Origin of the sequence: Streptomyces cahuitamycinicus, from assembly GCF_002891435.1 — a bacterium.
GTDB lineage: Bacteria > Actinomycetota > Actinomycetes > Streptomycetales > Streptomycetaceae > Streptomyces > Streptomyces cahuitamycinicus.
Window position 1 is genome coordinate 1 of sequence record NZ_POUC01000003.1, and the last position, 57,671, is coordinate 57,671.

At 68.4% G+C, this 57,671-nt stretch carries 43 protein-coding genes and 10 pseudogenes (1 of these 53 running past the window's edge); 23 read left to right on the forward strand and 30 right to left on the reverse strand.

What is annotated here, in order from left to right:
- Positions 1-316: pseudogene (locus tag C1J00_RS00730) on the forward strand (SPFH domain-containing protein); the annotation flags it as partial.
- A gap of 87 nt (positions 317-403) precedes the next feature.
- On the opposite strand, the pseudogene C1J00_RS00735 reads toward C1J00_RS00730, so the two are convergent.
- Together C1J00_RS00735 and C1J00_RS44945 are read right to left on the reverse strand one after the other, a co-directional pair.
- Positions 404-886: pseudogene (locus C1J00_RS00735) on the reverse strand (PucR family transcriptional regulator); the annotation flags it as partial.
- Positions 778-999, reverse strand: a pseudogene (locus tag C1J00_RS44945) (flotillin family protein); the annotation flags it as partial. The pseudogenes C1J00_RS00735 and C1J00_RS44945, both read right to left, overlap by 109 nt.
- Positions 1,000-1,356: 357 nt before the next feature.
- Here C1J00_RS44945 and C1J00_RS00740 point away from each other — a divergent pair.
- Positions 1,357-3,309, forward strand: a complete 1,953-nt coding sequence (locus C1J00_RS00740; protein WP_439333368.1) for an NAD-binding protein — start codon at positions 1,357-1,359, stop codon at positions 3,307-3,309.
- A gap of 327 nt (positions 3,310-3,636) precedes the next feature.
- On the opposite strand, the gene nhaA is transcribed toward C1J00_RS00740, so the two are convergent.
- From nhaA to C1J00_RS00765, 5 genes are all read right to left on the reverse strand, one after another.
- A complete protein-coding gene (gene nhaA, locus C1J00_RS00745) occupies positions 3,637-4,956 on the reverse strand; it encodes a Na+/H+ antiporter NhaA (RefSeq protein WP_102907087.1) in 1,320 nt (439 codons plus the stop codon).
- A gap of 302 nt (positions 4,957-5,258) precedes the next feature.
- A complete protein-coding gene (locus C1J00_RS47800; RefSeq protein WP_107501862.1) occupies positions 5,259-5,381 on the reverse strand; it encodes a universal stress protein in 123 nt (40 codons plus the stop codon).
- A gap of 345 nt (positions 5,382-5,726) precedes the next feature.
- Positions 5,727-6,797 carry a TerC family protein gene (locus C1J00_RS00755; protein WP_102907089.1) on the reverse strand — a complete coding sequence of 357 codons (1,071 nt, stop codon included), beginning with the start codon at positions 6,795-6,797 and terminating at the stop codon, positions 5,727-5,729.
- 168 nt (positions 6,798-6,965) lie between these two features.
- The gene (locus C1J00_RS00760; protein WP_102907090.1) at positions 6,966-8,807 is read right to left on the reverse strand and encodes a glycoside hydrolase family 15 protein; all 1,842 of its coding nucleotides are present in this window, start codon (positions 8,805-8,807) and stop codon (positions 6,966-6,968) included.
- Positions 8,808-8,839: 32 nt separating this feature from the next.
- Positions 8,840-10,027: a PucR family transcriptional regulator gene (locus tag C1J00_RS00765; RefSeq protein ID WP_500691466.1), complete on the reverse strand. Its 1,188-nt coding sequence runs from the start codon at positions 10,025-10,027 to the stop codon at positions 8,840-8,842.
- Between the two features lie 198 nt (positions 10,028-10,225).
- Between C1J00_RS00765 and C1J00_RS46225 the strand changes: the two genes are divergently transcribed.
- The 3 genes and pseudogenes from C1J00_RS46225 to C1J00_RS48525 all read left to right on the forward strand — a co-directional run.
- Positions 10,226-11,053, forward strand: coding sequence for an SPFH domain-containing protein (locus C1J00_RS46225; protein WP_102907092.1), 828 nt, complete (start codon positions 10,226-10,228; stop codon positions 11,051-11,053).
- A 153-nt stretch (positions 11,054-11,206) separates the two neighbouring features.
- Positions 11,207-12,337 (forward strand): site-2 protease family protein, encoded by a 1,131-nt coding sequence (locus C1J00_RS00775; RefSeq protein WP_102907093.1) that lies wholly within the window; start codon positions 11,207-11,209, stop codon positions 12,335-12,337.
- Positions 12,338-12,364: 27 nt separating this feature from the next.
- Positions 12,365-12,478 (forward strand): annotated as a pseudogene (locus C1J00_RS48525) (Rv1733c family protein); the annotation flags it as partial.
- Positions 12,479-12,867: 389 nt separating this feature from the next.
- On the opposite strand, the pseudogene C1J00_RS00780 reads toward C1J00_RS48525, so the two are convergent.
- Positions 12,868-13,329, reverse strand: a pseudogene (locus C1J00_RS00780) (MBL fold metallo-hydrolase); the annotation flags it as partial.
- Between the two features lie 228 nt (positions 13,330-13,557).
- Between C1J00_RS00780 and C1J00_RS00785 the strand changes: the two are divergent.
- Positions 13,558-14,124 (forward strand): hypothetical protein, encoded by a 567-nt coding sequence (locus C1J00_RS00785; RefSeq protein WP_342751635.1) that lies wholly within the window; start codon positions 13,558-13,560, stop codon positions 14,122-14,124.
- 389 nt (positions 14,125-14,513) lie between these two features.
- Positions 14,514-15,689 (forward strand): substrate-binding domain-containing protein, encoded by a 1,176-nt coding sequence (locus C1J00_RS00795; RefSeq protein WP_102907095.1) that lies wholly within the window; start codon positions 14,514-14,516, stop codon positions 15,687-15,689.
- A gap of 38 nt (positions 15,690-15,727) precedes the next feature.
- Here C1J00_RS00795 and C1J00_RS00800 read toward each other — a convergent pair whose 3' ends face one another.
- From C1J00_RS00800 to C1J00_RS00810, 3 genes are all read right to left on the reverse strand, one after another.
- On the reverse strand, positions 15,728-17,116 hold the full coding sequence (locus C1J00_RS00800; protein ID WP_102907126.1) for a BNR repeat-containing protein: 1,389 nt from the start codon (positions 17,114-17,116) through the stop codon (positions 15,728-15,730).
- Between the two features lie 17 nt (positions 17,117-17,133).
- Positions 17,134-18,609: a glycoside hydrolase gene (locus tag C1J00_RS00805; RefSeq protein WP_102907096.1), complete on the reverse strand. Its 1,476-nt coding sequence runs from the start codon at positions 18,607-18,609 to the stop codon at positions 17,134-17,136.
- 116 nt (positions 18,610-18,725) lie between these two features.
- On the reverse strand, positions 18,726-19,313 hold the full coding sequence (locus C1J00_RS00810) for a TetR/AcrR family transcriptional regulator (RefSeq protein WP_095755887.1): 588 nt from the start codon (positions 19,311-19,313) through the stop codon (positions 18,726-18,728).
- 112 nt (positions 19,314-19,425) lie between these two features.
- Between C1J00_RS00810 and C1J00_RS00815 the strand changes: the two genes are divergently transcribed.
- From C1J00_RS00815 to C1J00_RS00865, 11 genes and pseudogenes are all read left to right on the forward strand, one after another.
- Positions 19,426-20,604, forward strand: a complete 1,179-nt coding sequence (locus C1J00_RS00815; RefSeq protein WP_107501863.1) for a TolB-like translocation protein — start codon at positions 19,426-19,428, stop codon at positions 20,602-20,604.
- 491 nt (positions 20,605-21,095) lie between these two features.
- Positions 21,096-22,490 (forward strand): right-handed parallel beta-helix repeat-containing protein, encoded by a 1,395-nt coding sequence (locus C1J00_RS00820; protein WP_245936128.1) that lies wholly within the window; start codon positions 21,096-21,098, stop codon positions 22,488-22,490.
- Positions 22,477-24,711: a family 43 glycosylhydrolase gene (locus C1J00_RS47805; RefSeq protein ID WP_342751636.1), complete on the forward strand. Its 2,235-nt coding sequence runs from the start codon at positions 22,477-22,479 to the stop codon at positions 24,709-24,711. Before C1J00_RS00820 ends, C1J00_RS47805 begins: the two co-directional genes overlap by 14 nt.
- A gap of 95 nt (positions 24,712-24,806) precedes the next feature.
- Positions 24,807-26,726: a glycosyl hydrolase 53 family protein gene (locus C1J00_RS00830; protein WP_102907099.1), complete on the forward strand. Its 1,920-nt coding sequence runs from the start codon at positions 24,807-24,809 to the stop codon at positions 26,724-26,726.
- A gap of 33 nt (positions 26,727-26,759) precedes the next feature.
- Positions 26,760-28,079, forward strand: a complete 1,320-nt coding sequence (locus tag C1J00_RS00835; protein ID WP_102907100.1) for an RICIN domain-containing protein — start codon at positions 26,760-26,762, stop codon at positions 28,077-28,079.
- A gap of 62 nt (positions 28,080-28,141) precedes the next feature.
- Positions 28,142-29,626, forward strand: coding sequence for a GDSL-type esterase/lipase family protein (locus C1J00_RS45820; protein ID WP_245936129.1), 1,485 nt, complete (start codon positions 28,142-28,144; stop codon positions 29,624-29,626).
- Between the two features lie 149 nt (positions 29,627-29,775).
- A pseudogene (locus tag C1J00_RS00845) lies at positions 29,776-31,128 on the forward strand (RICIN domain-containing protein); the annotation flags it as partial.
- Positions 31,129-31,239: 111 nt separating this feature from the next.
- Positions 31,240-32,727, forward strand: coding sequence for a family 43 glycosylhydrolase (locus tag C1J00_RS00850; protein ID WP_102907102.1), 1,488 nt, complete (start codon positions 31,240-31,242; stop codon positions 32,725-32,727).
- Between the two features lie 28 nt (positions 32,728-32,755).
- Complete coding sequence (locus C1J00_RS00855) at positions 32,756-34,186, forward strand: family 43 glycosylhydrolase (RefSeq protein WP_102907103.1); 1,431 nt, start codon at positions 32,756-32,758, stop codon at positions 34,184-34,186.
- 5 nt (positions 34,187-34,191) lie between these two features.
- Complete coding sequence (locus C1J00_RS00860) at positions 34,192-34,698, forward strand: carbohydrate-binding protein (protein ID WP_102907104.1); 507 nt, start codon at positions 34,192-34,194, stop codon at positions 34,696-34,698.
- A gap of 192 nt (positions 34,699-34,890) precedes the next feature.
- Positions 34,891-35,394 carry an NUDIX hydrolase gene (locus C1J00_RS00865; protein ID WP_439333369.1) on the forward strand — a complete coding sequence of 168 codons (504 nt, stop codon included), beginning with the start codon at positions 34,891-34,893 and terminating at the stop codon, positions 35,392-35,394.
- A gap of 798 nt (positions 35,395-36,192) precedes the next feature.
- Here C1J00_RS00865 and C1J00_RS00870 read toward each other — a convergent pair.
- The 3 genes from C1J00_RS00870 to C1J00_RS44955 form a co-directional block, all read right to left on the reverse strand.
- Positions 36,193-36,510, reverse strand: a complete 318-nt coding sequence (locus tag C1J00_RS00870) for a PhzF family phenazine biosynthesis protein (RefSeq protein WP_245936130.1) — start codon at positions 36,508-36,510, stop codon at positions 36,193-36,195.
- 142 nt (positions 36,511-36,652) lie between these two features.
- Positions 36,653-36,964, reverse strand: a complete 312-nt coding sequence (locus C1J00_RS00875; RefSeq protein WP_102907106.1) for an EthD family reductase — start codon at positions 36,962-36,964, stop codon at positions 36,653-36,655.
- 78 nt (positions 36,965-37,042) lie between these two features.
- A complete protein-coding gene (locus C1J00_RS44955) occupies positions 37,043-37,189 on the reverse strand; it encodes a hypothetical protein (protein WP_180989345.1) in 147 nt (48 codons plus the stop codon).
- A 206-nt stretch (positions 37,190-37,395) separates the two neighbouring features.
- On the opposite strand from C1J00_RS44955, the gene C1J00_RS00880 reads away from it, so the two are divergent.
- Positions 37,396-38,298 carry a LysR family transcriptional regulator gene (locus C1J00_RS00880; protein WP_102907107.1) on the forward strand — a complete coding sequence of 301 codons (903 nt, stop codon included), beginning with the start codon at positions 37,396-37,398 and terminating at the stop codon, positions 38,296-38,298.
- Between the two features lie 11 nt (positions 38,299-38,309).
- Here C1J00_RS00880 and C1J00_RS45825 read toward each other — a convergent pair whose 3' ends face one another.
- The 3 genes from C1J00_RS45825 to C1J00_RS00890 are packed head-to-tail and all read right to left on the reverse strand — an operon-like array spanning position 38,310 to position 39,919.
- Entirely contained in the window at positions 38,310-38,567 is a 258-nt protein-coding gene (locus C1J00_RS45825) for a hypothetical protein (protein ID WP_219728299.1), read from the reverse strand.
- Positions 38,568-38,610: 43 nt separating this feature from the next.
- Positions 38,611-38,958 (reverse strand): MerR family transcriptional regulator, encoded by a 348-nt coding sequence (locus C1J00_RS00885; protein WP_102907108.1) that lies wholly within the window; start codon positions 38,956-38,958, stop codon positions 38,611-38,613.
- 22 nt (positions 38,959-38,980) lie between these two features.
- On the reverse strand, positions 38,981-39,919 hold the full coding sequence (locus C1J00_RS00890) for an aldo/keto reductase (protein WP_102907109.1): 939 nt from the start codon (positions 39,917-39,919) through the stop codon (positions 38,981-38,983).
- A 351-nt stretch (positions 39,920-40,270) separates the two neighbouring features.
- Between C1J00_RS00890 and C1J00_RS00895 the strand changes: the two are divergent.
- From C1J00_RS00895 to C1J00_RS00905, 3 genes and pseudogenes are all read left to right on the forward strand, one after another.
- Positions 40,271-41,212: pseudogene (locus C1J00_RS00895) on the forward strand (glycoside hydrolase family 62 protein); the annotation flags it as partial.
- 7 nt (positions 41,213-41,219) lie between these two features.
- Positions 41,220-43,016 (forward strand): glycoside hydrolase family 30 beta sandwich domain-containing protein, encoded by a 1,797-nt coding sequence (locus tag C1J00_RS46245; RefSeq protein ID WP_219728300.1) that lies wholly within the window; start codon positions 41,220-41,222, stop codon positions 43,014-43,016.
- A gap of 41 nt (positions 43,017-43,057) precedes the next feature.
- Positions 43,058-44,461, forward strand: a complete 1,404-nt coding sequence (locus C1J00_RS00905) for a family 43 glycosylhydrolase (protein WP_102907111.1) — start codon at positions 43,058-43,060, stop codon at positions 44,459-44,461.
- 38 nt (positions 44,462-44,499) lie between these two features.
- Here C1J00_RS00905 and C1J00_RS48145 read toward each other — a convergent pair.
- From C1J00_RS48145 to C1J00_RS00945, 10 genes and pseudogenes are all read right to left on the reverse strand, one after another.
- Positions 44,500-44,616 (reverse strand): annotated as a pseudogene (locus C1J00_RS48145) (IS630 family transposase); the annotation flags it as partial.
- A 29-nt stretch (positions 44,617-44,645) separates the two neighbouring features.
- Entirely contained in the window at positions 44,646-45,545 is a 900-nt protein-coding gene (locus tag C1J00_RS00910; protein ID WP_102907112.1) for a carbohydrate ABC transporter permease, read from the reverse strand.
- Positions 45,542-46,486, reverse strand: a complete 945-nt coding sequence (locus C1J00_RS00915) for a carbohydrate ABC transporter permease (protein WP_102907129.1) — start codon at positions 46,484-46,486, stop codon at positions 45,542-45,544. The genes C1J00_RS00910 and C1J00_RS00915 overlap by 4 nt, the downstream gene beginning before the upstream one ends.
- Before the next feature lie 8 nt (positions 46,487-46,494).
- The gene (locus C1J00_RS00920; RefSeq protein WP_102907113.1) at positions 46,495-47,913 is read right to left on the reverse strand and encodes an ABC transporter substrate-binding protein; all 1,419 of its coding nucleotides are present in this window, start codon (positions 47,911-47,913) and stop codon (positions 46,495-46,497) included.
- Positions 47,914-48,255: 342 nt separating this feature from the next.
- The gene (locus C1J00_RS00930; protein WP_245936131.1) at positions 48,256-50,820 is read right to left on the reverse strand and encodes a beta-galactosidase; all 2,565 of its coding nucleotides are present in this window, start codon (positions 50,818-50,820) and stop codon (positions 48,256-48,258) included.
- Between the two features lie 2 nt (positions 50,821-50,822).
- Entirely contained in the window at positions 50,823-51,569 is a 747-nt protein-coding gene (locus tag C1J00_RS00935) for a dienelactone hydrolase family protein (protein ID WP_102907115.1), read from the reverse strand.
- 151 nt (positions 51,570-51,720) lie between these two features.
- Positions 51,721-52,213: pseudogene (locus C1J00_RS46255) on the reverse strand (exo-rhamnogalacturonan lyase family protein).
- 94 nt (positions 52,214-52,307) lie between these two features.
- Positions 52,308-52,400 (reverse strand): annotated as a pseudogene (locus tag C1J00_RS47565) (hypothetical protein); the annotation flags it as partial.
- Positions 52,400-53,317 (reverse strand): exo-rhamnogalacturonan lyase family protein, encoded by a 918-nt coding sequence (locus tag C1J00_RS46260; RefSeq protein WP_245936132.1) that lies wholly within the window; start codon positions 53,315-53,317, stop codon positions 52,400-52,402. The gene C1J00_RS46260 and the pseudogene C1J00_RS47565, both read right to left, overlap by 1 nt.
- Positions 53,314-53,964, reverse strand: a complete 651-nt coding sequence (locus C1J00_RS00945; protein WP_245936133.1) for a rhamnogalacturonan endolyase family protein — start codon at positions 53,962-53,964, stop codon at positions 53,314-53,316. The genes C1J00_RS46260 and C1J00_RS00945 overlap by 4 nt, the downstream gene beginning before the upstream one ends.
- A gap of 317 nt (positions 53,965-54,281) precedes the next feature.
- On the opposite strand from C1J00_RS00945, the gene C1J00_RS00950 reads away from it, so the two are divergent.
- Complete coding sequence (locus C1J00_RS00950) at positions 54,282-55,310, forward strand: LacI family DNA-binding transcriptional regulator (RefSeq protein WP_342751638.1); 1,029 nt, start codon at positions 54,282-54,284, stop codon at positions 55,308-55,310.
- A 131-nt stretch (positions 55,311-55,441) separates the two neighbouring features.
- Here the strand turns inward: C1J00_RS00950 and C1J00_RS47810 are convergent, their stop codons facing one another.
- From C1J00_RS47810 to C1J00_RS00970, 3 genes are all read right to left on the reverse strand, one after another.
- Entirely contained in the window at positions 55,442-55,894 is a 453-nt protein-coding gene (locus C1J00_RS47810; protein WP_102907117.1) for a hypothetical protein, read from the reverse strand.
- An 896-nt stretch (positions 55,895-56,790) separates the two neighbouring features.
- Positions 56,791-57,453, reverse strand: a complete 663-nt coding sequence (locus C1J00_RS00965; protein WP_102907118.1) for a class I SAM-dependent methyltransferase — start codon at positions 57,451-57,453, stop codon at positions 56,791-56,793.
- Between the two features lie 52 nt (positions 57,454-57,505).
- Positions 57,506-57,671 carry the 3' portion of a YnfA family protein gene (locus tag C1J00_RS00970; RefSeq protein ID WP_102907119.1) on the reverse strand. Its footprint extends 170 nt past the window's final position, so the window shows 166 of its 336 coding nt (coding positions 171-336); the start codon falls outside the window, past its right edge; the stop codon is at positions 57,506-57,508.

A 57,671-nucleotide genomic window follows, 5' to 3' on the forward strand; every position in this document is an offset into this window, starting at 1 on the left:
CAACACGTTCTGGGTGATCCCGGGGGAGCTGACCGAGGCGGTCCGGACCGTCACCCGGGCGTTCGGCGACGAGTCGACGGCAGGCCCTCACCACCCCGCGCAACCCGAGGGAACAGCCACCGCCGACCCTGGCGATACGTCGTACGAAAGCCGGGTTCCAGAGCTCGATGCAGGCTCGGCGGTTTCGCTTGACGCCGCGGCGGCCGCCGACGAGGCCGGGAAGCAGGCCGCCGCAGCGGTGAGCGACGCCAAGGCGGAGGCTGAGGCCGCCATGTCGCCCCAGGTGCCGCGCCGGGTGCAAAAGTCCGGCGACTGAGCTCGCCCTCGGGCTGCCGCCTGGACCGCCGAGACAAATCGTTCGTATAGCTCATCAACACTCGCTCGGGGGTCAGACGTCGTCCGGTCAGCCGAGAAGCCGGGCGCCGATGACGGCGGTCTGCAGGGTATAGCGGTGGACGGGGTCGGCGGGGTTGGTCCCGGTGAGCGTGTGGATGCGTTCGAGGCGGTACGTCAGGGCCCGCACGCTCAGACGAAGCCGCCGTGCCGCCTCGGCCGCCACGCAGCCCGCCTCGAAGTACGCGGTGAGGGTGTCGATGTGAGGCTTGGCACCACCGCGTGCCTGCTGGAGCGGGCCCAGAGCGCTGTGGACGAGGTCGGCCATGGCCTGCCGGTCGCGGGTGAGGACGGGGTAGACGAGCAGGTCGGCGGCGCGCAGAACAGGGTCCTCCAGATCCAGGCGGTCGGCCAGGTCGAGGGCGTTGAGGGCTTCCTCGTAGGAGCCTCGGCCTCCTGCTCGGCCGCGTAGCGCTGGGCGTCGGCCGGCTTGCGGACCTGGGTGTCGAGCTGACGGTCGGTCAGCGCGGCCTGCCGCTCGGCGACCTTCTCCTGCTGGATGAGGATCTCCTGCTGGCGGGCCGCCTCGGCGAGCGGACCGGCTGCGGCCGCGCGGGCCGCGGCCTCGTCGGTCTCGGCCTTGATCTCGGCCTGCTTGAGGCGAAACCAGGCCATCCGCAGACACCGCCTCTCCTTGCCCTGCCACCGTCGGTAGCTGCATCGTCACATGCTGACCTCTCGAAACGGATTGCCTGTTTCCGGCAATGTTTACGCGCCCTTTAGTGCCGAGCTCTCTACGGCCGGCCGACTGGCGGCCAGGGCCCCCGAATCCTCTGTGACAGTGTGTCAGGAGCAGGTACGCTTCCCCGCGGCGTGCCGGGAAGTCTGGTCGGTGATCTTGCGGACGAAGGCGGAAGTTTCGCCGATCGGGGGGCCGGACGTGGTGGTCAGCGTGCACTTCGCGGTGGTAGGTGTCCACGTGCCCCCGCTCCTCCTCCGACTGACACGGGAGTGCGGTACGGCATGATCCGGTTTCCACAGCCCGCACGGGGCGCGCCGCGTCCGGGACACATGATCGTGTGCGGTGACGACGCGCTCGCCGAGCGGCTGGCGGAGGAGCTCGCCACGATGTACCGGGAGCGAGTCACTCTCGTCGTACCGCCGCCGCCGCGTACCGGCGTCACTGCCGGAAGAGCGCTCGCCACGACTCTGCTCGGCCGGGTACAGGCCGCCATGAACCGTGCCGAGCCCTCGGTCGGATCCGGCCCCACCGCCCCACCACGGATCGTTGAGGCCGCCGAGCTCGACGCGGCCACCCTGGCCGCGGCGGGCGTCAGTGAGGCGGCGGCCGTGGCGCTCGTGCATGACGACGACGAGACCAACATCCGCGCCGCGCTGGCCGCACGTCGCCTCAATCCCCGTCTGCGGCTGGTCATCCGGCTCTACAACCGCAAGCTCGGACAGCACCTGGAGGAACTCCTCGACCAGGCCGCGGCCCTCGCTGTGCCCGGGCTCGACCCGGAGGCACTGGACACCTCCACCACCGTTGTGTCGGACGCGGACACGGCGGCGCCCGCGCTCGCCGCTACTGCCGTCGCTGGCACCAGCAAGGTCGTTCAGGCCGACGGACTGCTGCTGCGTGCTGTGGAACGCACGCCGCCTGACCACGGTCGGGCGGCCGGCCCCGGCCTGTGCACCCTCGCCCTGCTCTCGTCGACCACGAACGACCCCGCCGGGTCAGAGGGCTCGGACGCCAGCGGCCGCGAAGCACCCGTCTTGCTCCCCGATGACGACACCGTCGCCGAAGCCACCGGACATGGCACGGTGGTCCTCGAAGCAGTCAGCCACACCGCGTCCGGATCCGCACGGCGATGGCTGATGAAGCGCGGACTGCCGCTGGGTTCCCTCTTCTCACGCCGGCTGCGCTGGTCCCTGGCCGGTCTGGCGGCCTGCGTCCTGGGGGTGGCCGTCGCGTCCTGGCTCACCACCGGTGACCATCCGTTGCATGCCGCCTACCTCACCCTGCTCGACCTCTTCGCGATCGGTGACCCGGCGATCGGCGAACCCACGGCGCGGCAGGTTCTTCAGCTCCTCGCCGGTCTGGCCGGCCTGCTGCTCCTGCCCGTGCTGCTCGCGGCCGTCCTGGAGGCGCTCGGCGCCTTTCGCACCGCTTCCTCGCTCCGTCGCCCACCCCGCGGCCTGTCCGGCCATGTCGTCCTGCTCGGCCTCGGCAAGGTGGGCACCCGGGTGCTGGCCCGGTTGCGGGAACTCGACATTCCAGTGGTGTGCGTCGAAGAGGACCCCGAAGCACGCGGCATCCCACTCGCCCGCCGCCTGCGCGTTCCCACCGTCATCGGCGACGTCGCCCAGGAAGGCGTGCTGGAGGCCGCCAAGATCCACCGCGCGCACTCCCTGCTCGCCCTCACCAGCAGCGACACGACGAACCTGGAAGCGGCCCTGTACGCACGCACCGTCACACCGGACCTGAGGGTGGCCCTGCGGCTGTACGACGACGAGTTCGCCACGGCCGTCTACCGCACGCTGCGTGCCGCCCATCCCCGGGCGCTCACCCGCAGTCGCAGCGTCTCCAGCCTGGCGGCGCCGGCCTTCGCCGGAGCCATGATGGGTCGCCAAGTCCTCGGCGCCATACCGGTCGAGCGGCGCGTGCTGCTCTTCGCCGCCCTGAACGTCGCCGGACACCCGCAGCTGGAGGGGCGGACGATCGCCGAGTCGTTCCGCCCTGGAGCCTGGCGTGTCCTTGCCATCGACATGGCGGCACCGGACGAGCGGGTGCCCGATCTCGCCGCCACACCGGCAGCGGACGGCACCGGCCGCCCCGGCGGACTCGTATGGGACCTTCACCCGGGATACGTGCTGCGGCCCGAGGACCGGGTGGTGCTCGCCGCGACCCGTCGGGGCCTGGCAGAACTCCTCGGCCGGCAGACACCCCTCCCGCTCCGCAGGGCTGGCGCATAGCGCTGCGCAGACCATGGGAGGCGGGAAGGAGGACGGGCTGTCGGCCGGCGTCGCAGCATCAGGGCTGTCATGGACGGCGTGTGGACCGGTGGAAGAGCTGGGCGGTGAGTGCCCCCACGAGGCAGGCCCAGGCCGGCGCGCCGGTGATGCCGATGTGGTCCCAGCCGAGCAGGACGGTGGCCGCTGCCGCGGTCAGGGCCTTCTTGTCGGTGACGGGGGCTCACTCCTCGCGGGCTGTGCCCGCATGCCGGAGTTCGACGAGCGCGGTGTTGCTGGCAACGGCCGCCAGAACGATCACCGGTGCGAGCGCAGGCGTGTCGTCGGTCATCAGCCGGTCTGTCCGCCCTGCCGTTCTGCCGCGGTGGCGCTGCGTTGGTAGATGTCGGGGATGCCGTCGGCGTCCGTGTCGAGGTTCTCCTCCTCGGACAGGCGCCGGTAGATCACGTTACGGCGGCGCAGCAGGACAGCGGCCAGTGCCGCCGACAGGAGGGAGCCGACCAGGACGGCGGCCTTGACGTGCTCCCCGACGGCGCTGCTAGGAAAGGCGAGCTCGCCGATGAGCAGGGCGACTGTGAAGCCGATGCCCGCAAGGGCCGACAGACCGAAGACGTCGGCCCAGGCGAGCTCTGGGTTGAGCCGGGCCCGGGTGAAACGGGCCGCCAGGTAGGTGCCGAGGAAGATACCGAAGGCCTTGCCGGCGACCAGGCCGATGACCACCCCGAGCGGTTCCGGTGAGGTGAACACCTGGCTCAGCGCGCCGCCGGAGACGCTGACGCCGGCGGCGAAGAGGGCGAACAGCGGTACCGCGACCCCGGCGGACAGCGGGCGCAGCAGGTGCTCGGTCCGCAGGGCGGGCGACTGCTTCTCCCCTTCGTCAGGGGTGGTGCGCAGCAGCAGCGCCATGGCCACACCGGCGACCGTGGCGTGCACCCCGCTGTTGTACGTCAGCGCCCAGACGGCCACACCGAGCGGCACGTACCACCACCAGCCGGCCACCCGGAACCTTTGCAGCAGGTAGAAGACGACCAGTCCGGCCGCCGCCCCCAACAGTGCCCACAGGTTGATCTGGGAGGTGAAGAAGACGGCGATGACGAGAATGGCGCCGAGGTCGTCGACCACGGCCAATGTCAGTAGGAAAGCCCGCAGGGCCGACGGCAGGTGAGTGGAGATCACGGCCAGGACCGCGAGGGCGAAGGCGATGTCCGTTGCCATCGGAATGGCCCAGCCCTCCATGCTGCCGCCCCCGGTGCCGACGGTCAGGGCGTACAGCGCGGCGGGGACGGCCATGCCGCAGATCGCCGCCACCGCCGGCAGCGCGGCGGTGGCGGGGGTGCGCAGCTCGCCCACCACCAGCTCGCGTTTCAGCTCGATGCCGGCGACCAGGAAGAAGATGGTCAGCAGACCGTCGGCGGTCCAGTGCCCGACGCTCAGGTCGAGCCCCAGGGCCGCTATCCCGAAGTGGAACTCCCGCACGGTTTCATAGGCGTCGCTCCAGGGGGTGTTCGCCCAGACCAGGGCCACTACGGCCGCGGCCAGCAGGGCCATGCCGCCGACCGTCTCCGTCCGCAACGCGCCGGCCACAGCCTGCCGCTCGGGCCACGGAAGAAAACCGAGAAAGGGCGGACGCGAACGCGGAGTAGCAGCCATGTGAGTGTGAACCTCCGGTGGTCGGCAACGGGCATACAGCCCCTGACAGACGCCGACCAGGCTTCCCGGCACACCCCGCGTCATCTCTGACGCGTTCCCTACACCCTAACGGCTGATCTACGGTGGGCCCACCGCAGGCAGGCCGTGCCATGGCCGCATCGCGCGGACATAGCGCCGAGCGCCGCTTCTCGCCGGTCCGCCGTCTGGGCCCGCTCGGTGGCGCGGTCGATGATGGCCTGCGCGAGCAGACGTTCGGAAGCAACCCCTGCGGACTCCATGAAGGCGGGCCCTTCATAGCGCTCCTACAGGCAGGCGTGCACGGGGCGCAGTGGCAAGCCGTGCGGGGCCGCTGCGTCCGCGGCCCGGTCGATCGCGCCCAAGCTGCCTTCTGATCCGTCGGCTCCCACCACGATGGGCGGCAGCATCGGTCTGGCCGCCTTGGTGCGTGCGACGGCCTCTACAGCACGGCGTCCGTCCCGAGATCAGTCGCCTTCCCGGCCCGTCGGGGGAAACCCGGTGCCCCTTCGCGTTGAGCTGATCGGCTCCTGCTCGGGCACGTACTCCCGACACAGCGGGTTGTGGCACGGGCCTGCGGTCCAGACGGGAACGAAGACGCCCATGGTCTTGTGTCGTTTCACAACAGCGTCTACGGGCTCCCTGCATGAGCGGCAGACGTGCCCGGACGACGCGGTTGCCCTTCTCTGCTCGCCTATTCCCATAGCTCCACTTTACGGCATATTTACTATCTTTTGGTGGTTGCTTGGGCTCTCTCAGGTGTCGGGTGGTTCGGCAGCACCGTGATGATTGCCCGGCGGATCCCGGTCAGCTGCATGAGAGGCATCCTCGGCGGGAGCAGAGGCGGGCATGGCGTCGGCGTCGGTCCGCGATCGGTCATCAGTGGGGCTGGACGGCAAGGGCCGAGCCATGCTCAGCCCGATGGAAGTGGCCAGAACGGCGACGATGACGGCGAGGCTGACGAGTGAGGGGATCTCTGGAATCGCGGTACTGATCGTTTTGTGTGACGCCTGCAGGATGAGCTTGACCCCGATGAAGGCGAGGATGAGCGCCAGGCCCTTGCTGAGGTAGTGGAAGCGGTCGAGCAGTCCGGCGAGCATGAAATACAGGGCGCGCAGTCCGAGGATGGCGAAGGCGTTGCTGGTGTAGACGATGAAGGCGTCACTGCTGACGGCCAAGACGGCGGGCACGCTGTCGACGGCGAAGACGAGGTCGGCGGCTTCGATCGCGGCAACGACGGCGAGCAGCGGCGTGGCGACCCGTTTCCCGGCCTCCTTGACGAAGAAGTGGGTCCCCGCGTATTCGTCTCGTACCGGGATGACCTTGCGAAGCAGCTTCACGGCGATGCTCTGGCCGGGGTCGAAGCTGTCGTCCTCCTCCTTGTAGATCTTGTATGTGCTGTAGAAGAGGATCGCGGCGAAAACGAACAGGACGGCGGTGAAGCGGCTGACCACCGCCACACCGGCGGCGAGGAAGATGCCGCGGAAGACCAGGGCGCCGAGGACACCGAGAAACAGCACGCGGTGCTGGTAGGCGCGCGGCACCTTGAAGTAGCCGAAGATCAAGGCGAAGACGAAGAGGTTGTCGACCGACAGGCTCTTCTCCAGAAGCCACGCGGTCGTGTACTCGACTCCGGCGCTCGTGCCGACGACCGCGAACACCACGCCGCCGAAGACGATCGCCAAGCCCACCCAGACACCGCTCCAGGCGGCGGCCTCGCGGAAACCGATGACGTGTTCCCGCCGGTGCGCGAGAAGATCGACCGCCAACGACACCAGCACGGTGACGGCGAACGCCACCCACATCCACAGCGGCACGTCATGCACGGTTCCGACCTCTCCACCGTCATCGACCGGCAGTCTTCTTACGAGTCTGGGCCATGCGACGAGGGCTGTCTCCCTGGTGCTGGTGCACGGACGCTGAATGGAACGGCTCTGCGCCCACCAGCACGGTCCTGCTCAGGAGTCCACCAGCGCCGGCCGCTCGTGCCGCGTTCACCGAAACCATGCATGCGTGGAGAGTTCCGGGCGTATGCCGCGCTCGGCGCGGGCGAGGACGACGGCGCTGGACAGCAGCCCGACGTGGCTGAGTGCTTGCGGAAAGTTACCGAGGAAGGAATGGTCGTAGGGGTCGATCTGCTCGGCGAGCAGGCCGAGCGGGCTGGCGCAGGAGCACAGCTTGTCGAACAGTTCCGCGGCTTCGTCGATGCGGCCTTGGCCCGCGAGATTGTCCACGAGCCAGAAGCTGCACAGCAGGAAGGCTCCCTCCGGCTGGTCCAGTCCGTCGGGTGAGTCCTGCGGCAGGTAGCGGTAGAGGAAGCCGTCGCCCGCGCCGAGGCGTTCGGTGATCGCCTGCGTGGTGGCGACCATGCGGGGGTGATCGGCTGGAAGGACGCGTCGGAGTGGGAGGGCGAGGAGCGAGGAGTCCAGCCCTCCTGTCGCACCGAGGTGCTCGGTGAAGGAGTGCGCGCGCTCGTCCCAGGCGTCGTGGATGATCTGCCCGGTGAGGCGACGGGCCTCCGCGGCCCATGTGGCGGCGTTGCCCGGCAAGTTCAGGCGGATGGCGAGACGTGCGGCCCGATCCAGGGCGACCTGGCACATCGCTGCGGAATACGTGAAGGGGCGCGCCTGGGTACGTACTTCCCAGATGCCGTGATCCGGTGTCCGCCAAGCGCTGCGGGCCTGCTCCGCCAGGCCGGACAGGCGATGCCACAAGCCGGCGCTCAAGGGCCGGCCGGTGGCCGCCCACTGGAAGGCGCAGTCGAGGAGCTCTCCGTAGACGTCGTGCTGGACCTGTTCAGCGGCGGCGTTTCCCCACCGTACGGGGGCGGAGCGGTCGTAGCCCTCCAGTTCCGCCTCGATCACCTCCGGCGGCGGAGGCCGGCCGTCCACGTCGTACAGCACGCGCAGTCGCCCGTCCCGCCCGGCGGCGGTCAACGCCCAGTGGAGAAAACCTCCAGCTTCGTCGGGAAGACCGATCCGGCGCAGGGCGAACACGGTGTAGGCAGCGTCGCGGATCCACGCGTAGCGGTAGTCCCAGTTCCGGTCGCCTCCGATGCGCTCGGGCAATGAGGAGGTCGGTGCGGCGACGATGGCGCCGTTCTCGGCGTAGTCCAGCAGCTTGAGGGTGATGGCCGAGCGGCGCACCAAGTCCGGACGGGGAGTGTCGGCCATCACGAAGGCTGACCAGCGACGCCACGCTCGTACGGTGTCGTCGAGGCACTGGGAGGCTGATCGTCCGGAGCCGGCAGCATGTGGTTCGCTCCAACGCAGGCGGACCCAGAGGTCTTCGCCCTGGCTCAGACGCAGTGCGCATTCGAGACCGGGCAGGGGTCGGGACGTGGCGAGGTGGAGTTTCACGGACTGCTTCGGGCAGGTCAGTTCCCACCCGTCGGCGTGACGCTCGACCTGGGTTTCGCCGCGTGGCCGCACCGCCACCCTCAGCTCGACAGAGCCCTGCGCGACACGCACGTGCCGAAGCAGTTCCCCTGTGCCGACGGGAGTGTCCACCTCCAGCCGTGCATCCGGTCGGAGGGGGAACACGTCAGTGATCTCGACGAGGCCGGTGTCCGCCCTCAGTTCTGTCACGAGGACGCCGGTGTCCTCCAGATAGTGCTGGCGGCTCAGCCGTAGCCCGTCCGGCGCCAGCAGGAAGGACCCGCCACGGTGGCGGTCGAGCAGCGAGCAGAACAGGGGCGGAGCGTCGAAGCGGGGCACGCACATGAAGCTGACGGTGCCGTCGCGGCCCACCAAGGCGCACGTGCGACCGTCGCCGATGAGGCCGTGGTCCTTGATCGGCAGGTAACCCGCCGACGGTGCCGGCGACCACTCGTTCATGCGTGACCAGTACCCATCGAAAACGAGCCGGATCACTCCGAGGGTTGCAGCGGGCGGGAGGGCCAGTCCAGGAGGCGGGCGCCGAGGGCTGCGGTCTGCAGGATGTATCGCTGGTCGGGGTCGGTGGGGTCATGGCCGGTGAGTTGCCGGATACGGGTGAGCCGGTAGGTGACGGTACGCACGCTCACACCCAGCCGACGTGCCGTGGTCGTGTTCAGGCAGCCACTGGCGAAGTACGCGTCCAGGGTTTCCAGAAGTGCCCGGGGCCCGCCTCGTGCTTCTTCCAGGCCGCCGAGGACGGTGGCCACCAGGTCGGTGATGGCGGCGCGGTCCCTGCCGAGGACCTGGAAGACCAGCAGGTCAGAGGCGTACACGCGCGGGGCGGTCAGACCGAGCTGGGCGGCGAGGTCGAAGGTGCTGCGCGCCTCCTGGTACGAGCGGACGATGCCACTGGGACCGGGCCGCGGGCGGCTGACGGCGATGCGGCAGGGCTCGTCGACCGCACTGCGCACCGCAGTGGCGAAGAAGTCGGGGACATGCGGTACCGCGCCGGGCGATACGCACACGAGCAGACCGTCCTTGGTGGTGATCAGCACGTCCTGTGTGGTGAACCGGGCGGTCAGCGCGTCTTCCACGTAGCGCGTGGTGTCGTCTCCCGCGCCGAACGGCTTGCCCGCCCGGGCGACGGCCACGCTGTGTGGCCCGACCAGCCGCAGCCCGAAGCGTTCGGCCCGCTCGGCGAGGCGGCCCAGGTCGGTTCGGCCGTCGAGGAGGTCGTCGACGAACTCCCGCCGCATCGCCTCCTCACCCCGAACTGCCGCACGATGGGCGGTTTCGTAGCCCTCGGTCAATGCCACGCTCGCCTCGCCGATCGCCCTGATCAGAGCGGAACCGACCTCCGCCAGGTTTTCGGGCTCCCGAGCTCGCCCGGTGCCTGACAGGTCCGTCCAGACCCGGTGGAGGGAGGTGAAGTACTCGGCGACCAGGATGCGCAGGGCTGTCCCGCGGCCGGCCGCCGTGGCGGCGAGCTGCCGCAGTTGCTCAAGGTCCTCGTGGGACAGTCGCCGTTTGTCGAGGGAGGCGCCCATGAGCTGGTTCAAGTGGCGTTCCATCGCTGCCGCCGGGGGTTCCTTTCCCTTGACGGATGCGGCATCCCGGACGGGAACCGCGGCAGACGGTGCCACTGGATGCGTGGCTTGGGGACGCTTTCCTGTCGGCATGCTCCCATCTTGCCGGAGGGCGGCAAAGAATGAGGGGCCGAGACGGCCATGTTTGTGCCTGCTCGGCAGGCGTCCAGCCGATCCGCCCGGGTAATCCGTGAAGTGACGCGCCGGTGGAGAAACCTGCGAGCAGGGGGTATTGCGCTGTGTACCCGAGCGGCCTTCTCTCGTCGGCCAGAAGGATCACTCATCCTCCTGGTGGTGTTCGCCTGCCTGCTGGCAGCCCCCGCACGGGAGCGTGCCCGGTGGTCCAAGGTCATCCATGCCAAGGGCGAGTTCGAGGCTGCCCAGACCCTGGCGGACGTCGTGGAGCGGATCGAGGGCCACCGCGCCGCCATGCATCTGCGGATCCTTTCGACCATGGCCGAAATCTCCGGCAGCGAAATCCCACTCCCTGCCCATGGAAGCCAAGCGGTGCCCGTACCTCATGGACCAGACGGCGATGCACTCCGCGACCGAGTCCGCGTCCCCCGAACGCAGGTGATCGGTATGAACCCCTCGATGGACGACCGGCGCGTCCTGGCAGAGATGGAGCGCCGCCTCTCCCAGGACGACCCCGAGCTGGTCGGGCTGATGGACGCGCTGAACCATCAGTTTCCCGATGCCCAGGCCGACAGGGATGCCTTTGAGGACGCAGACGCCCACGACGAGGCAGGCGCCCATGAAGTCGACGACCTACGCCTCGACTGGCGCTGGAAGGCCATCGTGGTGTTCGCCGTCGTGCTGGTGGCCGGTCTGATCCTCACGGCGGTTTTCAACCGGTCAGCCTCGACCGACGACAAGCAGGGACCACTGAACAGCCGTGCTCCGGCCGTAGCCGTTGACACGCATGGCAGAGGGATCCCGGGCCCGGGCGAGCACCCGGGCACCGCCGACCGTGGGGCTGGTGGTGGCCGACTTCGGCGTCGTCGTGCCCGCTGCTGCCCGGCTGAGACACCGTCAGAAGGTCTGTCGCATGGGCGTACGTGCCAAACCTGCATCGGCTCACCGTCTTGCTGCCTCCCTGACACCTGCCAGCGAAAGTGATCCGCCCATGACCAGGAAAGCGACGTCCACCGTCATCCACCCCCATCGAGTGACACCGGCAGCAGACGGATGCCGTGCGGGTGCCGGCCCGTGGACACCGCGGCACATCGGTTCCGGCGTAGGGCCGCCTGCCCCGGTCCGCAGGAGAAGGCCATGAACAACTCGGTACGGATGGGCCGCGTTCTCGGGGTGCCACTGCGCATCCACTGGACCGTGCCCCTGCTCGTGGTGCTTTTCGGCTACAGCCTGGGCAGCCAGACCCTCCCGGCCATGATCCCGGACCAGTCGAACGCCACGTACACCATCGCCGGCCTGGCCGGGGCCCTGCTTCTCCTCGCCAGCCTGCTGGCCCATGAGGCCGCCCACGCGATTACGGCTCGTAAGAAGGGCATCTCCGTCGAGAGCATTACCCTGTGGGCCCTGGGCGGCATGACCCGGATGGGCAGGCCCCGCACGGCCGGCTCGACTTTCTGGATAGCCGTCAGCGGGCCGCTCACCAGCCTGCTCGCGAGTGCGCTGGCCCTCGGGGCGGGCATCGGGCTGGACACCTTGCCCGGGACGGCCGTGCCCGCAGCCGTCCTGCTCTGGCTCGGCTGGGTGAACCTGGTCCTCGCCGTGTTCAACCTGCTGCCCGCCGCGCCGCTCGATGGAGGACGGGTGGTGCAGGCTCTGACGTGGTGGCGTACCGGAGATCAGGATCGCGCTGAGCGAGTGGCCGCACGAGCCGGTCAAGTCCTTGGCGTCGTACTGATAGGCCTCGGGTGGATCGTCGTCCTGCGCGGCGCCCTGAGCGGTCTGTGGCTGACGGTCATCGGCTTCTTCGTCGTGATCGTCGCCGGCGCGGAACACCAGCGTGCGAGGCTCGCTCCTGCCCTGCGCGGCATGCGAGCGGCGGATGCCATGACGAGCCCCGTCGAGACATGCCAGGACTGGCTCACCGTGCAACGCTGCATCGACGACGTGGCCGCGCGGACCCACCACTCCACACTGGCCCTGATCGACTTCGAAGGGCGCCCCAGCGGTCTGGTCCACCTCCCGCGGCTCGCCAGGATCCCCGCAGCACAACGGGACACGCTTCGTGTGCGCGACGTGGCGACCCCCTGGGCATGCTGCACGACCTGCGCTCCGGACGACCTGCTGCAGGACGTGCTCGAAAAGCTCTCCTCGGGCCATGCCCTGCCCATCCTCGTCACCGAAGGGCAGAAACCGGCGGGCGTCATCACTGCGGACGACATCTTCCGGATCGCTCGGCGCCAAGCACTCCGCGGCACGGAAAGTCGGTAGAGGTCAGCAGGGATGGGATATCGGCCGATGGGAGCGTCACAGCACGGAAGGGTGCGGTGGTGGCGGTGGCGGCGGAATCCGCTGCGGCGGCGCAGTGACATCGTCGAAGCGCGGGTGTCGCTCGCCTCGTGGGTGGCCGCACGAACGGCAAGATCGCGGCTGAGCCCCTGACCGGTCAGGAGCCCCGGGGGGCACGCGATCTCGGAGGCGTGCTGACCGCGTCAGGGGCGAGCGGGGCCGTGCCGGCTGTTGCCTGGGTGGCTCGCCAAGCAACTGGAGCGCCACCGCCGCGGCGTTGGCAGGGGACCGGCCGGTGACGACGACGCTGCCGCAAGGCGGTCATGCGGCGGATAGGGGCGTTTTCGAGACGAAGAAGCCCTGCCGGGACGCTCCGGCGGGGCTTCCGCGCGGTGAATTGCGTCGGCATGTGCCTGTGGGCTTCTACAGGTTTGTGCTCCCTGGCGGTGATGAGGCAAGGGCAAGGCGCGCAAGGAAAACACCAGACGGCGTGGCGGCGCACAGGCGCTTCGTCAGTGACCGCGCTCGATCCAGGCGTCGAGGTGCGGGGCTTCAGCTCCGATGCTGGTGCTGTCTCCGTGGCCGGTGTTGACCGTGGTGTGCGGGGGCAGCGTCAACAGGCGGTTACGGATGGAGCGGATGATCGTCGGGAAGTGCGAGTACGAACGTTCTGTGGCTCCTGGCTCGCCATGGAACAGGGTGTCGCCGGTGAACGCCGTGGCCAGTTCCTCGGAGTACAGACAGATGCCGCCCGGCGTGTGCCCGGGGGTGTGCAGGACGGTCAGTTCCGTTGCGGTGACGGTGAGACGGCGGCCGTCGGAGAGATAGCCGTCCGGGTCCCGGTCGGAATGCGTGTGTCGCCACAGCAGACGGTCGTCCAGGTGCAGGAAGATCGGCGCGCCGGTGCGGTCGACGAGGGCGGGTGCGGCGTCGATGTGGTCGTTGTGCGTGTGGGTGCAGACTATGGCCGTCAGCCGTCAGCCGTCAGCCGTCAGCCGTCAGCCGTCAGCCGTCAGCCGTCAGCCGTCAGCCGTCAGCCGTCAGCCGTCAGCCGTCAGCCGGCGGTCGCCGATCGCCTCCCGGTCGATCCGGCCTCGCGAACGGTCTATCGACCCGGCGAGCTGGCCCAGTGCGATCTGTGGTTCCCCGACGCGGACATCCCCCTGGGCTATGGGCAGAGCGGACGCCCGCCGGTCCTGGTCATGGTGTCCGGCTACTCCCGCGTGATCACCGCCCGGATGCTGCCCTCCCGCAGAACCGGCGACCTGACCGACGGACACTGGCGGCTACTGGCCGAGTGGGGCGCCGTCCCAAAGACGCTGGTCTGGGACAACGAGGCCGGCGTCGGCCGCGGCCGCCCGACGTCCGAGTTCGCCGCGTTCGCGGGCCTGCTCGCCACCAAGATCTACCTGTGGCGCCCCAGGGACCCGGAGGCGAAGGGGCTGGTGGAACGGGCCAACGGCTATCTGGAGACCTCGTTCCTGCCCGGACGGCACTTCAGCGGACAGCAGGTCATCGTGCTCACCTCCGGCGGCGAGATCGTCGCCCAGCATGCCCGCTGCTGGGCCCGCCACCAGACCCTCACCGACCCCGAGCACGCCGAAGCCGGACAGGCGATGAGACAGGAAGCACGCCGCCGGCCCACAGGTCAGATCCACGCCGTCGGCTCCGCCTCCAGCCCGCTCATCGAGGTCGAACAGCGCGAGCTGGGCTCTTATGACCGGTTGTTCACCGTCATCGACGGCGGCGAGGGCAAGGAGGCCGGCTGACGGCCCACACCTCCGCCACCGTCGATGCTGACGCACCCTCCGCCGGCACGGCCACGGGTCGCAGGACCGGTCAGCAGACCGCCTCGACCTGGCCTTCCTGGCCCGGGCGATGAAGGCCCCGGCCCTCCTTGCCGCCGCCGACCGGCTCGCCGAACGGGCCCGCACGATCAGCGCGCGAGGTGGACTGCATCAAGTGCGTGCTCCTCCGCCTCGGGGCACACGCCACCAGGGCGGGTGCCATTTGTGTTTCCTGAGAGTTCCAGCCAGATGACGCTGAGCCGGAGAGGTGGTCGCCCATACGCAGCCACCAGAGCTCGAACACATACGACATAATCCGACCAGACTCGAACATGGCACCCAGCTCCGTACCGAACGGGAGGGGACGACCCATGAGGTCCATCGGAACGCAGCAAATGTTCGCCCTGCAGCGCCGGGAGAGGCTGATGGACCAGCTTCGGTTGCACGGGGCCGTTCGCGTACGCGATCTCGCCCGGGAGCTGTCGGTCAGCGAGCTGACCATCCGGCGGGACATCGCCGCCCTCGCCGATCGCGGTCTGCTGACCCGGGTGCACGGCGGGGCCACGCTGCCGTCGGCGCTGGAGCAGGAGCCGGTGCGCCGACGACGGCTCAAGACGCCCGCGTTCACGCTCGGGATGGTGGTCCCCTCGCTGGATTTCTACTGGCCGCAGATCGTCAGCGGCGCCCGTAACGCCGCGGCCGCGCACGGTGTGAACATGCAGCTGCGCGGCTCCAGTTACGACCGGGCGGAGGACTGCAGGCAAATCGTCCGGCTGACTGAATCGGGCCAGGTGCAGGGGTTGCTGCTGGCGCCGAACCTGGACGGCCCTGACCCGCGCGAGACGAACGAAATGATCGACTGGATCAGCAAGTTGCCCATCCCCGTCGTCTTCGTGGAGCGCAAGACACCCGAGTGGACCCCGACGCCGCACCAGCTGGAATGGGTGCGCAGCGACCACGCGCTCGGCCTGGAGATGGCGGTCCGGCACCTGCATGCGCTCGGCCACCGCAACCTCGGGCTCGTCCTGTCCAAGGGCAGCCCCACGTCGGCTCACCTCGCCGTCGGCTGGCACCGCGTCTGCGGCGAGCTCGGCCTCCCCGACGACTTCCTGATACGTGAGAGCATCGCGCTCAGCATGCCCGGGCACCGAGGGATCATCAGCGACATCCTCGATGGCTGCCGCCGCTCACGCACCACCGCACTCATCGTCCACAGCGATCCCGATGCCATCTCGCTGCTCCAGTACCTGACGGAGCGAGGGATCCGCGTTCCCGACGACATGGCGCTCGTCAGCTACGACGACGAGGTCGCCCACCTCGCCGATCCGGCCATCACGGCGGTGCGGCCGCCGAAGGCGCTGGTGGGCCGTATGGCCGTGGAGATGCTGGTGGCACGCCTCCTCGAGGGCAGCCGTCGGCCCGTCGAACGGGCCCTTATCCTCCCGGAGCTGATGATCCGGGCCTCGTCGCTGCCGGGCTCGCCGAACCCGCTGCCCGGCAACGCGAAGCGGTCGGCGCCGCGCCGCTCGCTGCCAGGACAGCGTTGATTTCGGCGGGACGGAGCTCATCGACTCGCGGCTGACGATCAGCCGAGGCGAACGTCGACCACCCGGATCGGCGACGGTGTGGTGCCGGTCGAGCGCTTCTGGTACTGGAACGACAGGACGCCGTCCACCGCCACTCTGGACGTGTCGACGTTGACCTCGCCGAACGCGTTCATCGACGGCCGGTCGAAGACCAGGGTCCAGTCCTTCCAGCCTTCGGTCTTGCTCGCCGAGACGATCCGGCCGCGCGGCATCACCAGGTAGGCGTTGTCGTTGCGGTCGAAGACCGGTTTTGTGCGCTGCGTGCTGCCCGGTGGGACCGGGACCTCGCGTTTGGTCCAGGTGCCGTTCGCGTTGCGCACGACGTGGAAGGTGCGGCCGTACCGGGTGCGCTGCTGTGCGTAGTTCGAGACGCACTGGGTGAACCTGCCCGGCACGTAGCTGATCACGACGTGGGGTGTGCCGGCGGAGTCCGCGCCTTGGCCCTCCTGGTTCATCAGGCCGTGGTTCGGGTCCAGGGGGTCGGCGATCAGGCCCGGCGAGTTGACCGAGATCCGGGTGCCGCCGGTGGTCCCGACGACCGTGCCCGCGCCATTGCGCCAGGTCCGGCCCCGGTCGTCGCTGTAGACGTAACCGGTGTCGTGGTTGCTCAGACCGCCGGGGCTGCACAGCACCCTGGTGTTGCCCTCGCGCCAGGTGAACGCCGCGTGCAGCCGCCCGCGCCGGTCGTAGGTGAGACCGTGCAGGTACATGTTTCGCGTCGTGGAGACGACACCGTTGGGCCCGGTGTAGTTCCCGGTCGCGGACGACCCCCCGCCCAGCTTCCGCCAGCTGCCGCCCGTGTACTCGGCCAGCTCGTTCACGCCGTTGCCCGACCCGCCGGTCCGGTAGCTGAACTGCAGCGCGCCCTCGGGCGTCACGACGAACTGCGGGTACGTCATGTTCCCCAGCTCGACGCCCCCAAGAGTCCGCTGCACCGTGCCGAACACCGATGGCGACCACTGGTGTGAGCCGGGCCGGGTGGCGAGCCCCGCCACCGACTTCGTGTAGTACAGCCGGGTGTTGTGGGTGTCCATCGCGACGTGCAGGGTGCCGTCCTGTGGCGAGATGCCGATCGAGATCACGTTGTGCGAATCGTTGACGCTCAGCCGGTGCGGCAGCACGGCCTTCTCCCAGCCGCCCCCGCTCAGCGCACGCCGCGCGATCACGGCGTTGCGGCTGGAGGTGTACCAGGCCGCGTACTGGTACCCGTTGTAGGTGACCAGCGCGTCCTGGAACGCGTTGTTGTTGACCAGCCCGTCGTACGACACGAAGTACAGCGCGGACTGGTCCAGCACGGTATCCGCCAGAAAGGTCACACTCGGCCCCGCCTGTGCGACGGTCGGCTGGGGCTGCAGTTGAGGCTGGAGCACGGAGGCGGCGAGCACCATCGCCGCCACTACGCTCTTCACCGGACCACCCCGTCCACCTGGATCGTCTGTACGGCGCCGGCCGCGAACGGCACGCGTACGAGCTTGCCGCTCACCGTGAGGTCCTGGCGCCGGGTGTACCGGTCACCGGATCCCGAGGTCAGCGTCGACCAGCGGGTGGCCGTGCCGTTCGGCACCGTACCGAACGCCGAGAGATTGAAGGTCAGGGTCTGCGCGGCACCGTTGTTCGCGGCAACGATCACCAGGCGCTGCGCGGCCGGGTCGTGCGCCGCCACCGCGTAATTCACGCCCGTGTTGATGATCCGCATACCGGGCCGGATGTGCCGGGTGAACTGCGCCAGGACGTACAGCTTCGTCTCCACGGCCCCGGCCTGCCCCGAGCTGCCGTCGTAGCGGATCGCGCCCCAGCCGGCCGTCGGGTCCATCACCTGCCAGTAGCACCAGGCCGTCGGCTTGAGCCAGCGGAAGTCCATCAGCAGGCAGCGGGCCGTCATCATGCCGGTGCCGTTGTTGTCACCGTGCTCGGAGTTCCACAGGATCTTGCCCGACGCGCGTACGTCGTTGCCCAGCAGGTCACGGCGGCCGCTGAGGCCCTGGTAGCCGTGCACGTTGACCTGGCGCACTCGGCCCTTGGTGGCCGAGTCGAAGCTGTTCCAGGTGGTGCGGGCGAGGTCGTAGCTCGTCTCGTCGGATGCCGCGACCGCCACCCCGTCCAGGCCCAGCCGGTCCAGCTCGGTGCGCAGGTGGGCGATGACGCTGCGCTGCGTCGTCGCGTCGATGTGGCAGCCCTCCTGCTTGCCGTCGGCCTTCCACCAGTTCGACGACGGCTCGTTGAACGGCTCCACCGTCCGGAAGTTCACGCCCCACTGATCACGGGCGCGGCGGGCGGTGGCGGCCAGGTGCAGTGCGTGCTGACGGTGATTCCACGACTGGAGGTTGTTGCCGCCGTCGGCCGCGCCGGACGGGTTGTGGTTGTTGCACATCCACCACATCGGCGAGTTGGCGAACAGCTCGCTCATCGCGCCTCGCTGGGTCGCCTTGACCAGCATCGCGCGCTGCTTGGCGTCGGCGCTCCAGTTCCACGCCGAGGATGCCGGATCCTCGTTGCGCCAGTCCTGCCAGAAACCCTCGATCTGCTTGAACCGCGGGACGTTGGGCGACACGACCATGCGCGCGCCGCCGACGTCGTTCCAGCTGCACGCGCCGAGGTTGTAGCGGACGATGTTCATGCCGAGGCCGGGCAGCGAGGCGCCGTTGTAGCTCACCGTCTTGGTGGAGAAGAACAGGTCGGCGAAGTCATCCCGGTCGCCGAACACATTGGCCCACCATGCGAGGGAGGTGCCCCAGCCTTCCCAGGCGCCCTGGTCGGCGGCGGGATTGATGCCCACGGTGGCGTCGGCCCGCGCCACGCCCGTGCCGAGGGCTCCGGCCACGAGCGTTCCGCCGGCGGCGGTGAGCAGGGTCCGGCGGTTGATTCTTGCCGGTATGTCCATGGCGCTCTCCTCGTGAAGTGATGAGGACACTTCAATGCATGGCGTAGCCCCGGTCCAGGAGACGAACTCAAACAATCAAACTCGAACGGAAACGACCGACGTAGGCAAGGCGCGTGCTAAGCGCCTGCGACAAGGTCGACCAGCGTGGTGATCAGGGCTTCCTCGCCGACCCCGGCGGGCTGGTGTCCGAAGAATCGGACCGACAGGTGGTAGCCGGTGAGCGCGAAGGTGATGACCGCCGCGAGGGCCTCCGCGTCACGCGCCGGGATCGCCCCGGCTGCCATCAAGCCGGCCAGCCGCTGCGAACGGATGCTGACGTTACGGGCGACCAAGAGCTCGTCGAGATGGTCGACCGAGGCTCCGAGATGGTCGCGCTCGCGTGCGACGAGCTCCATGAGCGGGTGGAGTCGCCGCAGATTGCCGAGCCGGCGCTCGAACTCGACCGCGAGCGCGGCCCGCACGTCGCCTCCGGTCTCCTCGGGCTCGGGGCCGGTCTGCCGCTCGGCGTTGGCGCGGTCGACCTCGCGGTCGACGACCGCCTGGAGCACCTCCCCCTTGGACCGGAAGTGCCGATAGAAGCTGCCGCTCCCGGCCGACAGGCCGGCCGACGCCTCGATCTGCGTCACCGTCGTCCCGGCGAATCCCTCCCGCAGGAAGAGATCCCACGCCGCGTCAAGGATCCTCGTCCGCGTAGGCACTGGCATAGGTGCGATTGTAAGGACAAGAGGAGGGCCGCCCTCGGGCCGGGGCCTGGGCTCTTCGTGCGATGCAAGAAGATTCTTGCGCCGGCACCGTCGGACTGCCAAGCTGCCGAATATGACTACCCGTCACTTACGCATGCTCGCGGGATCAATCACCCTGGCGTGCCTGCTGATTCAGGTGCACGCACAGCCGGTCGGGGCCACGGACAAGAACACGTCCTCGGCCGCTGCCGCAGGCCGGCAGCCGCTGCTGGACTTCGATCCGAACAAGGGCACCCTCGACGGCTCACCGGTCGACCACCTGCCCGACCACATCCGGCTGCTGGACATCCAGTTGCCGAACGACGGCGCACCGCAACGGGCCGACTGGTCTCCCGATGGCAAGCGCCTCGCCTTCCTCGACGCTCCGATCGGTGACCTTTGGGAGCACGACCTGGCGACCGGCGCGAGCCGCAATCTGACCAGGTCGACCGCGCTCCACGGGGGAGTGCTACGGGCGCACCACCTGACCAACGGCGACATCGTCATGTGCGCGGTGGATGAGCGCAGCGCCGAGGACCCCGAGGGTGACCGCTTCCGCGGCGAACTATGGGTGCTCCAGCGGCCCTTGGGTACACGCGGCCCGGCCCGTCTCGGCGAGAGTTGCTGGGAGGGCGTCGCGGTGTCCAAGCAACCTGGTTCCACCCGCATCGCATGGAACCAGTCGACCATTGACTTCACCAGCCCGGACGTGATCGTCGACGCCCTGTTCGGCAAGTCGAAGATTCTGACGGGCCGGATCGTCTACCGCAACGGTATGCCAGAGATCGCCGACCGGCGGGTTGCCCTCGACAAGCGCGATGTCTCCCTGGCCACGCCGGCCGTCGAGGCTCAGGACTTCCGGTCCCTGCCCGATGGCGACGCCGACCCGGACGACGAACTGATCTTCTCCGCCTACTTCCACAAGGGCGGACAGGCCATGGGCGTCAACCTCAGCACCGGCAGCGTCAGGGATTACGCGCCGACCTCGCTGTTCTACGAGGAAGCCGAAGGCACGGACCCGGCCGGCCGCTACACGATGGTCGAGCGAGACCTCGCCTTCGTCCTGTTCCCCGGCATGGTCGACATCTGGCGCCTCTCGCTGGACGGCTCCGGGACGTTCGAGCGGATGACCACGTTCAACCACTACAAGGGCTTCGGGGCCAACAATCCCGTCGTATCGCCCGACGGCACGCGCATGGCCTTCGGTCTGAAAATCGAGGGCGGCGCGGAGGGCGAGGGCGACGGCATCCTCCTGATGGACCTCCCCAGGTGAGTTGGTTCGTCCCGACGGCCGACGGCGGCCGTCGGGACGGCCTTGCCGGCTCCTGTACGGGCGGGTTGCCCCCGGGCTGCGCCACTGAATCGTTTATAGCGGTGGCTGCTGAGTGCGTTGGAGTCCGCGGCCTCGCGGTCGCAGTCGCACGGAAGCGGGCAAGGGCTCAGCGCGTCCCCGATCGCCACCGAGGAGCATGAGTTAAAGCGTTTGCGTGGTCGCTGGAACTTGGGACCGGATCGCCGCGCGATCATCACCTGGGCCGACAACGAAGACGACCGTACCGCTTGACACGGTCACGTCACCGGCAGTAGTAAACGTTTCAACACGTCTTGGACAACGGCGCCAATGCCCGAGCACTCCCATCACTCTCCCGGTCGGCGCCGCACTCCGCGGCGAAGATCGCCCCTCACCACACCGGCGGGCTGGGCCGTGCCGACGAAAACATGACCGACGGTGATCACCTGCCCTGTCCCTGCACCGGAGGATCTATGAAACGTTCCATCAAGATCTCGACGGCGGTCAGGCAACCCGCTGTGGGAACCGCGAAGTTCGTCACCCGTGCCCTCCTGGTCTCGGTGGTCACGGCGAGTTCCGTCGTCATGGCCCCCGGCTCGGCGTCCGCGAGCGCCGCGGCGGCCGGAAGCACCTACTACGTCGCCCCGAACGGAAACGACGGCGCAGCGGGTACGCAGGCCGCTCCGTGGCGGTCGATCGCCCGTGCGCAGGCTGTTGCCAAGGCGGGTGACACGGTCTACTTCCGGGGCGGTACCTACGCCTACACCCGCGCGAACAGCGCCTGTTCGAGCCAGAGCGCGAGAGTCGACGCGATCACCCTGAACAAGAGTGGCAGCTCGGGCAACCCGATCCGGTACTGGGCCTATCCGGGCGAGAAGCCGGTCTTCGACTTCTCGCGGATGACGGACAACTGCCGCATCAAGGGCTTCAACGTCACCGGCAGCTGGATCTACCTCAAAGGACTGGAAGTCAAGGGCGTTCCGCAGAACAACAACCGGAACGCCGAGTCCTGGGGCATCTGGATCTCCGGCAGCAACGGCGTCTTCGAGCAGATCAACACCCACCACCACATGGGCACCGGCCTGTTCATCAACGGCGGGGCAGGCAACCTCGTCCTCAACTCGGACTCGCACGACAACTACGATCTGCGCAGCAACGATGGGCCGGGCGAGAACGCCGACGGGTTCGGTGCGCATTACACGCCGGCCGGCCGCGCCGCGAACGTCTTCCGGGGTTGCCGCGCGTGGTGGAACGCCGATGACGGGTTCGACCTCATCTCCACCTACTCGCCCGTGACCATCGAGAACTCGTGGGCCTGGCGCAACGGCTACGTGCCGGGGACCACGACGCCCTCCGGCAACGGAGCCGGCTTCAAGTCCGGCGGCTACGGGGGCGACTACGAAGCGAACGCGCCGAAGCACACCGTCCGCTCCTCGGTGGCATTCCTCAACAAGGCGGCCGGCTTCTACGCCAACCACCACCCGGTGGCCAACGACTTCTTCAACAACACCGGCTACGGAAACCACCCCAACTTCAGTATGAGGGGAGTCAACTCGAGCGGCGCCGCCGTCGGCCGGGGCAACCTGCGCAACAACATCGGCTACACCGGAACGCCGACGTCGTACATGACCGGCACGAACGCCGCGTACAACACCTGGAACCTCGGTGTCCCCCTGTCGGACTCCCAGTTCCAGAGCGTGTCGACGTCCGGCTGGGACGCGCCCCGCCAGACCGACGGAAGCCTGCCGCTGCTGCCCCACCTCCGGCTCGCAGCGAACAGTGCCCTGATCGACAGGGGCACCAATGTGGGACTGCCCTTCAGCGGAAGTGCGCCGGATCTCGGCGCCTTTGAGAATGATGGAAGGTGACATCTTGAGGCACAGATCGCGTGCTGTCTCGAAGTACTGGAAGTGGGCCGCCGCCGCGGTGTTATCCATGGCGCTGGCGGCCCCGGTGTCGGCGAGTACCGCTGCGGCGGAGGAACCGGTAAAGGAAAGACTGACGGCGCAGGCGCCGGAAAAGGAGGTCCAGGACCGGCGTGCCGCTGCCGCACCGGCGAAGGAGCGCGGCCTGAAGCACATCGTGTCCGAGTACCACACCCGGACTCCGTCGAAGTACACGGCCCGCTCCTGGAAGCCCTTCGCCAAGGCGTTGCGGACCGCGGCCGCGGTAGCCGACGACACATCTGCCGGCAAGTCGGAAGTCGCCGACGCGAAGACAGCCCTGATGACCGCCGCCGGCGATCTGAAGGCCGCTGACGAAGGCACGTTCCAGACCATCACGAACAACACCTTCTGGAACGACACCGACGGCAACCCGATCTATTCGCAGGGCGGCGGCGTCTTCAAGTTCGGCGACACCTACTACTGGTACGGCGTGCACTACCGGGGCGCCGAGCTCTACCGGGCCAATCCGACGAGGAAGTACGACGGCGACGTCAGCTTCGTGTCGATCCCCGTGTACTCGTCCAAGGACCTGGTGAACTGGAAGTTCGAGAACCGGGTCGCGACGCGCTCCACCGGCGTGGGCAGCGGCGCCAACCTGGGTGGTGCGGGCTGGGTCGGGCGGCTCGGTGTCTCGTACAACGAGAACACCGGCAAATACGTGCTGGCCACGCAGATGTGGCACACCGGCAGAGGCGGGCACGGCGTCCTGCTGCTGCAGGGCGACTCGCCCACCGACACCTTCGACTACGGCTACTTCCAGACCCAGATCACCAACTCGCCCACGACCGGAACCGGGGATCAGACCGTCTTCACCGACGACAACGGCAAGGACTACCTGATCTTCTCCAACCGCGAAGGACGCTCGCGCGGCTTCGTGGCCAAGTTCCGGGAGTCCGACTCGCTGCGCATCGAGCCAGGCGTGGAGATCCGCCGCGGCTCCGGCCGCGAGGGCAACGCCATGTTCAAGCTCGACGGCAAGTACTACCACGCGGCGTCGGACCTGCACGGCTGGAACACCTCGGTCAACTACGTCAATGAGTCGACCAGCAGCAACGTTCAGGGCTCGTACAGCGGCGAGTACGTCCTTGCCGGCACCGAGATGGACTACAGCCACGTGACCCAGACCGGGTTCTTCGTGACGGTCAACGGCACCAAGCAGAACACGGTGATCTACGCCGGTGACCGCTGGGCCGATTTCGCCTGGAACGGCATCGGGTACAACCAGTGGGTGCCGATCACCAAGACCGGCGCGCGGCCGCAGTTCCACTCGGTGAGCCAGTGGCAGTTCAACGCCACGACCGGCGAGTGGCGTGCCGGGCCGGCGAACAACTACATCCTCAACCCGGACATCCAGGCTGACCGCATCATCGTCTCCAGTGTGCGCGGATGGCGGAACCTCGGCGGTTCGGTGACCAACGTCAACGGTGGTGTGAACGGGTCTCGCTTCGCCCTCCAGGTGAGCAACAGCGGCGGCGTCGAGCAGCGGATCGCGTCGGTGCCCGCGGGCACCTACACCCTGTCCCTGCACGCTCGGGGCAGCGCCGGACAGGTCGTGATCACCGGCGCCAACGGCAGCCAACGCACCCTCGGCATCCCGTCGTCGAGTGGCTGGGCCAAGCGCGAGCTCACCGGCATCGCGCTGCCCAGCGGGGCCGCCACCGTCACCGTGCGGGCGTCCGGTTCCGGCGGCGTCATCGTCGACCAGCTCTCACTCGTCAAGACATCCGGCGACACACCACCGCCGCCGGGGGTCCGCTACGAGGTGGAGACCGCCCCGGCGGAGTGCCAGGGCACGATCGACTCGGATCACTCCGGCTTCTCCGGCAGCGGGTTCTGCAACGGCGCCAATGCCGCGGGCTCGTACGCGCAGTTCACCGTGAACTCGGAGACCGCCCGCACAGCGACGGTGGGGATCCGGTTCGCCAACGCCGCCAGTGCCGGGGCGAGGCCGGCGAACCTCGTCGTCAACGGCACCACGGTGGGACCCGTTTCCTTCGAGACCACCGGCGCGTGGTCGAACTGGTCGACCAAGACCGCAACCGTCCCGCTGAACGCCGGCAGCAACACCATCTGGCTGGATCCGACCACGGCAGCCGGACTACCCAACATCGACTGCCTCGATGTCGCTGCCCCGGCTGCCTGACCCGCTGCACGCTCTGCCGGTCTCCTCTCCGACCGGCAGAGCGTGCGGCACCGCGTGCCTCGGACCACGACACCGTCACATGGTCAGGAGAAGGAATGAGCAGCAAGCGTCCGGCCCGCGTCATCGCAGGCACGACGACGTTGGTCACCGTGGCGTCCGCGACGTTACTCATGGCGCCCACGCCGGCGAATGCGATCTACGGAAGCGCGGACATCAAGCCGATCGAAAGCAATATCGCCGCCAAGGACTGGGCCTCGGCGACGGCCAGCAGCGGCTCGTCACAGGCCGGGCTGGCCATCGACGGCGACCCGACGACGTCCTGGCACCCCGATCGCGCCGGCGCCCGGGAATGGCTCACTGTCGACCTCGGGGGCGGGTACGACAACCTGCGCAAGGTCAAGGTCATCTTCCCGGACCGTGGCGTGGCCTACCCGTACGTGGTGGAGGCTTCATCCGACGGCCGCCGGTGGAAGACCATCGCCGACCGGTCCCGTAACCGAGCCGTGGCGCGCGGGGAAGTGCACCTGTTCACCCGGCCGGGAACGCGCTTCGTCCGGCTGATGTTCACCGGTGGGCAGGGGAGTGCCCGGGCCGGGGTCAGCGAGCTCCAGGTCTTCAACTACCTGCGCGACGACCTCACCCTCGGCGCCGATCTGTCCTGGGTGGACGACGTCCAGGACCGGCAGTACTGGGTCAATCCCCTGGCCGAGGACCGCGGCGCCGGCCCACACCTGCTCGACGTGGCCAAGGACCGTGGCATGCAGTACGCCCGGCTGCGGATATTCAACGAACCGCGCAGCGAGAGCACCGGTCAACCGACTCCGATACCGCGCCAGGGTCCGGAGCGCTCACTGACCTCAGCCAAGTGGATCAAGCAGCGGGACATGGGCCTGGGCATCGACTTCCACTACGCGGACTCATGGGCCGACCCGAGCAAGCAGCCGAAACCACGCCGCTGGGCCGAGCTGGAGTTCGCGGACCTGTCCAAGGCCGTGTACGACTACACCGCCGACTACCTGAAGCGACTGAAGCGGCAGGGCACCACGCCGGAAAAGGTGGCCGTCGGCAACGAGATCATCAACGGTTTCATGTACGGCAGCGAGGCGGCCCACATCGGAACCACGAATCCGCCGTACTTCGTCGACCAGGCCGATATCTACCAGTCGAAACCCGGCGGTGGCCTGCTCTGGAAGTACTGGCGGTCAACCGACCCGGCGGAGCGACAGCTCTACGACCAGGCGTGGGACCGGTTCACCACCCTGGCCGTGTCCGGGATCAAGGCCGTCCGTGACGCGTCACCGAAGTCCAAGGTCGAGATCCACGCGATCGTCGGCAAAGACAAGCTCGCCAAAACCATGGAGTTCTGGCACCAGTTCCTCACCCGGGTGAAGGCAAAAGGCCAGAACCCCGATGTGCTGGCCATCTCGTACTACCCAGAGTGGCATGGCACGCCCGAGGCGCTGGATCACAATCTCAACACCATCGCCACCACCTACCCCGACTACGAAGTCGACGTCGCCGAAACCGCCTACCCCGCCTCGGGCGGTGAGGGCTCGCCGTTGCCCAACTCACCGTTCCCGCGCACGATTCAGGGTCAGGCGGACGCCATCCGGAGGGTGTTCCAGGCCGCCAACGACGTGGTCGACAACCGAGGTTCAGGTGTGCTGGTGTGGGAGCCGGCCGGCTACCAGCCGATGTTCCGGGCCGTGCCCGGACTGGCGAACACGTGGGAGCCGCACGCGTCCATCAACGTCTTCAACGCCAGCCGCGCCAAGCACATCCTCCAGGACACCCTCTACACCGCCACCACGGTGGGAGCCGCCCCGAAGCTGCCCTCCTCCATCCGCATGCTCACCACCGCCAACGACACGATCACCGGCGTCCCCGTCCGCTGGAAGCCGCTGCCGCCCGGCGCGACCGACAAGCCGGGTGAGGTGACGGTCACCGGCACGACGCGCACAGGACCGGTCACGGCGGTCATCGACGTCGTCCCCAAAGCGGCGAACAGGTCTTGAGCGCCCCGTCTCCCCGTACCCAAGGAGCCATCCATGACCATGCAAAGACGCACATTCCTGCGCATCAGCGCCGTCGGGGCGACGGGCGTGGGTCTGTCACTGCTCGGCACGGGACCGGCGCCGGCCGCCGTCAGCCCGCTGGGCACGGCGCCGACCACGCCGTTCGCGGTCGGCGTACGCCGGTACAACTGGACCCGCGGCAGCCGTCCGTGCACCACCTACGTCTACTACCCCGCCACCGGCACCCCGGGCGGCAACCCGGTGACGAACGCCCCGGTCGCGGACGGTGTCTTCCCCGTCTACAACTACACCCACGGCTTTGGCAGCAGCCCGCAGAACTCGCTGTTCTTCATCCGGCCGCTGGCCGCCGCAGGCTTCATCGTCCCCGCCCCGCACTTCAGCTACAACGGCGCCGGCGAAGTCAGGAGTGGCGAGCCGTCGAAGGACGTCTCCGCAATCATCACGCAGACCCTCGCCCTCAATTCGAGCGGACCGCTGGCCGGGCACATCAACACCGACATCGGCGTGGGCGTCTCGGGCCACTCCCTGGGCGGCATGACCACCCACGGCCTGCTGACCGCCTGGCCCGACAGCCGGATCGTCTCGGCCAACCCGCAGTCGTGCGAGGACATGGGCACCCCCGCCACCTCGATCACGGCCAAGGTCGTGTTCGTCCACGGCGACCGCGACAACCTCACGCGCTACGACTCGGCCCGCCAGGCGTACAACGAGATGGCCTGGCCCAAGGCGTTCCTCACCTTCGTCGGCGGCAGCCACACCAGCTTCTGGAGCGACCAGCGCTTCCCCAGGACCGTCGTCGACTGGGCCCGCTGGACCATGTACGACGACACCGCCGCACGCGACCGCCTCCCCGCCGACGCGGCCGGATCCAACACCAGGTGGGAAGCCCAGCTGGGCGGCGACACCCCCGGCGGCCCGGCCGTCTACAGCCTGGTGGCCCAGCACAGCGGCAAGGCCGCCGACATCTACGAGGCCTCCACCGCCGCCGGCGCCCGGCTCGTCCAGTACACCCCCAACAGCCGCCCCAACCAGCGGTTCGAGTTCGTCGCCGCCGGCGACGGCCACGTCCGCGTCAAGGCACTGCACAGCGGCCTGTTCCTCCAGCCCACTGGCACCACGAACGGCGCGGACATCGCTCAGCAGACCGACTCCGGCGCCACCGGCCAGCAGTGGCGCGTGGTCGACCACGGCGGTGACGTGATCAGTCTCGTCAACCGGGAGTCCGGCCTGGCCATGGACGTCTGGGAGTACTCCACCGCCAACAGCGCTCGCATCACCCAGTACACCTACACCGGCAACGCCAACCAGCGCTTCACCCGTCGCCGCGTCTGACGTGTGGTGGGGCGGGGCCGATGATCCGGCACCGCCCCACTCCACGCTTCTGGAGGTCGATCATGCTTTTAGCCAGACGGCGCGGAGCGCTGCTCACTGCCGTACTTGCCGCAATACTGGCCGGCGTCGGCCACATAGTCAGCCCCGCGGTGGCGTCCGCCGCGGCCCCTCGGTACGAGGCGGAAACCGCGCCGGCCACATGCGATGGGCTGATCGAGTCGAACCACGACGGTTACTCCGGCACCGGATTCTGCAACGGCGACAACGAGGTCGGCGCGGCCGCGCAGTTCACGGTGAGCGCGACTGAGGAAGGTTCGGCGACGCTGGCGATCCGGTACGCCAACGGCTCCTCCACGGCACGCCCCGCCGCCGTGATGGTGAACGGCGTCACCGTGCTGTCGACGTCATTCGAGCCCACCGGCGGATGGAACAGCTGGACCACGAAAGCCTCGGCCGTGCGGCTGAATCCAGGCAGCAACACGATCCGGCTCAGTCCGACCAGCGCCGGCGGTCTGCCCAATGTGGACTACCTCGACGTCGAGACCGGCACATCGCCCGAGCCGCCCGGCCGGCCGCCGCAGTGCTCCGGCGGCGCGCCCATCGTCTGCCACTTCGACGTCGCTCCCGGCAACTACACCGTCACCGCATGGATCGGCGACGGCGCCGCAGCGGGCAACACCTCGATGTCGGTGGAGGCCCGCCGCCGCGTCCTGCCCGCGGTCGACACCGCGGCCGGCACGATCAGCCAGCACACCTTCACCATCAACGTCCGGCAGCCGGAGGGCCAGCCGACGGGCCAAGGCGGGACGGGCAGGCCCGGACTGGACATCACCTTCGCCGGAAAGGCGCCGCAGCTGTCCGGCCTGACGGTGCAGGCGGCGACCGACCCCCTGGTGGTGTACCTGGCGGGGGACTCCACGACATGTGACCAGATGCTCGCTCCGTGGACCGGCTGGGGGCAGATCCTGCCCACGCATGTGACGGCGGGCGCGGCCATCGCCAACTACGGGGACTCCGGCGAGAGTTCGGGGAGCTTCCTGCGCAACTCGGCGCTGTTCCCCACCATGAAGCCGCTGATCAAGAGGGGCGACCTGGTACTCATCCAGTTCGGACACAACGACAAGTCCACGTCGGCATCGGCGTTCCGCAGCAACCTCACCACCATGATCAACCAGGTGCGGGAAAGGGGCGCCAACCCCGTTCTCGTCACGCCACCGGTACGGCGGCACTTCGACGGCAACCGGCTCACTCCCACCGCGCGACATGTCAACGGCGTGGGCGTCGACCTGCCGGCGGAGACGCACAGGGTCGGCTCCCAGCTCAACGTGCCGGTGATCGACCTGACCGCCAAGAGCAAGGAACTGGTGGAGTCGCTGGGTCCGAACGCCTCCGCCAGGCTCTACCTGCGCGAAGAGGAGGACGGATACAAGGACAACACCCACTTCTCCGAGTACGGCGCCGGAAGGATGGCGGACCTGGTCGTCGAGGGGGTCCGCGAACACAACCTGTCCCTGGTCAGCTATCTGCAACCCAGGAGGGTTCCATGAGACAGCCTTTCCACGCACCGGCCGCACTGAGACGTCCGTTACGCCGCCGCACGATATTCGTTCTCGTCGGCGCACTGATCGCCAGCTGCCTCGCGGCGATCGTGGGACCGTCGGCGAATGCGGCCGTGATCGATCCGGGCGCGTACTACCAGCTCGTGGCGCGGCACAGCGGCAAAGCAATCGGCATCGCCGACCAGTCGAACGCCGACGGCGCCGCCGTCCACCAGCAGACCCGCGCCGACCGGGCCGCCCAGCAGTTCCAGTTCGTCGACTCCGGCAGCGGCTACCACAAGCTCCGGGCCCGGCACAGCGGCAAGGTGGTGGACGTCTCCTCGGCGTCCACGGCGAACGGCGCGAACGTCATCCAATGGACCGACACCGGCGGCACCAACCAGCAATTCCGCGTCGTGGACACCGACAGCGGATACGTCAAACTCATCAACCGTAACAGCGGCAAGTCGCTGGACGTCTGGGAGCGCTCCACCGCCGACGGCGCGCGGATCTCCCAGTACACCGACACGGGCGCCGCCAACCAGCAGTGGCAACTGGTCCGGGTCGACGCGGCTCCGGTCCCGAAGTACGCCGGCTATCTCTTCACCTACTTCACCGGCGAGAACACCTCCGCCGGCGAGCAGGTCTACTTCGCGCTCAGCCAGGGCAACGACCCGACCCGGTGGCGGCAGCTGAACAGCGGGCGGCCCGTGCAGACCTCGACCGCAGGCACCCGCGGCGTGCGCGACCCGTTCATCATCCGCTCGCCGCAGGGCGACAAGTTCTACCAGATCGCCACCGACCTGCGGATGTACGGCAACGGCAACTGGGACCAGGTCCAGCGGACGGGCAGCAAGTCCATCGTGGTCTGGGAGTCGACCGACCTGGTGAACTGGAGCGCGCCACGCCTGGCACGCGTCTCACCGGACACGGCCGGCAACACGTGGGCCCCGGAGGCGTACTACGACGAGGAGCTCGGCCAGTACGTCGTGTTCTGGGCGTCGAAGCTGTACTCGGCCGGCGATCCGAACCACACCGGCAGCAGCTACAACCGAATGATGTACGCCACCACATCCGACTTCCGGACCTTCAGCGCCCCACAGGTCTGGGTCGACAAGGGCTACTCGACGATCGACTCGACGCTCGTCAAGCACGACGGCACCTACTACCGCTTCACGAAGGACGAGCGGAGCGCGTCGCAGACTTCATGCGGCAAGTTCATCCTCGCGGAGAAGTCGGCGACCATCCTCAACCGCAGCTACTCGTTCGTCGCTGAGTGCCTAGGGAACAACGCGATCAGCCAGGGCGAAGGTCCGTTGGTCTTCAAGTCGAACACCGACGAGCGCTGGTACATGTTCATCGACGAGTACGGAGGGCGGGGCTACGTCCCGTTCACGACCACCGACCTCAACTCCCGGCAGTGGTCACCCGTTTCCGGCTACACCATGCCCGGCCGGCCGCGCCATGGCACCGTCCTGCCGGTCACCCAGGCCGAGTACGACCGGCTCCTGCAGCGCTGGGGCTGAGCCGCCTTGCGGGGGAGCCGCCGACTGCTCGATACGCCGAGTGCCCCACCCGTATGACCACTGGACTGAAACGATCACTGCCGAAAGGGTTCCGTCATGTCCGGTACTCGCTCTCGCGTCTTCCTTGCCGCGGTGACGGCGCTGTGGGTGGCGCTGTCCGTCGGCGTCGTGCAGCCGGCCTCCGCCGCACCTGGCCGCCCGTACACCAATCCGATCAAGTCCCAGAAGGGGGCCGATCCCTGGCTGGAGTACTACAACGGCAACTACTACCTGATCACGACGACGTTCACCAACAAGCTGCTGATGCGCAAGTCGCCGACACTGGCCGGACTCGCCACCGCGCCGAGCGTGCAGGTCTGGGAGGACAGCACGGCATCGCGTGGGACGAACTTCTGGGCCCCCGAGATCCACTTCATCGACGGCCGGTGGTACCTGTACTACTCCGCCGGCCAGGTCGGCGCCAACTGCTGCGACAGCCAGCGCACCCATGTGCTGGAGAGCGCCGGTGCGGACCCGATGGGCCCGTACACGTACAAGAACGCGCTCACCGGCTCCAATCTCACCCCGGGCGGCTGGCTCATTGACGCCAGCGTGCTGCGGCTCAACGGCTCGCTCTACCTGCTCGGCAGCGGGTTCGTGGGCGGCAGTGAGCAGAGCCTGGTGATCGCGCCGATGAGCGGCCCGCACACGCTCGCCAGCCGCACGTTCAGCGTCATCTCGCAGCCGACCAACTCCTGGGAGCGGTCCGGCGCGCCGGTCAACGAGGCGCCGGTGGCGCTGCAGCGCGACGGCCAGACCTTCGTCACCTTCTCGGCGAGCTCGTGCCAGACCGCCGACTACAAGCTGGGCATGCTCACCTACAACGGTGGCGACCCGCTGGCCGCCTCGTCCTGGACCAAGGCGGCCGGCCCGATCTTCCAGCGCAACGACGCCAACAGGGTCTACGGGCCGGCCCACAACGGCTTCTTCACCTCCCCGGACGGCACCGAGAACTGGATCGTCTACCACGCGAACTCGGCCTCCAACGGCGGCTGCGGCAACGCGCGGACCACCCGGGCGCAGAAGTTCACCTGGAACGCGAACGGGACGCCGAACCTCGGCACTCCGGTGGCAACCGGCGTAACACTCGCCGGCCCGGCGGGCGAGACCGCGGCCACGCCGTCGGCATACCGAATCGTCAACCGCCACAGCGGCAAATGCCTCGACGTGTCCGGCGCCTCCAGCGCCGACGGTGCGGACGTCATCCAGTACAGCTGCACCGGCAGCACCAACCAGCAGTGGCGCATCGGGGATCTGGCCAACGACACCAGCCGGCTCGTCAACGTCCGCAGCGGCAAGGCGCTCGACGTCGACGCCTGCGGCTCCGCCGACGGCACCAACATCCAGCAGTGGTCGTGGCTGGACAACAACTGCCAGAAATTCCGCATGATCGTCACCGATCAGGATGGCTGGGTGCGGCTGGTCAACGTCAACAGCGGCAAGGTCGCCGACGTGCCCGGCTGCGGCACGGCCGACGGATCCGCCGTACGGCAGTGGAGGTGGCTCAACAACAACTGCCAGCAGTGGCGGCTGCAGCCCGTCTGAGGAGTCAGCCCCGTCTGAGGAGTTAGCGATGCGCAGACGTACTTTCCTCGCCGTCCCCGCACTGGGCGCGGCGGCCACAGCGACCCTGCTGACCGGATCAGTGGCGTGGGCGTCACCGTCGGTGACGTACACCAACTCGCTGATCGCACGGCGGGCCGACCCGCACATCTTCCGGCACATTGACGGCTACTACTACACCGCGACGGCGCCGGAGTACGACCGGATCATCCTGCGCCGGGCAGCGACGCTGCAAGGACTGGCCGACGCGAGCGAGTCGGTGATCTGGCGCAAGCACGCCAGCGGTGACATGGGTGCGCACATCTGGGCGCCGGAGATCCACTCCATCAACGGCAAGTGGTACATCTACTTCGCTGCGGGCCGCAGCAACGACATCTGGCGGATCCGGATGTGGGTGCTGGAGAACAGCAGTCCCGACCCGTTCACCGGTACCTGGGTCGAGAAGGGGCGCATCGTCACCCACGCGGACACGTTCTCCCTGGACGCGACCACGTTCACCCACAACGGCACCCGCTACCTGTCCTGGGCCCAGCAGGACCCGGCGATCGGCAACAACAGCAGCCTCTACCTGGCGCTGATGAGCAACCCGTGGACGATCTCCGGCACTCCGGCACGGCTGAGCGTGCCGACGCTGTCATGGGAGACCATCGGGCACAAGGTCAACGAAGCCCCGTCGGTGCTCATCCGCAACGGCAAGGTGTTCATGACCTACTCGGCTAGTGCCACGGACAGCAACTACTGCCTGGGGATGCTGACCGCGTCGGCGTCCAGCAATCTGATGAGCCCGGCGTCGTGGAGCAAGAGGCAGCAGCCGGTGTTCAGGTCCAACGCCGCGACGAGCCAGTACGGCCCGGGGCACAACTCGTTCACGGTCTCCGAGGACGGGCAGAGCGACGTGCTGGTGTACCACGACCGCAGCTACCGGGACATCAGCGGCGATCCGCTGAACGACCCGAACCGGCGGACCCGAATCCAGAAGCTGTACTGGAACGCCGACGGCACACCGAACTTCGGCATCCCGGTGCCGGACGGGGTCACGCCGCACCGCTTCAGGTCGTACAACTTCCCGGACCGGTACATCCGGCAGGTCTCGTTCCGCGGACGGATCGACGCGAACATGGCGAACCTGGCCGAGTCGCAGTTCCGCATCGTCACCGGGCTGGCCGGAAGCGGCACGGCGTCGCTGGAGTCGACCAGCCATCCCGGCTACTACCTGCGGAACCGGAACTACGAGATCTGGCTGGACAAGAACGACGGCACGAAGGGGTTCAAGAACGCTGCGAGCTTCACCCGGCAGGCCGGCCAGGCCGACCCGGCCGCGGTGAGCTTCGAGTCGGTCAGCGCCCCGGGCCGCTATCTGCGCCACTACAGCTACGCGCTCCACGTGCAGCCGTTGAGCACCGCCACCGACCGCGCGGACGCCACCTTCTACCTGGAGTAGCCGGCATGCGACTGAAGTCAGCCCTCGCGGGCGCAAGCCTGCTCATCAGTGCGCTCGTTGTGGTACCTGGCCATGCGGCGTACGCGGCGGCGACGCGGTACGAGGCGGAGAGCGCCGCCGCCAGTTGCGTCGGCACCATCGATGCGAACTGGTCCGGGTTCTCCGGCACCGGCTTCTGCAACGCGAACAACGCAGTCGGTGCACACGTGCAATTCACCGTGAACGCGGCGTCGGCGGGCACGGCCACGCTCGGCATACGCTTCGCCAACGGTGGGACAACTGCGCGCCAGGCACACGTTCTTGTCGACGGCGTGGCCGTCCAAAGTGTCTCGTTCGAGCCCACCGGTTCCTGGTCGACCTGGATGACGAAAACCGTCACGGTTTCGGTGAGCGCCGGCGACCACACCGTCCGGCTCAGCCCGGCTGCCTCCACCGGACTGCCCAACATCGACTATTTGGACTTTGGTCTCGGGGGAGGGCTGCCGGGCAGTTTCCAGTGGAGCTCCAGCTGAGCCGAAGCACGATAGTTGTCACATAGGCAAGCTGGTTGTCACCGACGGTGTTGTGGGTGGTTGAGAGCCTGAGCGCGACAGGTCGACAACCGTGGTCATCCGTCTCCGGCCTCCCAGTTCTGGTTCTCCTGGGTCGGCCTCTGCGGGCTCAGAGAAGCGGCGTTGTCAGTGGGTTCTGCCAGGGTGTGCGTTGTGGATGAACTGGTGGAGCGTGTCGACGATCAAGATCGTGTGCTGGGGATGGTGGTCAGCCGCCGGCAGGCCATCCAGGAGGGTTGGCTGCACCGAGTCGCCGTGACGGTGTGTCGTGATGAGCGTGGACGGATCCTCGTCCACCGACGGTCGGAGCAGGTGTCGCGCTTCCCCGGGCTCTATGAGGTCGAGGTCGGTGGTGCCGCAAATGTCGGCGAGTCCTATGAACAGGCCGCCGCGAGGGAGCTGGCCGAAGAGCTGAGCATTCGTGCGCTGCCGCGCCTGCTGTTCACGTTCATCGACCGCAGCGGCCTGAGCCCTCACTGGCTCGGCGTGCACGAAGCCGTGGTGCCGGACGCCGTGGTCACCGATCCCGATGAGGTCGCCTGGCATGGCTGGCTGACCGAGCCGGAGCTGCGGTCGGCCCTGCTGGAGTGGCGCTTCACCCCCGACAGCCACGAAGCCTTCAGTCGGTATTTGGCGTTCCGGACCGCGCGGTCCTGACCTTGCCCATCACGCTCAGGCTCAGCGTCTGTCGATCGCCTTGGTCAGGTGCTTGGCGTGGTCTTCGAGTAGCGGCTTGAGGGCGCCGTAGTAGGGCTGGTAGTCCGTTGTGCGGAGCCAGTGGAAGACGTTGTGCCGCTCCCGCGTCCAGACAGCGCGTAGCGCTGGATCGGGTGCGATGTGCGGTGGGCAGGGGGCGAAGTCGGGCTCGCCTTCGGTGGCGCGGGTCCAGATGTAGGCGCTGACGGCCAGGCGTCTGCGGTCGTCGCTGATGGGTTTTCGGTGGCTTGTGAGGACCGGGAGCTGGGCGAGGATGTGCTGCCAGTTCTCGGGTTCCAGGGTCCAGGTGGCGAGGGCCTCGCGTCGGCGCTGGTAGTCGATGACAGGCCCGGCGAGGAGTTCGGCGGTGATGGCGTCGAGGGCCTGTTCGAAGTCGCGGGCCGTACCGCTGGCGCGGAGATGGCGGTTCAGCAGCTGTGTGTAGCCGTTCCTCTTGCCCTGGGGGTTGATCCCGAGGAACTGGGCGGCTTCGACAGGTGCCCGGCTGCGGCTTTATCGGGCCTTGTACGCCATGGCGCAGCGGGACAAGTTGTGTGGAAGAACGCGGGTCGGATCACCAATGGCAGTCCAGCGAGCGTCGGCATCCCCCACCTTGCCGGTAGTGCCCGTCACCGCGGCTCGTGCGGTAGCGCCATGCGGTCGGTGCCGGTGGCGGTGTCGAGGGCCTGAACGTCCGGCCCGGTCGAGCCCCCGTACGTGGCGATCTTGTACTCGGTCGCCGTGAGGGAAAGGGACAGCTCACGGATCGGCGGCGGATCGCGACGGTGTCGAACGTGCGCCCCCGGTGCGTTGGCGGTCGTTCAGCTCGCCCAGCGCGGTGCGGGTCAACCGGACGGCCTGCGCGGCAACCGTGCCGTGGCCGCAGCCGGACAGTTCGGCGGTGGCGGTGAAGAACCGGACCGGCCAGCCACCGTCCGGCGTCCGCCCCGGGCCGAGGAACGCCGCGTGCGAGGTGCCGGCCGCAGCAGCGACCCCACGCCGGTTGGCGTCCGTCGCCGCGGGTCGTCGTCGGAGACGGACGTGGGGCTGCCGCCCCGGCCGTCGCGCCGCACGCACGCATCAACCACCGTGACATCCGGCCAGGACATCGGCCCACCTTTGACGCTCAACGAACCGGCAACCGCCAACGGCGTCCGCCGCTAGCCAGACCTGGCCTTAAGCGGCCGACCGAACGCGTCCCGGAGCGTACCGGCCTGCCTCAGCCGGTGCCGTCCTGTACCGGATAGTGGATGATGACCACACCGCCGGTGGCGTAGTTGGCGACATCGGCGGCCAGCCGCTGGCCGTGCGGCGACGCCAGCGCCGCGTCCATGGCGGCGGCGTCAGCGAAGTCGGCTTCGAAGACCGCGAAATACGGCGCTTCTCCCTCGAGTGCCGCCACGTCGAAGCTGTAGCGCCACGCAAGCGGGCCGGGCCAATTCTTGACCAGCGGAAGGTGGTTGCTCACGTAGTAATCGCGGAAGTGGTCAGGGCCAGCGGGCTTGGAATACAGGACCACCAACTTATGCATGACGACCTCCGTCCAGAGACGAGACCGTAACACTCCGGGTGACCTGGGAGCTCCTGCTAAGAACTGCCGCCGACCTCACTAGGTGCGGAGCATCGGGATCTGGGTGAGGACGGAGGTGGTTTCGAGGAGCGCGTGGGAGTCGGTGGCCAGCCACAGCGGGAGGTCGCCGACGAAGGCTACGACATCGGGGAGGACCCGGGTGGGTCGGGTCGCGCCAGAATCCATAGTCGAGCACACCGGGCTCGGTGGCCGCGGCCTTCGCGAGAGCCGTGAGGGCGGACTCGAAATCGGCGGTGTGCGTGAGTGCGATGTCCCGTACTGCGGTCAGTTGGATCGTCATATGCGCAGGTTAGGGCTTGATATGCGGTCGAGGGAAAGACCGGTACGGGATAGGCTCAGAACGGATCGTTATCAATCGGCAGGGAGGTCACGTGGCGCCGGATACGGTGAGCCTGCGGTACTTCCTGGTGCTGGCGCAGGAGTTGAACTTCACCCGCGCGGCCGCACGGATCGGTATCGCACAGCCCGCACTCAGCGCCCGGATGCGCCGACTGGAGGCGGAACTCGGTACGCCCCTGCTGGTCCGCAACACGCGTACCGTCGTATTGACCACGGCCGGTGCGGCTTTGGCGGAGTCCGTGCCGCCCGCGCTGGCGGCGCTGGACCGGGCATGGGACACCGCCCGGAGCGCGGCGGCCGGTGAACTGGGCACGCTGCGCATCGGATACAGCCTCAGCACCGGGGCCGAGACGACACCGGCCTTGGTGGACAGGCTGATTCGCGGCAACAGCGGACTCGAGGTCGGCGCGGTCCCGATGGCGACACCGGAGATCTCTCCCGCGGTCGCCGACGGCCGCATCGATGCCGGGATCACCCGCGGTGAACAGCCGGGCCGTGGCGTGCGCCGGTTCCTGCTGCGGCGTGCGCGCGTCGGGGTCCAGCTGGCGCAGCACCATCCGCTGGCCGAACACGCGGAGATCGAGATCGCCGACGCGGCCGCGTATCCGCTGCGACTCCCGGACCGTGCGGCAAACCCCGTGATCCACGATCAGCTGTCCGCACTGTTCCGAGACACCCGACCACACTCCCGATTCCACACGCCCGCAGTCTCTTTCGACATGTCTCAGCGCGACCTGCGCGACGGGGCCACCCTCGCCCCGGCCGGGGAAGCCGCGGCCACGGTACAACCGGCCGGTCTCACCTGGCGACCGCTGCGAGGCGCGCCCAGCCTGACGATCCACATGGTCCTCCCACGCGAGCAGTCGCCGCTACACCGCCGCATCCGTGCCGTCGCCAAAACCCTGGCGCACGAGCTGCACTGGCTGCCGGACTGACGCGCAAGAGGTCAAGCGAGACGGACGCCTGCGGTGGCGAGGCCGAAGACCTTTCGCCGGGCGGCCGTGGTGACGGCGAACTCGTGTTCGGTCGGCGTGAACCGGGCCACCGCGTCGACCTCGCGCACCACGGTCGCCGGATTGTGCGGGCGCCCGGTGTTCCGCAGGACCTCGCGGGTGTCGTTGTTTTCGGCGCCGGAAATCCGGCCTTGCCGAGCTTCTGCCCAACGCGTGATCAGGCCTCGAAGACACAAACTCGCGCCCGTCAAGGTTCGATGGCACGGCGCGAGCTGAGTGCGGGGTTCCCGGCGCTCAGCTGTAGTAGGCGATCTTCTCGTCGAGAACCTCCATGGCCCGGCACAGCGCTGCCACCCGCTGCTCCAGGGAGGCACGGCGCTCGCGAAGGAAGGCGACCCGGTCCTGGGGAGGGTGCTCGGCGCGCAGGATGGCGACGAACCCCCGCAGGTCGGTGATGCCGAGGCCGGCCTCGCGGAAGCACGTGACCAGGCCGATCCAGAAGAGGTCGTCCTCGGTGTACTGTCTGCGCCCGCCAGCGGAGCGCCGGATCGGGCCGATGAGCCCTTCGCGCTCGTAGTAGCGCAGCGTGTCGATGGAGACACCGGTGCGGTCGGCGGCCGTTGCCGGGGTGAGAGTGGTCATGGGGCTCCTTTGGTGACTGCCACTACCGCGCTTCGCCGAAGCGCGCCAGGTGCTCGTCGCTGAGCCGCACACGGCGCGCAGCGAGTGCCTCCTCGATCTGCTCCACCCGGCTCGCGCCGACGATGGGATCGATCCCCTGCCGCATCAGCCATGCCAGGACGACCTGGTTCCTCGTGGCCGAGAGCTCGTCGGCGACGTCGTCCAGGACCGCGAGCACCTGGATGGTCCCGGGGTGATCATAAGTGTGCGGAAGCGGCTTGTCCGCGCGCACGTAGGAACCCCACATCAGCGAGCTGTACGACCACACGGCGAGCCCCTCCGACCGCGCGAGGTCCAGGTCCTCGGCGGCGAGCATGCGGTGGCCGGCCTCCGCCACGGGGGTGAGCGGGCGCGGCTGGAGGAGTGAGTGGCGCAGTTGCAGGGCCGTCCACGGTTCCACGCGCTGCTCCCGCGCGAGTGACCGGGCGCGCTCGACACGCCAGGCGGCATGGTTCGCCGCCCCGACCCGCAGAGCCACTCCCTTTGCGACCAGCTCGCCGAAGGCGCCGACCGTCTCCTCCAGCGGCACGGCGCGGTCCTCGGCGTGGGCCCACAGCAGATCGATGTGCTCGACTCCCAGACGTCCCAGGCTCTCCTCCACACCGGCGTGGACGGCGCGGGCGGAGAGTCCTTCGGCGCTTTTCGGCCAGGAGTGCGGAACGAGCGGGTTCTGCCGGACCTTCGTCGCGATCCGCACCGCGTCGCGCGCGCCCGGGCGGGCCCGGAGCCACGCGCCGATGAGGCGCTCGCTGGCGCCGCCGACGCCACTGGGGTCGGTCCAGAAGGAGTAGCAGTTCGCGGTGTCGAGCCAGACACCGCCGCCGGCGACGAAGGAGTCGAGGATCGCGAAGGCCCGGTCGGGGTCGACGCGGGTGCCGAAGTCCATCGTTCCGAGGACGATCTGGGGATCGGTGGTGTTCATGCCGCCTATGCTCGTATCTGGAGCGCGCTCCAGGTCAAGAGCGGTTGTGGCGGACGGTCCGGGACCCGATATCCGGGGCCCGGCGCCGCGCGCAACGGACGCGCGTGACGATGCTCCCGTCGGCGGCGTCCTGATAAGTGGCCGGCCTGCCGAACAGGTCGCACAGGACTGCCGGACAGTGACGCCGTGCAGCTCAGCTCAGGTTGCCGACGGAGCGCCGGAGCGGGTGACAACAGCCGTGCTTTCCGTGCTGCTGGTGACAAGTAGCACGCCGACCTGGTGACAACTGCCGTGCCTCGCCGCGCCGAAGCCGCAGGACAGCGAAGGCCGTTGGTGACAACCATCCTGCTTTGGCACACCAGCGGGATACTCATCTCGCCGAAATCCGATGCGACGCACAACATCCGCGCGCTTAAGGACCCGTCGGTCGTGTACCACAACGGCCGGTATCACGTCTTCGCCACGACCACCAACCAAAGTGGCGCGTACAGCATGGTGTATCTGAACTTCACCACCTGGTCGCAGGCGAATTCCGCCCCACAGCACTACCTCGACCAAACAGCGATCGGCAGCGGCTACAAAGCCGCGCCCCAGGTCTTCTACTTCGCGCCGCAGCAAAAGTGGTATCTCGTCTTCCAGACCGGATCGAACGCGGCGTACTCGACCACGTCCGACATCAGCAACCCGCGGTCATGGACCGCACCGAAGCCCTTCTACGCCAACGGAATGCCGCAGATCATCAGGGACAACATCGGCAACGGCTACTGGGTCGACTTCTGGGTGATCTGCGACAACGCAAAATGCCACTTGTTCTCCTCCGACGACAACGGCCACCTCTACCGGTCGGAGACCTCACTGTCGAACTTCCCCAACGGCTTCGGCAACACCGTCGTCGCCATGCAGGACAGCGCTCGATATCCGTTGTGGGAAGCGGCCAACGTATACCGCGTGTCGAGCTCGCAGTATCTGCTGATCGTCGAGGCGATCGACTCCGGCGGCAAGCGCTACTTCCGCTCGTGGACGGCTCCGGCCATCACCGGACCGTGGACGGCGCTGGCCGCGACAGAGGCCGGCCCGTTCGCCGGCGCGGCCAACGTGACCTTCAGCGGCACACCGTGGACGCGCGACATCAGCCATGGCGAGATGATCCGTAACGGCATCGACCAGACACTGCCCGTCAGCCCGTGCGGAATGCAGTACCTGTACCAGGGCAAGGACCCGAATGCCGGCGACCCGTACAGCATGCTGCCGTGGCGGCTCGGCCTGCTCACCCAAACGAACTCGACATGCTGAGGTGGTCATGAAACGTCGATTGCTCGCCGTGGTGGTCGCGATGATCACGGCAGTCGCGGGCGCCGCCGGAGCCGGGAATTCGATCTCGGTTCCGGCGGCCGCAACGGTGACCGTCAACGGCGCTGTCGGGTACCAGAAGATTGACGGTTTCGGTTTCTCCGAATTCTTCGGGCGCGGGGCCATCATGCGCGGCTCGCAGGGACTGTCGGACCAGAAGCAAAAGGAGGTCCTGGACCTGCTGTTGTCGCGTTCCAGCGGTGCGGGGCTGTCGATCCTGCGGCTCGGGATCGCCTCCGGCAGCGGCTCCATCCAGCCGGTGAATCCCGGTGGTCCGAACGCAACACCGCGTTACGTGTGGAACGGCAATGACGACGGTCAGGTCTGGCTTGCGAAACAGGCCAAGGCTTACGGCGTGAACCGGTTCTATGCCGACGCATGGAGTGCGCCGGGGTACATGAAGACCAACGGCACCGACACCAACGGCGGCACGCTGTGCGGGCTGTCGGGCGCCACCTGCGCCAGCGGCGACTGGCGGCGCGCCTACGCGAATTATCTGGTGCAGTTCACCAAGTTCTACGCCCAGGAAGGGATCCCCATCACCGATCTTGGATTCACCAACGAGCCGAACTGGACCACCGACTATTCGTCGATGCGGCTGACGCCGGCACAAGCGGTGGAGTTCAGCAAAGTCCTCGGGCCGATGGCGGACACCCATGGGCTGAACATGGCCTGCTGCGATGTGGTCGGCTGGGACGGGCAGAAGACCTACACCAATGCGATCGAGGCCGACAGCACAGCACGCGGCCTGGTCGACCTGCACACCGGGCACTCGTACGGCAGCTACCCGAGCACACGCCTGGCCACATCGAAACCGACGTGGATGTCCGAGTGGTCACCGGACGGCACTACATGGAACGAAGCCTGGGACGACGGCAGCGGCTACGACGGATATCGGGTGGCCAACGAGATTCACACGGCGCTGACCGGTGGCAACGTCAACGGCTATGTGTACTGGTACGGCGCATCCACCGGAACCACCCGCGGCTTCATCCAGCTCAACGGTGATGCCTACCGCGTATCCAAGCGGCTGTGGGCGATGGCAAATTACAGCCGGTTCATCCGTCCGGGCGCAACGCGTATCGCAGCGTCCACCTCGGACAGCAATCTGCGCATTTCCTCCTTCCGCAACACCGACGGCAGCGTGGTCATGGTCGCGCTCAACGCAGCCACGAGCGCCAACCAGGTCACGTTCTCCTTGCAGAACACCGGGATCGGCGGCGGCATGGCAACGCCCTACCTCACGAACAGCGGCAACAGCATGACGGCCCAGCCCGCGACTGCGGTGTCGAATGGTGCCTTCACCGCAACCGTGCCGGCGCGATCGGCCGTCACCTACGTCGTGCGGGGCAGCGACTCCGCCACGCGATACGAGGCGGAGACGGCGCCGGCGGTGTGCAGCGGCACCATCGACGCCGACTGGCCCGGCTATTCGGGCACCGGATTCTGCAACGGTGACAACGCCGCCGGCGCCTATGCACAGTTCACCGTGAACGCGGCCAGCGCGGGCACCGCCACCATCGCGGTCAGGTTCGCCAATGGCACCACGACGGCCCGGCCCGCGGATCTCATCGTCAACGGCACGCGAGTCCAGCAGGTGTCGTTCGAGGGCACGGGCGCATGGTCCAGGTGGATTTCGAAGACGCTGACCGTCAACGTCGGCGAGGGCAGCAACATCATCCGCTTCAACCCCACCGGCGCCGGCGGTCTGCCCAACCTCGACTACGTCGAACACGCCCCGGGCTGAACAGCACCCGCACTCCTCCGATCACACCTTCAGGAGTTGTCATGCGAACGGCAGGCAGAACGGCGCTCACCGGCATACTCGGCCTCGGGTTGGCCCTCACCACCGTCTCACCGGCGGCGGCCGCCCACCATCTGACCGACGGGACCTCGGTCGAGCTGATCGCCCGGTATTCAGGCAAGTGCGCCGACGTCGTCAGCGCCTCGACGGCCGACGGCGCCGAGGTCGGCCAGTACACGTGCAATGACGGGCTGAATCAGCTGTGGCGCATCCGCCACCTCGGTAACGGGTATGTGCAGCTCGCCGCCCGCCACTCCGGCACGTGCCTGGACGTCTCGGGTGCCTCTGCCGCCGACAACGCGGCGGTCATCCAGTGGTCGTGCTCCTCCAGGACCAACCAGCAGTGGAAGATCGAGAACACCGGCGCCGGCCACACCCGGCTGATGGCGCGGCATTCCGGCAAATGCCTCGAGGTCCCGGGCGCCTCGACCGCCAACGGCACCCGCCTCCGGCAGCAGACCTGCGGCACCGGGACCAACCAGCAGTGGGAGCTGAACACGGTGTCGAACCCCGCGATCCCGGGACTGTTCGCCGACCCCAACATCGTGCGGTTCGGCGACACGTACTACCTCTACGCGACCACCGACGGCTTCGCCGGCTGGTCGGGCACCCAGTTCCGGGCCTTCTCCTCCAAGGACCTGGTCAACTGGACCGACCACGGCGTGATCCTGGACGTCGACAGCGACATCGCGTGGGCGGACAACTCGGCCTGGGCCCCGGGCATCGCCGAGAAGAACGGCAAGTACTACTTCTACTTCTCGGCCGGTCGCGCCAGCGGCGACACCCGCAAGCTCCTGGGTGTGGCGGTGGCCGACTCACCCACCGGCCCGTTCCGCGACGCCCTCGGCAAGCCGCTCGTGCCGGCCGGCTCCTATGCGGGCCAGATGATCGACCCGGCCGTGTTCACCGACGCCGACGGCAGGTCGTACCTGTACTGGGGCCAGGGCTCCTCGCACCAGGTGCCGCTGAACAGCGACATGGTCTCGTTCAACTCCTCGCAGGTGCGCACCTACCGGCCAGCGAACTACAACGAGGGCAGCTTCGTCGCCAGGCGCGGCAACACGTACTACTTCATGTGGTCGGAGAACGACACCCGCTCAGAGGACTACCGGGTCGCCTATGCCACCGGCTCCTCACCGACCGGGCCCTGGAGCAACCGCGTCGGGACGATCCTCCAGAAGGACCTGAGCCAAGGCATCAAGGCCACCGGCCACCACTCGGTCGTCCAGGTCCCCGGCACCGACCAGTGGTACATCGCCTACCACCGCTTCGCCATCCCGAACGGCGACGGCACCCACCGCGAAACCATGATCGACCGCCTGTACTTCAATGCTGATGGCAGCATCCGACCGGTCGTGCCGACCATTGACGGCGTCGACCCGATATAGGGATCTTCATCAGCGGAGGTATGGCGGCGTGAGGTCGGGTGGGCAGTGTCCAGCAGGCGGGCGTCTTCGGACTCGGTGAAGCCTTTGCGGCGGCCGTGGCATGGGCCGCGGTCGCGTTCACGGCGGATGCGGCGGATCAGACGGTCGCGCCATCCGCGACCGCCAGAACCATGCGTATCGAGGTTTATCCCTTCAAGCCCGAACTGACGACGCCGCGGATGAAGTAGCGCTGAGCGAACAGGAAGATCACCAGGACGGGTACCACGTAGAGGGTGGCGGCGGCCGCCTGCACCGTGGCGTCGGGGTTGCCATGAGGGTCGACGTACAACGAGGCGATAGCGACCGACAGTGTGGTCTGGTCGGGATCGAGGAACAGGGCCGGGGCGATCCAATCGCCCCAGGTCCAGGTGAACGAGAGCACAAAAGAAGTCAACAGCACGGGCCGGGACAGCGGCAGGAAGATCTGCACGAAGATCCGGCCGTACCCGCACCCGTCGATGATCGCCGCCTCCTCCAGTGAGGCGGGGATGGCGGCGAAGAACTGGCGGAACAAGAACACCAGGAATGGCGACGCCGCGAGGCCCCACATCACCCATGGCCAGTACGTGTTGACCAGTCCCACCCTGGCGAACAGCACGTACGTCGGGATCAGGGTGAGGATCTGCGGCAGCATCATGGTGGACAGCACCAACACGAACAGCGGGCGTTTGCCGCGCCCACGCAGGCGGGCGAAGGCAAACCCGACCGCCGCACTGGACAACGTCACAAGAGCCGCGAACACGAACGACAGGAACGCCGAATTCCCCAGGTACGCCAGGAAGTTGATCTCGGTGAGGGCCTGCGTGAAGTTCCCCCACTGTGGATCCTCCGGCAGGATGTTCGCCGGGATCGTCACCCATTCCGCCTTGGTCTTCAACGCGGCAAGCACAAGCCACACGAATGGGCCGGCGAACAGCACCGCGAGCGCCATCAGGATCAGGTAGGTGCGCGCCGCGTTGCCCCGACGGCGTGGGCGCCGACGGGGGCGCCGGGCAGTCGGCGGTGTGCTGACGGCGGGCGGCGTGGCCGCGGTGGTCTGCGTCATCGGTCAGCCTCGCTGTCGACCTCGTAATGCACCCACAGCCGGCTGGACCGCAGCACGATGAGCGTGACGACCAGGATGACCAGGAAGAACACCCACAGCATCGCGGAGGCGTAACCGTAGCGATTGTTGGCGAAGTACTCCTCGTACACCTGCACCATGAACAGGTGGGTGCTCTCCGGCACGTGAGTCACCTGGCCGACCTCGCGCGTCTGCGACAGCAACAGCGGCTGAATGACGATCTGGAAGGTGAAGATGACGCCGGTCACCACCTGGAAGAAGATGACCGGCGAGATCATCGGAACGGTGACGTTCCGGAACACCTGCCAGCGGTTGGCGCCGTCGATGATCGCCGCCTCTTCCAGTTCAGCCGGCACGCCCTGCAGGGCGGCTAGCATGATCACCATCCCGCCGCCGAGTCCCCACAGGATGAGGATGACCAGCGCGTAGAACGCGTTCGGGTCGACCAGCCAGGTGACCGGAGGGATGCTGATCACATCGAGAATCTCGTTGAGGATGCCGACGTCCCGGTTGAAGATCAGCTTCCACATGATGGCCGCGGCAACCATCGGGACGACCGATGGCAGGAAGAAGATCGCCCGGAACAGGCCGACCGCCTTCAGCCGCTGGTTGAGCAGCACCGCCAGACCGAGCCCGCCGGCCACCATGATCGGCACCGCGATCGCTGTGAACGCGAGGGTGCGGACCATGCTGGCGAGGACATCCGCGTCGCCAAAGAGCTCGGTGTAGTTGCGCAAGCCCACCCAGCGCCAACGTGGGCTGTGACCGTCGAAGTTGGTAAAGCTGATCGCCAACGCGTAGCCGAGCGGTAGCGCCGTGAGCAGTGCGAAGCCGAGCAGCCACGGCGAGGCGAACAGGTAGAACGTCCGGCTGGAATACCGCTGCCAGCCTTTCCTGCGTCGCCGGGTCCCTTTCGTTGTCATGGCGGTCACTAGCCGATCTGGTCCTTGCCTTGCTGCAAGAGCTTGTTGATCTCATCGGTGATCGCCTTGCCTGCGGCCTCGACGGTGACCTCGTTCTTGATGGCCCGCAGAAGGTGCTTGTTGAGTACGGGGTCCCATGCGGTGGCGCCGCCGATGTAGGGAGAGTCGGGCAGTTGCTCGGCGTACTCCAACTCGGCCTGCTGCGTCTGATAGACCTGCTTCTGGTACGGCAGCTCCTGAGGCATCATCTCCAGCTGCGACTTCAAGGCCGGAATGCCCCAGCCGCTCTTGGCCCGGTCCTCCGACGGCTTCCCGGCCATGAAGTACTCCATGAGCTTCCAGGCCTCGTCCTTGTGCTTGGCCTTCGCGGGGATGTAGGCGCCCCAGCCCGCGTACGTCGGACTGATCCGCTTGTCGCCCATCACCGGCGCAGGCGCCATCGCGATGTTGTTCTTGATCTCGTCGGACTCTTCGACGAAATTGCCGCCGTACCAGTAACCGTCTTGGGTGATCGCCATTCGCTTGGCGAGGAACAGCGACAGGTCTGCGCCGTCCGGCGCCGGGTCGAGGGAGGTGGGACCTACGCCGGCCTTGGCGAAGTCGACGTACCACTTCAGCGCTCGCAGGGCCTGCGGCGTGGTCATATCGGTCTCGGTCAGGTCCGAGCTGTAGACCTCGCCGCCCTGCTGGAGAATCATCATCGAGAGCGGCGCGTACAGGTTCCATGCCCATTCCAGGCCGAGGCCGTAGACCTGAGTCTTGCCGCCGCTCTTCTTGGTCAGCTTCTTCCCGATCTCCAACAGCTCGTCGTAGGAGATCGGCTCGGTCGTGCTCAGCGGCTCGATCTTGGCCTCTTTGAACAGCGCCCGGTTGTACCAGAGCGTCGCGTCCTGGCTCCAGTCCTTGACGAGCCCGTAGTACGGGCCACTGCCGATCTGCTTGCCGTCCCACCGGAAGCTGTCGTTGACAGGCAGCAGGCTTTCCTTGTTCAACACGCTGCTCTTGTCCAGGTACTGGTCCAGCTCGGTGGCCAACCCCTGTGCATTGGTCCGCGCACTGCCGACGGCCGGCCCGCGCACGAAGTCCGGCGGCTCGTTCGAGGCGAGCATCGCGTTGAGCCGGGTGCCGTCGTGCGCAATAAACCTGATCTTGATATCGGGGTTCTTGGCCTCGAAGTCGGCGATCTGCTCCTTCGTCAGCTCGTTGGCCATGTACATGACGGTGAGGACGGTCTTGCCGTCGCCGGACTCCGTGCTGGCGTTGCAGGCTCCGAGCAGCGGCACTGATAACGCGCCACCGGCCGCAAGCGCCGAACTGGTGAGGAAGCGGCGCCGGCTGATGTGTTGGCCCGGCGGCCTGGGGAACTGGTTCGCGGCGCCGGCCGGAGCGGCGCCGATCAGCTGGGTGCGGCGGGGAAGCTGGGGCACGAGCGCTCCACTCGAAGGGCGTGTTGAAACGCTTCAACATTTGGGACTCGGAAGCTAGTCCCACGCCCGAATAGTGTCAATACAAACGGTTAAACTTTCGATTGCTTGCGCATGTTGCCGGCCCCGTACAGCAGCGCCATGGCGGCGACCGATGTGATCCCGTTGCCGGCGGTGAAGTGACGGGAGGAGCGGCAGAGCAGCTCGTCGCGCGGAACCGGGCGGAGAAGCGTGAGCAGGTGCCACGCTGTGTCGGCGGCTGCGGTGAGACTCGCGGCCGTCTTGTCGTGCGCCAGGTCATCACAGATGCCCTCTAGGAACGCGTAGCACGCACCGGGTCGGCGATCAGGGCCCTCGCCGCGGCAACCTGAGGCCTATGGCGGCAAGGAGGTCGGGGAGCTCATCACCGATGGTGTGCAACCACCGGATCGCCCACGGCTCGGCCGCGGCGGCGTAGTAGCTGTGGGGTACCCGCTCAAGGGCCGCACCTGGGAATGCGAGCTTGAGGAGGTCGTCCCCGAAAGGCCGCACGGTCTCGGTCGGGTCGGTGAACAGGTGCTCGGCGAACGCCTGGGACCGTCGCGGGGGAACTGGTCGATGACGATGCCCGCCAGGTCCGGAGTGTCGCTGTCGGCCAACGCCTGGGCCATCATGCGGGTCACGATGTCGGTGGCCGCGGGTCGTACGTCCAAAGGCTGGGAGTGCGCGGTGCCGCACGCGGCGAGGGCGGGTGCGGCGAGCAAGGCTGAGGCCCAGTCCGGTGCCGGCGCACAGCAGGGCGCTGCGGCTGACCGGGGTGCGGTCAGTCATGGCCGGATCCCCGCGGTGCGCGAAGTGTGAGCCGCCGCAGCGGCAGGAGCGACACGGCGTCCACGGACGTCCGGGCGTGGGCGGCGTCCAGGCCGTCGCGCGCTGTGGGGTCCACATAGATGCGGCTCTCGCGGGCCGCCGGGAGGATCCGGAGCTCGATCCCGTGCCGGACGGCCTCGGCGGCGAAGCGCCGCAGCCCGATCTCCCAGACCGGGCCGTACCAGAAGTGGTCGGCGATGAGCTTGCCGCCGATGTAGGCCCGGGCCACGTCGCCGGTGTACTGGATGCGCAGCAGGACCTCACCCGCCTCCTCGCTCTCGTCGAAGACCTCGGGCAGGACGGCGATGTGATGGACACTGGCCCGTTCGAAGTCGGCGTCCAGCGGTGCGGAGGCCCGGCCGTGTGCACGCGCAGTTCCTCGCCGTCGGCGAGCACCAGGTCGTCGCAGAGCACCAGCCGGTCGCATCCCCAGATATGGACGCGGCTGACTTGCCGCCCCTGCTCGGCGGAGAGCACCAGCACGCGGACCGGGCCGTGCGGTCCGTGGACCGTCAGCAGCGCGCCGGTGCCGGGGTCGAGCACGGTCACCAGCGTGCCGTCGGCCGCCTCCCGTACCCGCACCGTCGTGTCCGGCCCCTCGACCCGCGTACCGGCGGGCAGGTGCAGCCGCGGCGTGACACCCTCGGTGGCCGCCAGTACGGCGGTGGGTGTGACGTCGATCTCCAGGCGGGTGAGGGGCTGCGCGGCCGCCCAGTTCAGGCGCACGCCGGGGCCCAGCTCGTATCCCAGCGGCCAGACGAAGTGGGCGCCGGAGGGCACGGTCACCGGCTCCTCGGGCAGGGTCACCGTGCCGCCGGTCAGCTTGACGGAGAAGCGCACGTCCTCGTGGTCCGGCAGCGGCTCGTGTGGCTGGTGGTTGTTGACGAAGAGGAAGCCCGTGTCGCCGCGCGAGCGTACTGCCCAGCGCAGGGTCGTGCGGTCGTCGAGGCCGCCGGGCCTGGCATCGGGCAGCGACAGCGGCATGTCCGCCAGCTCGGCGCCGGCGTCATGGAGGAGGAGATGCTGCCGGCGCAGCGCGTGGTAGGCGGGCCGGACCTGGCCGTACTCGCCGAGCGGCGCCTGGAAGTCGTACGTGACCGAGGGCAGGTCGTTGGGATAACCGGTGGCGTGCGACTCCTGGTTGGGAACGCCGTGCTCCAGGCGCTGCGAGCAGCCATGGTAGAGGTAGTAGCCCTGCCACACCGAACCGCTGCCGATCTTGGTCAGCGCCAGCGCCGTGACGTCCCGCTCGGGCACCAGCGGCCGCCGGTGGTAGGCGATGGCCATGCCGCCGCCGAGCTCGCAGGTGGCGTACGGATAGCGGCGGTCGTCCGGGCCGCCGGCGGGCGCCGCGTTGCGGAGGTCGGCCCCGATGGCATGGTCGTCGCGGACCGGGGTGAAGAAGTAATGGCGGCGCATCTCCCGCGCCCACCCCGGGTGGGCGTCCTCCCAGAACGCCTCCGGGTAGCCGCCGTACAGCGGCAGCAGCACGTCCGGGGGTATGCGGGCCCCGCCCCAGGCGGTGGCCGTCCACAGGGGGGCGTCGGCCCCGGCTTCCTCGGCCATGCGCCGCAGCGTCGCGAGGTGCCCGGGCTGGTCGTACAGCTCGTTCTCGACCTGTACGGCGATCACCGGGCCGCCGTCGCGGTGCCACAGACCGCGCAGCTCGTGGGCTATGCGGGCGAAGTAGGGCCTGACAAGCGCCAGGTACGCGGGGTCGTCCGTGCGCGGGACGCATTCTATGCCGGCCAGCCAATCGGGGAAGCCGCCGTTCCGGCATTCCCCGTGTGACCAGGGCCCGATGCGCACGGCTACCGACAGTCCCAGCGCCGCGCAGAGTTCGACGAACCGGCGGATGTCGAGGTCGCCGTCAAAGCGGTAGGCCCCCCGCTGCTCCTCGTGCTGGTTCCAGAAGAGGTACGTCGCCACCAGGTTGATGCCGCCGGCTCGCATCTTCAGCAGCTCCTCGCGCCATTCGACGGCGGGGTACCGGCTGAAGTGGAATTCGCCCATCACCGGAATCCACGGCCGGCCCGCCCGCAGCACGCGTCTGCTGTCCACGGTCAGGGGCACGGGTGGCCCGTGCGGGCTGCCCATCGCGAGATGACCGGTGACGGGAACGGATGGTTCTTGGGCGCGCAGCGACAGCATGGCAGGTGCCTCCTGCAGGGGGCGGCTCGGGAAGTAGGTTCATCGAAAAGGAAGTCGGCATGGTGTCCTGCGCCGAGATCTATGACCATGGTCGGGACCTTGACGCCGGACAGGTCCTGCGAGAACGAGGCGGGGGCGAACAGGACGGCGGCCTGCAGCTCCGGCCGCTGGGTGGCGGCGTGGATGGCACCGCCGCCACCCATGGAATGTCCCATCACGCCCAGCCGGTCGGGGTCGACTCGGCCGGCGACGGGGCTTTCCTCGGTGAGGTAGTCCAGCGCGGCCAGCAGCTGCCGGCCGCGGGCGTCGTCCCGGTCGGTGGGGCTGTTGGTGTCGATGCCGACGACGACGAACCCGAACGAGGCGATCCAGTGCCCCATCCAGGCACCCTCGTCCTTCCAGCTGGCGGTGTAGCCGGGCACGACCGCGGCCACGCCCCAGGTGCCCAGGCCGGTGTCCTTGGGGTAGTAGATCTTCCAGCCGTTGAACCCGTGGCTGGGCTCGACGTCCAGCTCATCGGTGGCGAAGGTTCCCCTCTCGGCCGCGACGCTCTCCACGGTGGGGTCCGGGCCCCGCTCGTACGGGTTCCCATGGGCGGAGGCCGGCGGCATCGCGACCACCGCCGTGATCATGCCCACGATGGCCGCGAGCAGGGCCACGCCGAGTCTACGAGGCTCGCTCCTTCCGCGGGGTACTGCCCGGCCGGTTCCGGTGCCGGCGGGCGCCGGGAGTCCGGTGACGCTTCGCTGCATTGCCGTGTTCCTCCTTGCGGTGACGCTCGACGGACCCGAGAAGGGCCTTGCGTGCGGGTTACTCGAGGTGCTCGCCGACAAGGGCGAGGCACTGGATGGCCGTCAGGCCGAACTGGGCACTCGCATTGGTGGAGAACTTCGCCTCGGCGATGGGGTTGAGCACGGCCGGACCTTCGATGCGCTCCGATGTGAAGGGGTGATCCTCGGGGTAGCCCGCATGCCCGGTACGCAGCTCCTTCCAGGCACGCTGCGCGAGCGCCTCGTCCCCCAGCTGCTTCGCCGCGTACGCGGTGGCCCGCGCATACGCCTGCCGCAGGTTGAGGTTGCCCCAACTGGCTCCCGTGGCCGCGCGCTGCTCCTCCGGTGTGGCCTTGTAGAGCCGGCAGCTCGGTCATGACCTCGATCAGCCCGAAGACGGAGCTCAGCGCGCCCACGGCGACGATCTTCTCGTCCGGTCCGGAAAATGTGCCGTCGGACAGTTTGTACGTGACGCTGCCGCCCTGCACCCAGCCGTTGGGCAGGGCGGCGATCGTCCTGGCGCCATTGATCAGCTTCGTGCGGGCGACCGGATCGCCGCCCCGCTCCCTCGGTGAGCCACGCCCCCGCGAGCGCGCCCCAGTCGGTGGAGATCCCCACCGGGAGCGCCTCGGGGTCGGGGTCGAGCGGACCGCCCTCGCGTATCTTGCGGAGCGGGTCGAGGGCGAGGAAGCTGCGGTCGGAGTCGATCAGGTCGTGCATCAGGTCACCGGCGCGTTCGTCGGGTGCAGCTGCCAGAAGTTGCGCATGCCGAAGGCCAGGCCGCCGGTCGGGGAGCCGACGTAGGCCAGTCCCCGCGACCGGCGGCCGCCGTCCACCCGGACCCACGAGCGGCCCTGCGCGGTGCGCTTGTGGATCTCGAATCCGTGGGCGTTGAGCTGGCGCAGGCTGTAGTCACCGAAGGCCGGGATGTACTGCAGGCGGGAAGTGACCCGTTGGTCCCAGGTGGCGGTGTCGGGCGTCGTCCGTCCTTCATACTGGGCCCGCCTGACGTTCTCTCCCGGGTCGCGGCGCAGCCCCGTTATCCCGCGTACCGTCTCCGCGAGCACGCCGTTGCCGTCGCCGGCGAAGCGGACGTGCCGGTCGTGCAGCGCTCCGCGCATCGGCACCGTGAACTGCATGCCGGGGCCGTTGATGAAGTCCTTGTCCTCGTTCCCGTCGAAGACGAAGGTGTGCACCACGCGGATGGCGTCCGAGCCCGCGTACAGGTAGAACCGCACCACGAAGGGAAGCCAAGCGCGCCGGCCCTTCTCATGCTTGCCCTCGACCTTGATCACCGCGCGTACGGGGCCGTCCTGCTCGACCTGCACCGAGCGCACGACGCCGCTGAACGACTCGGTCCTGACGACGGCAGCGCCGTCGGTGCCCGGCTGGTCTTGGCGGGAGGCGACCAGGCGTCCGCCGTTGGCGATGACCGTGCCGCCGCGCCGGACGGCCGTGACGACCTGCTTGCCCGAGCGCCCGAAGGACACCTCGATAACGCCGGTGTTCACGGTGACTTCGGCACCGCCGGTATGGACGGTCAGGGGCGTGGCGGGCGAGGCCGGGGAGCCGGACCGGAGCCGGTATGCGGCGGCGCGCGGCGCGGCTCCGCTGATCGCGTGGGCCGTCCACTTCACGGAGCCGTCCGGCCACCGGCCGGTGGGCCAGCTCTGGCCGATCCGCCCTCGATGTTGTTCTGATCGGTGCTGTTCGGCCCCATGTCGGCCTCCCACAGGAAGTCGCCTTCGCTCGAATAGGCCTCGATGCTCTGCGGGGAGGTTTGGCGGTCGATCACGTAGTCGTACTCGCCGTCGCCGGTGAGGTCGCCGACCCACACGAACTGGATCCGGCCGCCGTCGCGCAGCGGGACGCGGACCACCGGTTCGTCGGCGGCATCGCCGTCCAAGGTGAATGCGCCACTGGGCTCGCCCTCTTCGCCGTCGACCACGGGCGTGACCCGGTAGCTGTTGGACTGCGAGAGGTCGGCACCGGAGTCGACGAAGTTGGTCCCATCGGTGAGGACGTCGTCGTTGATTTGGGACCAGTCGCCGTCGCCGGTGGCGCGGTAGACGTTGAAGCCGATGTTCTCTGGGTCCAGGCCGAGCAGCCGCCAGGAGACCAGGACGTCGCTCTCGCCGGAGCGCACGGCCACCACGCCGCGCCCCAGGTTCTCCATCGGACGCGCGGCCGCCGCGGTCGTGCCCTGAGCCGTACCGGTGCCGGGGGAGGCGGTGCCCAGCTGCGAGAGGCCGACGACGAGGATCATCGCCCCGGCCGCTGCCACCGCGGTGGAACCTGCCCGGCGTAACCCGCTCCGACGTCTGTGCCTGTGCTCCACGGGAGCTCCTCATGCTCGTATACGTGCGGAGTATCAGCACATGTTGAACCGTTTACACAGGGCGCGATGCAAGCACCGTGAGGAGGGCATGTCAAGAGCGGTGTGTTCCCGCCTCCCTCGCGCTTGACGTGTCACATCGATCGGCTCATCATCGAGTTCAAACGGTTAACACTCCGAGGCAATAAAACGGGATGCAGGGAGGTCGGATGCCGCGTCGGATCGCTTCCGGCGACGGAAAGCCCCGCCCTGCGACGATCAAGGACGTGGCCAGACATGCCGGCGTCTCGGTCGCCACCGTCTCGCGCATCCTCTCCGGTACGTACCCCAACGCCCCTGCCACGCGCAGCAAGGTCATGCGGGCCGTGCGCGAACTCGACTACGTGCCCAACGCCCACGCCCGGGGACTCGCAGGTGTGCGGCCCAAGAGCGTGGCCATCGTGGTCAATTCCGTCATCTCCCCGCACTACGCACATGTGGCGCAGGGGGTACACGAGGAGGCCGCGCGTGCGGGCCGGCTCTGCATTGTCGGCACCACCGGCGGAGATCTCGAACGCGAGCTGGCCGCGATCCAGTTGATGCGCGAAGAGCACGCCGAAGCGGTCATTCTCGTGGGGAACATCAACCCCGACGAGGCCTACCGCGAGCGCATGGCCGGCTATGCCCGCGCACTGGCCGCGGCCGGCTCGCAGCTGGTGCTGTGCGGCCGCCCGCCGCTGGGCCCCGACGTACCGGCCATCGTGGTCGAGTACGACAACACCGGGGGCGCGTTCGCCGCTACCAGCCACCTGCTCTCGGCGGGCCACAAGCGCATCCTGTTCCTCGGCCGGCGGTTCGGGTACACGACGCCGGAGAGCCGGGTCGCCGGTTATCGTGCCGCCCTGGCCGCGCACGGCGTACCGCATGATCCCGGGCTGGAGGTCGACGGCGCGAGAATGGTGCGGCGCGAGGGCTACCGCATGATGCGCGAGCGACTCGACGCAAGGCCACGGGATTTCACCGCCGTCTTCGCCATCAACGACCTGATCGCCGCGGGCGCGCGCGAGGCGCTGCGAGAGCGCGGGCTGCGCATTCCGGAGGATGTGTCGATGGTCGGATTCGACGACCTCCCCCCGGCCGCCGACATCGACCTCACCACCGTTTACATCCCGCACGAGGAGCTGGGGCGCACCGCCGTGCGGCTCGCGCTGAAGAGCGAGACACCCGGGGCCTCCGAGCACGTCCTGCTGGGCACGCACATCGTCGTCCGCGACTCGGTCTGCCCCAACGTGGGCGAAGCCTCAGGCCCGGACTAGAAGGGTTCACCCGATGAGCCGGCGTCCCACGGCCATGTTCGCCATGGATGCACCGAATCTGCCCCAGCTCTTCCCGCCGGACCTGCTGGCCCGGCTGCGGGAGCTGCTCGACATCGACCCCGCGGGCGTAGTCACCGATTTCGGCGATCCCGCGCTGCGCTCCCGACTGGCCCGAGTGGAGGTGCTGGTGACGGGCTGGAGATGCCCGCATCGGGTCCGCAGCGACGGGGCAGGAGATCCCACGCCGCCACGGTGGCGTGGAGTTGGCCTCCCGCGCCCTGGAACGCCTTGACCGCGAAGTTCCAGATCGCCGCCCGGTCCCCGACCAGGTCGACGAAGTACGCACCACCCCCGTGGATCACGGCCTGCCCGGACGCCCGGCCGTCGGGAGGCAGAACGACGGTCTCGTGCTGGGGGCGGGCGGCTGGGAAGGTGGTGTCACTTCCCGTGCCGGCCAGGAAGCCGCACCAGGCTCCCACATCCGGATCGCTGTAGTGCCAGCTGCCCCGGTAGTCCGCGTCGTTGGTGGCCGTGCCGCACAACTGGTAGTTGGCGAGCCAGAAGGCCCGCAGTTCGGCGGCCATACTGCGGCGGTAGTCTGCTGCACGGTCCCGTGATCTGCACGTCCGCCTCAGGGAACCAGGTGTTGTCGATCCGCTCCCAAGTACGTCTGATCGCCTCGACACCGAGCCTCTCCTCGAGGAAGGAGGCGAAGATGAAGGCGCCGTATGGGCGTCGGTCGGTGATCGTGCCCTTCAGAAGCTGGCCTCCCGGGTCCTGAAGGAACCGCTTGAGTTCCGATGCGTACCGCTGCCGTGCCGCCGCGTCCACGTTCGAGTCGTCGCGCAGCGCCTGGTGCGCGCCCCATTCCGCGGTGGCCTCCATCCACGCGAGCAGCTTCCGCACGTTCAGCACCGCATCGAAGTCGATGGTTGTACTGCATCGCGTGGAACAGCGAATGCCGGGCCAGGTAGGGCTCGCACGGGGGTTCTGATCCACTCTCCGTGGAGCCGTGACGGGGCGTCACGGGTGCCTGGAAGGATGCGTGTTCGTGTGACTTCAGCGTGCCGAAAGGCGTCCGGCGCGGTCGGCCAGGCGAGGGAGACTCCGTAGCGGGCTGCTGCACCCAGGGCGCCGCCGATGGAGACCGCTGCGATTACAGGTGCCTGCCCGCGGGCCGGTTCGCGCCGCTGGGACGGCACCGACAGGTCGACGTCGGAGTTTGTGGGCTCGGATATCTGCTCGTGTGAACCGGTCATCGGGGTGGGGCTCCTACTCGTGCGGCGCCCGGGCATGCGGGCGCGTCTCGTCACAAGTAGGGACTGTTGGCGGCGTCGGTGCCGCGGTTCGGGTGCGGCGAGCCCCACCGCCGCGCGGCCACCCGAATGGCGCAGCCGCTGCGGCCCAGCGTAGCGGAGAGCCAGCGGGGCCCAGCGTCAGGCCACCTCCACGGGAAGTGACACCGCCACGGAGAAGTCGGTCATCGGGGCAGGGTCTGGGTGACGCGCCACAGGCGGCGGGGCAGTTCGCCTTCCTCGAAGGCGTGGACCTCTTGCAGGATCCAGCCGTCGGCGAGGGCATCGACCAGCTCGCGCGGGAAGAAGTGGACCGCGAAGCCGCCGTGCTCGAAGATGTCGTCGCCGTGCGCGGTGCCGGCGCCGTAGTGGGCGTCGCCGGTGTGCCGCACGGTGTAGAGGAACACGCCGCCGGGCCGCAGCAAGCGGCGGACCTCGCCGACCAGGGCGTGAATGTCCTTCGTCGACAGCGCCATGCACAGCAGCATGTGAGCGAAGACGGCGTCCACGGAGGCGTCCGGCAGCGGCAGCGGCTCGCGCACGTCGTGCACTGCGGTGGTGACCCGTTGATCGATGCCTTGGGAGTGGGCGGCGTCGCGCAGCTGTTCCAACCCGACGGGGCTGAAATCGGTGGCCTGGACGGTGAAGCCCTCGCGGGCGAAGTACAGGGCGTCGCGGCCGTGCCCGGCGCCCAGCTCCAGCACGTTCTCGGCTCCGGCCGCGCTGAAGGCGGAGGCGGCGTGGACCGCGGGCTCGGACGGCTTCTCGCCGTACATGCCCGGGTGGGCGGCGTACGTGTCCTGCCAGTGCCGCCGCTGGCTCTGGGCCAGCTCCTGCTCGTCCGCCATGGTCTGCCCCTTCCTGGTGTGTCCGTGTGGAGCTTGCACCTGCGCCAGCCGTTTAGTTGCTGCGGGGGGCGTACATGATCACGGCCATACCGGCGAGGCAGACCAGGGCGCCGATGATGTCCCAGCGGTCGGGCCGGTAGCCGTCGGCGACCATGCCCCAGGCGATCGACCCGGCGACGAAGATTCCGCCGTACGCGGCGAGGATGCGACCGAAGTTC

Coding starts and splice junctions, on each gene's coding strand:
- C1J00_RS00830 (WP_102907099.1), top strand. CDS start 24,807: ATGAGCAGCAAGCGTCCGGCCCGCGTCATCGCAGGCACGACGACGTTG.
- C1J00_RS00915 (WP_102907129.1), bottom strand. CDS start 46,486: ATGACAACGAAAGGGACCCGGCGACGCAGGAAAGGCTGGCAGCGGTAT.
- C1J00_RS00890 (WP_102907109.1), bottom strand. CDS start 39,919: ATGAACACCACCGATCCCCAGATCGTCCTCGGAACGATGGACTTCGGC.
- C1J00_RS00785 (WP_342751635.1), top strand. CDS start 13,558: ATGGTGTCCGGCTACTCCCGCGTGATCACCGCCCGGATGCTGCCCTCC.
- C1J00_RS00775 (WP_102907093.1), top strand. CDS start 11,207: ATGAACAACTCGGTACGGATGGGCCGCGTTCTCGGGGTGCCACTGCGC.
- C1J00_RS00875 (WP_102907106.1), bottom strand. CDS start 36,964: ATGCATAAGTTGGTGGTCCTGTATTCCAAGCCCGCTGGCCCTGACCAC.
- C1J00_RS00815 (WP_107501863.1), top strand. CDS start 19,426: ATGACTACCCGTCACTTACGCATGCTCGCGGGATCAATCACCCTGGCG.
- C1J00_RS00795 (WP_102907095.1), top strand. CDS start 14,514: ATGAGGTCCATCGGAACGCAGCAAATGTTCGCCCTGCAGCGCCGGGAG.
- C1J00_RS00810 (WP_095755887.1), bottom strand. CDS start 19,313: ATGCCAGTGCCTACGCGGACGAGGATCCTTGACGCGGCGTGGGATCTC.
- C1J00_RS44955 (WP_180989345.1), bottom strand. CDS start 37,189: ATGGATTCTGGCGCGACCCGACCCACCCGGGTCCTCCCCGATGTCGTA.
- nhaA (WP_102907087.1), bottom strand. CDS start 4,956: ATGGCTGCTACTCCGCGTTCGCGTCCGCCCTTTCTCGGTTTTCTTCCG.
- C1J00_RS00965 (WP_102907118.1), bottom strand. CDS start 57,453: ATGGCGGACGAGCAGGAGCTGGCCCAGAGCCAGCGGCGGCACTGGCAG.
- C1J00_RS46245 (WP_219728300.1), top strand. CDS start 41,220: ATGAAACGTCGATTGCTCGCCGTGGTGGTCGCGATGATCACGGCAGTC.
- C1J00_RS00855 (WP_102907103.1), top strand. CDS start 32,756: ATGCGCAGACGTACTTTCCTCGCCGTCCCCGCACTGGGCGCGGCGGCC.
- C1J00_RS00905 (WP_102907111.1), top strand. CDS start 43,058: ATGCGAACGGCAGGCAGAACGGCGCTCACCGGCATACTCGGCCTCGGG.
- C1J00_RS00765 (WP_500691466.1), bottom strand. CDS start 10,027: ATGCCGACAGGAAAGCGTCCCCAAGCCACGCATCCAGTGGCACCGTCT.
- C1J00_RS00740 (WP_439333368.1), top strand. CDS start 1,357: ATGATCCGGTTTCCACAGCCCGCACGGGGCGCGCCGCGTCCGGGACAC.
- C1J00_RS00885 (WP_102907108.1), bottom strand. CDS start 38,958: ATGACCACTCTCACCCCGGCAACGGCCGCCGACCGCACCGGTGTCTCC.
- C1J00_RS00805 (WP_102907096.1), bottom strand. CDS start 18,609: ATGGACATACCGGCAAGAATCAACCGCCGGACCCTGCTCACCGCCGCC.
- C1J00_RS45820 (WP_245936129.1), top strand. CDS start 28,142: ATGCTTTTAGCCAGACGGCGCGGAGCGCTGCTCACTGCCGTACTTGCC.
- C1J00_RS00860 (WP_102907104.1), top strand. CDS start 34,192: ATGCGACTGAAGTCAGCCCTCGCGGGCGCAAGCCTGCTCATCAGTGCG.
- C1J00_RS00820 (WP_245936128.1), top strand. CDS start 21,096: ATGAAACGTTCCATCAAGATCTCGACGGCGGTCAGGCAACCCGCTGTG.
- C1J00_RS47810 (WP_102907117.1), bottom strand. CDS start 55,894: ATGGCCGCCGAACTGCGGGCCTTCTGGCTCGCCAACTACCAGTTGTGC.
- C1J00_RS47800 (WP_107501862.1), bottom strand. CDS start 5,381: ATGCTGCCGCCCATCGTGGTGGGAGCCGACGGATCAGAAGGCAGCTTG.
- C1J00_RS47805 (WP_342751636.1), top strand. CDS start 22,477: ATGATGGAAGGTGACATCTTGAGGCACAGATCGCGTGCTGTCTCGAAG.
- C1J00_RS00910 (WP_102907112.1), bottom strand. CDS start 45,545: ATGACGCAGACCACCGCGGCCACGCCGCCCGCCGTCAGCACACCGCCG.
- C1J00_RS00850 (WP_102907102.1), top strand. CDS start 31,240: ATGTCCGGTACTCGCTCTCGCGTCTTCCTTGCCGCGGTGACGGCGCTG.
- C1J00_RS00760 (WP_102907090.1), bottom strand. CDS start 8,807: ATGAACGAGTGGTCGCCGGCACCGTCGGCGGGTTACCTGCCGATCAAG.
- C1J00_RS00800 (WP_102907126.1), bottom strand. CDS start 17,116: ATGGTGCTCGCCGCCTCCGTGCTCCAGCCTCAACTGCAGCCCCAGCCG.
- C1J00_RS00835 (WP_102907100.1), top strand. CDS start 26,760: ATGACCATGCAAAGACGCACATTCCTGCGCATCAGCGCCGTCGGGGCG.